Source organism: Sphingobacterium sp. UBA7855 (assembly GCA_002500745.1).
Lineage (GTDB): Bacteria > Bacteroidota > Bacteroidia > Sphingobacteriales > Sphingobacteriaceae > Sphingobacterium.
The window spans coordinates 173,014-230,684 of sequence record DLST01000002.1 but is presented as its reverse complement, the minus strand read 5'-3'; the positions used below and the strand labels follow the sequence as shown (position 1 = coordinate 230,684).

47 protein-coding genes and 2 tRNA genes (2 of these 49 only partly in view) are annotated in these 57,671 nt (G+C 41.0%); 24 read left to right on the top strand and 25 right to left on the bottom strand.

What is annotated here, in order from left to right; translation table 11 throughout:
* Window positions 1-475: the 5' portion of a hypothetical protein gene (locus B2107_RS01985; RefSeq protein ID WP_293952669.1), read on the bottom strand. Its footprint begins 395 nt before the window's first position; only the first 475 of its 870 coding nucleotides appear in the window; the start codon lies at window positions 473-475; its stop codon lies beyond the left edge, outside the window.
* A gap of 39 nt (window positions 476-514) precedes the next feature.
* On the opposite strand from B2107_RS01985, the gene B2107_RS01980 reads away from it, so the two are divergent.
* Both B2107_RS01980 and B2107_RS01975 read left to right on the top strand, forming a co-directional pair.
* On the top strand, window positions 515-1,408 hold the full coding sequence (locus tag B2107_RS01980) for a DUF4377 domain-containing protein (RefSeq protein WP_293952667.1): 894 nt from the start codon (window positions 515-517) through the stop codon (window positions 1,406-1,408).
* Window positions 1,409-1,661: 253 nt separating this feature from the next.
* Complete coding sequence (locus B2107_RS01975; protein WP_293952666.1) at window positions 1,662-2,615, top strand: glycoside hydrolase family 43 protein; 954 nt, start codon at window positions 1,662-1,664, stop codon at window positions 2,613-2,615.
* Between the two features lie 81 nt (window positions 2,616-2,696).
* On the opposite strand, the gene B2107_RS01970 is transcribed toward B2107_RS01975, so the two are convergent.
* Window positions 2,697-4,916: an NADP-dependent isocitrate dehydrogenase gene (locus B2107_RS01970; RefSeq protein WP_293952664.1), complete on the bottom strand. Its 2,220-nt coding sequence runs from the start codon at window positions 4,914-4,916 to the stop codon at window positions 2,697-2,699.
* A gap of 272 nt (window positions 4,917-5,188) precedes the next feature.
* Here B2107_RS01970 and B2107_RS01965 point away from each other — a divergent pair, with 272 nt between their 5' ends.
* Window positions 5,189-6,028 carry an aldo/keto reductase gene (locus B2107_RS01965; RefSeq protein WP_293952662.1) on the top strand — a complete coding sequence of 280 codons (840 nt, stop codon included), beginning with the start codon at window positions 5,189-5,191 and terminating at the stop codon, window positions 6,026-6,028.
* 60 nt (window positions 6,029-6,088) lie between these two features.
* On the opposite strand, the gene B2107_RS01960 is transcribed toward B2107_RS01965, so the two are convergent.
* Window positions 6,089-6,739 (bottom strand): peptidylprolyl isomerase, encoded by a 651-nt coding sequence (locus B2107_RS01960; protein WP_293952660.1) that lies wholly within the window; start codon window positions 6,737-6,739, stop codon window positions 6,089-6,091.
* A 196-nt stretch (window positions 6,740-6,935) separates the two neighbouring features.
* On the opposite strand from B2107_RS01960, the gene mgrA reads away from it, so the two are divergent.
* On the top strand, window positions 6,936-7,976 hold the full coding sequence (gene mgrA / locus B2107_RS01955) for an L-glyceraldehyde 3-phosphate reductase (protein WP_293952658.1): 1,041 nt from the start codon (window positions 6,936-6,938) through the stop codon (window positions 7,974-7,976).
* Between the two features lie 57 nt (window positions 7,977-8,033).
* On the opposite strand, the gene B2107_RS01950 is transcribed toward mgrA, so the two are convergent.
* The 3 genes from B2107_RS01950 to B2107_RS01940 form a co-directional block, all read right to left on the bottom strand.
* Window positions 8,034-8,531, bottom strand: coding sequence for a DUF1697 domain-containing protein (locus tag B2107_RS01950; RefSeq protein ID WP_293952656.1), 498 nt, complete (start codon window positions 8,529-8,531; stop codon window positions 8,034-8,036).
* A 9-nt stretch (window positions 8,532-8,540) separates the two neighbouring features.
* Window positions 8,541-8,843, bottom strand: coding sequence for an MGMT family protein (locus tag B2107_RS01945; RefSeq protein WP_293952654.1), 303 nt, complete (start codon window positions 8,841-8,843; stop codon window positions 8,541-8,543).
* 203 nt (window positions 8,844-9,046) lie between these two features.
* Window positions 9,047-9,120, bottom strand: a tRNA-Arg gene (locus B2107_RS01940).
* A gap of 185 nt (window positions 9,121-9,305) precedes the next feature.
* On the opposite strand from B2107_RS01940, the gene B2107_RS01935 reads away from it, so the two are divergent.
* Both B2107_RS01935 and B2107_RS01930 read left to right on the top strand, forming a co-directional pair.
* Complete coding sequence (locus tag B2107_RS01935; RefSeq protein WP_293952652.1) at window positions 9,306-9,824, top strand: YceI family protein; 519 nt, start codon at window positions 9,306-9,308, stop codon at window positions 9,822-9,824.
* A gap of 55 nt (window positions 9,825-9,879) precedes the next feature.
* Window positions 9,880-9,964 (top strand) — tRNA-Ser (locus B2107_RS01930).
* A 103-nt stretch (window positions 9,965-10,067) separates the two neighbouring features.
* On the opposite strand, the gene B2107_RS01925 is transcribed toward B2107_RS01930, so the two are convergent.
* The 5 genes from B2107_RS01925 to B2107_RS01905 all read right to left on the bottom strand — a co-directional run bounded on the left by B2107_RS01925 (window position 10,068) and on the right by B2107_RS01905 (window position 16,795).
* Complete coding sequence (locus B2107_RS01925; RefSeq protein ID WP_293952650.1) at window positions 10,068-10,433, bottom strand: response regulator; 366 nt, start codon at window positions 10,431-10,433, stop codon at window positions 10,068-10,070.
* A 68-nt stretch (window positions 10,434-10,501) separates the two neighbouring features.
* Complete coding sequence (locus tag B2107_RS01920) at window positions 10,502-11,332, bottom strand: CheR family methyltransferase (protein ID WP_293952648.1); 831 nt, start codon at window positions 11,330-11,332, stop codon at window positions 10,502-10,504.
* A complete protein-coding gene (locus B2107_RS01915) occupies window positions 11,333-11,704 on the bottom strand; it encodes a response regulator (protein WP_293952646.1) in 372 nt (123 codons plus the stop codon). It abuts the gene before it with no gap.
* Between the two features lie 14 nt (window positions 11,705-11,718).
* A complete protein-coding gene (locus tag B2107_RS01910) occupies window positions 11,719-15,321 on the bottom strand; it encodes a response regulator (protein WP_293952644.1) in 3,603 nt (1,200 codons plus the stop codon).
* Window positions 15,308-16,795 (bottom strand): ATP-binding protein, encoded by a 1,488-nt coding sequence (locus tag B2107_RS01905; RefSeq protein WP_293952642.1) that lies wholly within the window; start codon window positions 16,793-16,795, stop codon window positions 15,308-15,310. Before B2107_RS01905 ends, B2107_RS01910 begins: the two co-directional genes overlap by 14 nt.
* Window positions 16,796-16,940: 145 nt before the next feature.
* On the opposite strand from B2107_RS01905, the gene B2107_RS01900 reads away from it, so the two are divergent.
* The 4 genes from B2107_RS01900 to pdeM are packed head-to-tail and all read left to right on the top strand — an operon-like array spanning window position 16,941 to window position 22,670.
* Entirely contained in the window at window positions 16,941-17,939 is a 999-nt protein-coding gene (locus B2107_RS01900; RefSeq protein ID WP_293952640.1) for a ligase-associated DNA damage response exonuclease, read from the top strand.
* 8 nt (window positions 17,940-17,947) lie between these two features.
* A complete protein-coding gene (locus B2107_RS01895; RefSeq protein WP_293952639.1) occupies window positions 17,948-19,528 on the top strand; it encodes an ATP-dependent DNA ligase in 1,581 nt (526 codons plus the stop codon).
* 17 nt (window positions 19,529-19,545) lie between these two features.
* Window positions 19,546-22,008 carry a ligase-associated DNA damage response DEXH box helicase gene (locus tag B2107_RS01890; protein WP_293952637.1) on the top strand — a complete coding sequence of 821 codons (2,463 nt, stop codon included), beginning with the start codon at window positions 19,546-19,548 and terminating at the stop codon, window positions 22,006-22,008.
* Window positions 22,005-22,670, top strand: coding sequence for a ligase-associated DNA damage response endonuclease PdeM (gene pdeM, locus B2107_RS01885; RefSeq protein WP_293952635.1), 666 nt, complete (start codon window positions 22,005-22,007; stop codon window positions 22,668-22,670). Before B2107_RS01890 ends, pdeM begins: the two co-directional genes overlap by 4 nt.
* Before the next feature lie 14 nt (window positions 22,671-22,684).
* Here the strand turns inward: pdeM and B2107_RS01880 are convergent, their stop codons facing one another.
* From B2107_RS01880 to B2107_RS01865, 4 genes are all read right to left on the bottom strand, one after another.
* Window positions 22,685-23,647, bottom strand: coding sequence for a helix-turn-helix transcriptional regulator (locus B2107_RS01880; RefSeq protein ID WP_293952633.1), 963 nt, complete (start codon window positions 23,645-23,647; stop codon window positions 22,685-22,687).
* Window positions 23,648-23,737: 90 nt separating this feature from the next.
* The gene (locus B2107_RS01875; protein WP_293952631.1) at window positions 23,738-24,529 is read right to left on the bottom strand and encodes a heme ABC transporter ATP-binding protein; all 792 of its coding nucleotides are present in this window, start codon (window positions 24,527-24,529) and stop codon (window positions 23,738-23,740) included.
* Between the two features lie 33 nt (window positions 24,530-24,562).
* Complete coding sequence (locus B2107_RS01870; RefSeq protein WP_293952629.1) at window positions 24,563-25,594, bottom strand: FecCD family ABC transporter permease; 1,032 nt, start codon at window positions 25,592-25,594, stop codon at window positions 24,563-24,565.
* 5 nt (window positions 25,595-25,599) lie between these two features.
* Complete coding sequence (locus tag B2107_RS01865; RefSeq protein WP_293952627.1) at window positions 25,600-26,457, bottom strand: heme/hemin ABC transporter substrate-binding protein; 858 nt, start codon at window positions 26,455-26,457, stop codon at window positions 25,600-25,602.
* A gap of 312 nt (window positions 26,458-26,769) precedes the next feature.
* On the opposite strand from B2107_RS01865, the gene B2107_RS01860 reads away from it, so the two are divergent.
* The 10 genes from B2107_RS01860 (at window position 26,770) to B2107_RS01815 (ending at window position 37,673) form a co-directional block, all read left to right on the top strand.
* Window positions 26,770-29,148 carry a TonB-dependent receptor gene (locus B2107_RS01860; protein WP_293952625.1) on the top strand — a complete coding sequence of 793 codons (2,379 nt, stop codon included), beginning with the start codon at window positions 26,770-26,772 and terminating at the stop codon, window positions 29,146-29,148.
* A 47-nt stretch (window positions 29,149-29,195) separates the two neighbouring features.
* A complete protein-coding gene (locus B2107_RS01855; RefSeq protein WP_293952623.1) occupies window positions 29,196-29,951 on the top strand; it encodes an HmuY family protein in 756 nt (251 codons plus the stop codon).
* A 37-nt stretch (window positions 29,952-29,988) separates the two neighbouring features.
* Entirely contained in the window at window positions 29,989-30,612 is a 624-nt protein-coding gene (locus B2107_RS01850) for a hypothetical protein (protein ID WP_075992429.1), read from the top strand.
* A 273-nt stretch (window positions 30,613-30,885) separates the two neighbouring features.
* Window positions 30,886-31,626 carry an HmuY family protein gene (locus B2107_RS01845; protein ID WP_088161409.1) on the top strand — a complete coding sequence of 247 codons (741 nt, stop codon included), beginning with the start codon at window positions 30,886-30,888 and terminating at the stop codon, window positions 31,624-31,626.
* 39 nt (window positions 31,627-31,665) lie between these two features.
* Complete coding sequence (locus tag B2107_RS01840) at window positions 31,666-32,652, top strand: hypothetical protein (protein ID WP_293952616.1); 987 nt, start codon at window positions 31,666-31,668, stop codon at window positions 32,650-32,652.
* Between the two features lie 67 nt (window positions 32,653-32,719).
* Window positions 32,720-33,289, top strand: a complete 570-nt coding sequence (locus tag B2107_RS01835; RefSeq protein ID WP_293952614.1) for a hypothetical protein — start codon at window positions 32,720-32,722, stop codon at window positions 33,287-33,289.
* A gap of 162 nt (window positions 33,290-33,451) precedes the next feature.
* On the top strand, window positions 33,452-34,372 hold the full coding sequence (locus B2107_RS01830; RefSeq protein WP_293952612.1) for a hypothetical protein: 921 nt from the start codon (window positions 33,452-33,454) through the stop codon (window positions 34,370-34,372).
* Window positions 34,373-34,446: 74 nt separating this feature from the next.
* Window positions 34,447-35,523: a cytochrome-c peroxidase gene (locus B2107_RS01825; RefSeq protein ID WP_293952610.1), complete on the top strand. Its 1,077-nt coding sequence runs from the start codon at window positions 34,447-34,449 to the stop codon at window positions 35,521-35,523.
* 197 nt (window positions 35,524-35,720) lie between these two features.
* On the top strand, window positions 35,721-36,968 hold the full coding sequence (locus B2107_RS01820; protein ID WP_293952609.1) for a S41 family peptidase: 1,248 nt from the start codon (window positions 35,721-35,723) through the stop codon (window positions 36,966-36,968).
* A gap of 141 nt (window positions 36,969-37,109) precedes the next feature.
* Entirely contained in the window at window positions 37,110-37,673 is a 564-nt protein-coding gene (locus tag B2107_RS01815; protein ID WP_293952607.1) for a biliverdin-producing heme oxygenase, read from the top strand.
* A gap of 465 nt (window positions 37,674-38,138) precedes the next feature.
* Here the strand turns inward: B2107_RS01815 and B2107_RS01810 are convergent, their stop codons facing one another.
* The 5 genes from B2107_RS01810 to B2107_RS01790 all read right to left on the bottom strand — a co-directional run bounded on the left by B2107_RS01810 (window position 38,139) and on the right by B2107_RS01790 (window position 45,608).
* Window positions 38,139-39,143 (bottom strand): metallophosphoesterase, encoded by a 1,005-nt coding sequence (locus B2107_RS01810; RefSeq protein WP_293952605.1) that lies wholly within the window; start codon window positions 39,141-39,143, stop codon window positions 38,139-38,141.
* Between the two features lie 9 nt (window positions 39,144-39,152).
* Window positions 39,153-40,802 (bottom strand): RagB/SusD family nutrient uptake outer membrane protein, encoded by a 1,650-nt coding sequence (locus B2107_RS01805; RefSeq protein WP_293952603.1) that lies wholly within the window; start codon window positions 40,800-40,802, stop codon window positions 39,153-39,155.
* A gap of 94 nt (window positions 40,803-40,896) precedes the next feature.
* Window positions 40,897-43,935 (bottom strand): SusC/RagA family TonB-linked outer membrane protein, encoded by a 3,039-nt coding sequence (locus B2107_RS01800; protein WP_293952601.1) that lies wholly within the window; start codon window positions 43,933-43,935, stop codon window positions 40,897-40,899.
* 5 nt (window positions 43,936-43,940) lie between these two features.
* Window positions 43,941-45,044, bottom strand: coding sequence for a FecR family protein (locus B2107_RS01795; RefSeq protein WP_293952599.1), 1,104 nt, complete (start codon window positions 45,042-45,044; stop codon window positions 43,941-43,943).
* A gap of 39 nt (window positions 45,045-45,083) precedes the next feature.
* On the bottom strand, window positions 45,084-45,608 hold the full coding sequence (locus B2107_RS01790; protein WP_293952597.1) for an RNA polymerase sigma factor: 525 nt from the start codon (window positions 45,606-45,608) through the stop codon (window positions 45,084-45,086).
* A gap of 940 nt (window positions 45,609-46,548) precedes the next feature.
* On the opposite strand from B2107_RS01790, the gene B2107_RS01785 reads away from it, so the two are divergent.
* The 3 genes from B2107_RS01785 to B2107_RS01775 all read left to right on the top strand — a co-directional run bounded on the left by B2107_RS01785 (window position 46,549) and on the right by B2107_RS01775 (window position 49,505).
* Window positions 46,549-46,740 carry a cold-shock protein gene (locus B2107_RS01785; RefSeq protein ID WP_046676064.1) on the top strand — a complete coding sequence of 64 codons (192 nt, stop codon included), beginning with the start codon at window positions 46,549-46,551 and terminating at the stop codon, window positions 46,738-46,740.
* 843 nt (window positions 46,741-47,583) lie between these two features.
* The gene (locus B2107_RS01780) at window positions 47,584-49,134 is read left to right on the top strand and encodes a PAS domain-containing sensor histidine kinase (protein WP_293952595.1); all 1,551 of its coding nucleotides are present in this window, start codon (window positions 47,584-47,586) and stop codon (window positions 49,132-49,134) included.
* 5 nt (window positions 49,135-49,139) lie between these two features.
* Complete coding sequence (locus B2107_RS01775) at window positions 49,140-49,505, top strand: response regulator (protein ID WP_293952593.1); 366 nt, start codon at window positions 49,140-49,142, stop codon at window positions 49,503-49,505.
* A 95-nt stretch (window positions 49,506-49,600) separates the two neighbouring features.
* Here the strand turns inward: B2107_RS01775 and B2107_RS01770 are convergent, their stop codons facing one another.
* From B2107_RS01770 to B2107_RS01760, 3 genes are all read right to left on the bottom strand, one after another.
* Entirely contained in the window at window positions 49,601-49,963 is a 363-nt protein-coding gene (locus tag B2107_RS01770; RefSeq protein WP_293952591.1) for a response regulator, read from the bottom strand.
* Window positions 49,964-50,179: 216 nt separating this feature from the next.
* Window positions 50,180-51,037: a helix-turn-helix domain-containing protein gene (locus tag B2107_RS01765; protein WP_293952589.1), complete on the bottom strand. Its 858-nt coding sequence runs from the start codon at window positions 51,035-51,037 to the stop codon at window positions 50,180-50,182.
* 122 nt (window positions 51,038-51,159) lie between these two features.
* A complete protein-coding gene (locus B2107_RS01760; protein ID WP_293952587.1) occupies window positions 51,160-53,343 on the bottom strand; it encodes an ATP-binding protein in 2,184 nt (727 codons plus the stop codon).
* Window positions 53,344-53,621: 278 nt separating this feature from the next.
* On the opposite strand from B2107_RS01760, the gene B2107_RS01755 reads away from it, so the two are divergent.
* On the top strand, window positions 53,622-53,870 hold the full coding sequence (locus B2107_RS01755; RefSeq protein WP_209579862.1) for a hypothetical protein: 249 nt from the start codon (window positions 53,622-53,624) through the stop codon (window positions 53,868-53,870).
* Window positions 53,871-54,038: 168 nt separating this feature from the next.
* Here the strand turns inward: B2107_RS01755 and B2107_RS01750 are convergent, their stop codons facing one another.
* Window positions 54,039-56,198: a TonB-dependent siderophore receptor gene (locus B2107_RS01750; protein ID WP_293952585.1), complete on the bottom strand. Its 2,160-nt coding sequence runs from the start codon at window positions 56,196-56,198 to the stop codon at window positions 54,039-54,041.
* A 683-nt stretch (window positions 56,199-56,881) separates the two neighbouring features.
* Window positions 56,882-57,671: the end of a glucosylglycerol-phosphate synthase gene (gene ggpS, locus B2107_RS01745; RefSeq protein ID WP_293952583.1), read on the bottom strand. Its footprint extends 1,457 nt past the window's final position; the window shows 790 of its 2,247 coding nt (coding positions 1,458-2,247); its start codon lies beyond the right edge, outside the window — the gene reads right to left on this strand; its stop codon occupies window positions 56,882-56,884.

The window sequence follows — 57,671 nt, the reverse complement described above, 5'->3', positions numbered from 1 at the left end:
CATCTAGACGTTTCTGGCCCGGAAATTTAAGAAAGATAGGCCGAATTGACTTTTTCGAAATAAGCCCAGGATCATCAGCCTGAGGCTCAGGAAATACATAGAGGCATGTCCAGGTTCTTTTCCCGGTATTGTTTCCGATGTCCGCAAGGACGAGAAAATAGGTGTCCCCAATTTTCACCCGATCGATATCCTCACAGTCGACGACAGATACACCTTCGAGTGAAAACGTCTTCAGTAGTTTGGCCTGACGATCGATTAAATAAATAGTTGCACCATCACCACTATCATTATGCACCCAAAAATTGCCCTCCCGATAAGCCGGTGTGATACCCGACACCTCTTTCAGTTGTGGATCCGTCAATTCCCCAAGGGCAATTTGCGTTTTAAAATAATCCTTCCTATTTTGGCTGTAAACCTGCAGACTTAACAGAGAAAATACAAGTAGCAGGCACAGATTCACCCGTGCAATATTCATGTTTAAAGATACGTTTTTATTGATATTTACACTCTAATTATGAAGAAGCCTTCCACATACAGTTCATTGCTCCTTTTTTTAACACTCTTACTCCCCTGTCAAAACTTACTTGCCCAGAGCTCTTCATTTCGCGTAAAAGTAAAATCTGGTCTTCGGCAAACACCGCCGTATCTTGTCAAATACTACAACAGCAAAGATTGGGAAAAATTCTATGCCGAAATCTTGCAATTTGATTATGACCCCAAATTTGACTACGACATCAGGATCCTCAAACGTCAAAACGGTTCGCATTCGACATATACCTTAGCAAAAACGATTACAAAATCACTATCGGAAGATACAGCGGTGGCCACATGGGAAGTTGGAGAAAACTACGTGAATGCCCAGAGCCTTGGCAAACTGAAATGCCTGCAGGTAAAATCTGACAAAAGGAATAAATGGGAATACCTCACGTCAACAATTCAAGGTTTCGATTACCAGGAAGGCTACCGTTACCGTATTCGTGTAAAACAAACGAAACAAAAAGATACAGACTCCGTCAGTTATAGTTTAATTGAAGTCCTGTCGAAAGAACGTGCAAATGAACTGCCCAGTGTGGCCGCATTTCTTGCTCGTTTTAAATGGAATCTACTTCAGCTAAATGGAAAGGATGTTAGCTCCAGCAAAGCAAGTATCGGGTTCGATGCCAAAAATGGCACGATTACCGGCACAACGGGATGCAACAATTTTTGGGGAAATTTTACCATTAAAGACGATAAAATCAGCTTTCTACATCTAGCAAGCACCATGCGCGCCTGCAATGGCATAAATATCGAAAATAACTTTTTTCAAATTTTTGAACAAAAACAAATTCAATTTGACATAGCCGAACAAACCTTAAATTTATATAACGACAGAAAACTAGTGATGATTTTTGGGTTGGAGCGAGAATAAAAAAACACCCAAAGTCTGGGAGACTTTGGGTATCTTAGCCATATTATTAACCTATTTTATGAAAAGTATTTATGCCATTTGGAAATGACATAAACAAATATGTGAAATAAATCGGAAACAATCGAAAGCATAATAATATTTTAACAAAATTTTAACATTTCAAAAAACAATGAGACAAATGGTCATATAAATGATTCATTTAGTCATATCCCAATCAAATCTATCCCGTACCTTACAAGTTTAAACCGACATAATGATTAAAACATTTTTAACATCAACAACTTTACTTTTAACCGCGACACTTTTTGCCCAGAAGAATCCTGTTATCACTGGAAACTACGCTGATCCTGAAGGTATTATCTATGGCAATAAATATTGGATATTTCCAACCTATTCGGCGCCTTATGAAGAGCAGATATTCTTTGACGCGTTTTCATCTTCCGATTTGGCCACCTGGACAAAACATAGCCGTATCTTGGAGAACAGCAACGTTAAATGGGCGAAAAAAGCCATGTGGGCACCTGCAGTATTGGAAAACAAGGGCAAATATTATCTGTTTTTCGGAGCCAATGATGTGCATCAGGGAGAGATCGGAGGCATTGGGGTCGCTGTGGCTGACAAGCCAGAAGGCCCTTATAACGACCTATTGGGCAAACCCTTAATCAACGATATTATCAATGGCGCTCAGCCGATAGATCAGTTTGTTTTCAAAGATAAAGACGGCACTTTCTACATGTATTACGGTGGCTGGAAGCACTGCAATATGGTCAAACTTAAACCAGATTTCACAGGCCTGCTCCCTTTTGATGATGGTACCTTTTACAAGGAAATCACCCCTAAGGATTACGTCGAAGGACCATTTATGTTTATAAAAGATGGAAAATATTATTTCATGTGGTCGGAAGGTGGCTGGACAGGCCCCGACTACAAAGTCGCTTATGCCATCGCCGACTCGCCCTTTGGCCCTTTTGAGCGCATCGGGACAATATTGGAACGGGATCCTGAAGTCGCTGTTGGCGCCGGACATCATTCAGTCATCAAGGTACCCAACGAGGACAAATATTTTATTGTCTATCACCGTAGACCGCTTGGCAAAGATGGAGCCAATGAGCGGGTAACCTGCATCGAAGAAATGAAATTTGACAAAAATGGACATATCATACCTGTTAAGATGACCTTTACAGGTGTCAAACATCCATTAAAATAGCAGAATTACTTCTTTTTTGCAAACAACAAAAAAGCCCAGATCAATCGAACTGGGCTTCTTTGTTATGAAAGCAATTACCGCTTAAATGCTGGAAATTGCATTATTCAATGTTTCAGATGGACGCATTGCCTTAGCTGCCAATTCATCATTCGGGAAATAATAACCACCGATGTTTTGTGCATGCCCTTGAGCCGCGATCAACTCTTCATTGATTTTCGCTTCATTTTCTGTTAACACATTTGCAACGGTCGCAAATTTCTCCGCTAATTCAGCATCTTTTGTTTGCGCTGCCAAAGCCTGAGCCCAGTATAATGTCAAGTAGAAATGCGACCCACGGTTATCGATCTGACCAACTCTGCGTGCCGGAGATTTGTCATTAGCCAAGAATTTCTCCGTTGCTTCATCCAATGTCTCCGCCAATACCAGCGCTTTTGGATTATTTTGTGTTTGAGACAAGTGTTCCAAAGAAGCACCAAGTGCCAAGAATTCGCCTAATGAATCCCAACGCAAGTAACCTTCTTGAAGGAATTGTTCTACGTGTTTCGGAGCCGAACCACCAGCACCTGTTTCAAATAAACCACCACCATTCATCAATGGAACGATCGACAACATCTTAGCTGATGTACCCACTTCTAAGATCGGGAATAAATCCGTCAAATAATCACGTAATACGTTACCAGTCACGGAAATAGTATCTTCGCCTTTACGAATACGTTCCAAAGAGAATTTCGTCGCATCAATCGGAGATAAAATACGAATATCCAGACCAGTTGTATCAAAGGTTGGCAAGTATTTTTCTACTTTTTTGATGATTTCTCTATCATGTGCGCGGTTTTCATCCAACCAGAATACAGCTGGTGTCTCAGATAGACGGGCACGATTTACAGCCAATTTCACCCAGTCTTGAATCGGAGCATCTTTCGTTTGACACATACGGAAGATATCTCCTGTCTCTACTTTTTGCTCCATGAAAACATTTCCTTCCGCATCAACCACACGAATAACTCCGTTTCCTGCAGCTTGAAAAGTTTTATCATGGGATCCGTATTCCTCAGCTTTTTGCGCCATCAAACCTACGTTTGGCACAGAACCCATTGTTTTTGGATCTAAAGCACCATGCTCCTTACAGTCTTCAATTGTCGCTTCGTAAACGCCAGCGTAACAACGATCAGGAACCATAGCAATCGTATCTTCTTCTTGACCGTCTTTATTCCACATCTTACCACCGATACGGATCATTGCTGGCATAGAAGCGTCAATAATTACATCAGAAGGTACGTGGAAATTTGTAATACCTTTATCCGAATTTACCATCGCTAAAGCAGGACCATTTGCGATAGCAGCGTCTATAGCAGCTTTCACTTCAGCCTCTTTTGCATGACCTGCGATTTTAGCATAAACCTCGCCTAAACCGTTATTTTTATTGATACCCAGTTCTTTGAACAAATCGCCATATTGCGCAAAAACATCTGCAAAATAAGTTTCAACAACAGCACCAAATATAATCGGATCAGAAACTTTCATCATTGTTGCCTTTAAATGTGCAGACAACAATACCCCTGCAGCTTTCGCTTCAGCGATAGCATCAGCTACAAAAGCTTTCAATGCAGTTAAGCTCAACGTTGAAGAATCAATAACTTCACCCGCTTTCAATGCAGAAAGTCCTTTTAATTCTGTTACTGCACCTTGCGCATCAACAAACTCAATTTTGAATTGACCATCATTTTCAACGGTTACAGATTGTTCTGAACCATAGAAATCACCTGAAGTCATCGATGCAACCTTTGTTTTAGAATCTTTCGCCCAAGCACCCATTTTATGTGGATTTGCTTTTGCATAATTCTTAACTGCTTTAGGTGCACGGCGATCTGAGTTTCCTTCACGTAATACAGGATTTACAGCAGAACCCAATACCTTTGCATACTTAGCTTTGGCTGATTTTTCTTCATCTGTGGTCGCTTCATCAGGATAGTTCGGAACAGCATATCCTGCTTGCTGTAATTCAGCGATAGCACCTTTTAACTGCGGAATTGATGCGGAGATATTCGGTAATTTAATGATGTTTGCTTCAGGAGTTGTTGCCAACTGTCCCAACTCAGCCAATGCATCAGTAATTTTTTGATCTTCTTTTAAAAATTCTGGAAAGCTAGCAAGAATACGGCCTGCTAAAGAGATATCTCTCAATTCAACATCGATACCAGCTGTAGCTGTAATCGCTTGAACGATAGGCAAAAACGAATAAGTCGCTAATAAAGGAGCTTCATCTGTTTTTGTCCAAACAATTTTTGATTTGTTTGACATAGTAATCTATTAGAAATATGTTTAATTTTTAATGCTATGTGAAATCATTGAAAAATCTGAATTTCTCAAAATTCGCCTAAAGATAAGAATTAATGCCATAATTAACGAGGAATTGCACCCCTTTTGACAATAAAATTGTGAAAATAAATATATTTTGGCAATACAGAATAAGTCGCTTCAGCTCCACCCAAAAGTATTCCTCTTGACATTTCAGTGACCGGATACTACAGGCGAAATCCTATTTTAGCTCAAATTAAAAAACACAACTGACAATGAAAACATTCAAATTGAACAATGGAGTTGAAATTCCGGCAATTGGATTTGGAACTTGGCAAATTCCCGAGGGCGAAGAAGCTTATCAGGCAGTTAAAGAAGCTCTTGCCGCTGGATACACACATATTGACACTGCAGCTATATATGGAAACGAAAAGAGTGTTGGAAAGGCTATAAAAGACAGTGGTATAGATCGTAATTCACTGTTTATTACAACAAAACTCTGGAATACCGAACGTGGATACGATAAGACAATTGCTGCATTTGAAAAATCACTCAGCGATCTACAATTGGACTATCTCGATCTTTACCTGATTCACTGGCCAGCCAATGAAACACAATTTGCAAACTGGGCTGACATCAATGCGGACACCTGGCGAGCTTTTGAGCATCTGTATCAACAGGGAAAAATAAAAGCGATCGGTGTGAGTAATTTCCCAAAAGACTACCTCGCCAAATTATTGGAGTCAGCGACAATCGTACCTGCCGTGAACCAAATTGAATTTCATCCGGGTTATCTTCAGAAAGATACCGTGGCGCTCTGCCAATCCAATGACATCCTTGTTCAGGCTTGGTCACCCCTGGGTTCGGGCAGAATATTACAGGATGAAACACTCGTTGCACTGGCTAAGGAAAAGAATACAAGTGTTGGACAAATCTGTATCAAATTTGCCTTATCTCAGGGCATCTTGCCGCTGCCAAAATCAACCAATCCCGATAATATAAAACGAAATTTAGCTATCGACGATTTTGAGCTGACAGCAAGCGATATCAAAACTATCCTCGATTTACCTGAAATGGGGTTTTCTGGATCGGACCCTAAAAAAGTCGCTTTTTAACTTCACAAACAGCCCCTTGCTGGATCCGCTTCATACGACGTCCAGTAAGGGTTTATAAAATTATTTACTAATCTCGACAATCTCGAAAGGCACTTTTTGAAGTGGATAATCTTGATTGTCCGTTTTTAGCTGGCTAATCTTCATGATTACCTCAAAACCTTCATAAATTTCACCAAAAACAGTAAAATCATGATCCAGTCTGGGCTGCCCACCATTGGTAAGGTACTCTTTCCTTTGTGCAGCAGTATATTTTATACCTTTCTTTAATTCCAAACTGTGGAGTTCCGCTGCTGTCATTTTCTTCCCCACAACAAAATAGATTTGATTCAAAAAAGATGCCTTTTCGGGGTTCCCGTCTCGTCCCGCGCCAAGTGCTCCCATTTTATGAAAAGCACGATCGTCGAATTCCGCTGCCAGCCGTGGCTGTTGATGAAGAGGATCTGCAGCCTCACGTTTTGCAATATCTATATCATGCTCTCCGCCCTGTACAACAAAATTTTCGATAATCCGATTAAATAAAGCGTCGTGATAAACATGATCTCGAATTGAACGCAAAATTAAATCACGATGATGAGGTGTATAGTCATAAAGAACAACTTTAAAATTACCGAATTCGGTTTTAAAAAGCAGATGTTTTGACTGTGCATAACCATTAAATACAGTAATCAAGACAAAATATAGCGTGATTTGAACTTTCCTTATCGCTTCCATAAAACAATTCTTTAGTGTGTATAAAAATACATAAAATTTAGTTTTGCGAAAGCCAAATTAGAACAGTTTTCTCTATGTCTCGTAATTAAAATAGCACACGATTCATCGTAAAGTTCCCCTCACTCCAAAAACTTACGAGCAAAACTTGCAAATAAGCAAAAATTTATCTTAGTTTATAGGAAACTTATTCAATACTATGCAGTATATACCAAATTCAGCCCGATACCGTAATATGATCTATAACCGCTGCGGGCAATCCGGCCTTTTATTACCAGCAATATCTTTAGGCATGTGGCATAATTTCGGAGACGATACTCCGCATCAAACCAAAGCAGATATCTGTACAACGGCATTTGACCTCGGCATTACGCATTTCGATCTTGCAAACAATTATGGACCACCTGCTGGAAGTGCTGAAAAAGCCTTTGGACAAATTTTACAGGAACAATTTCACGGCCTACGGGACGAAATCATCATTTCATCAAAAGCAGGTTATCACATGTGGAGTGGACCCTATGGAGAATGGGGTAGCCGTAAATATCTGATCGCAAGCTGTGAACAATCACTTAAACGACTGGGTATCGACTATGTTGATATCTTCTATTCCCATCGCTTCGACCCTAACACACCATTAGAAGAAACCATGTTAGCGCTAGATCATTTGGTCCGCAGCGGAAAAGCGCTTTATGTAGGTATTTCATCTTATAATTCCCAAAGGACTAAGGAAGCTTATGCGATCCTAAAATCATTAGGGACACCCTTCATTATTCACCAGCCCAGCTATTCCATGCTTAATAGATGGGTAGAAACTGATGGCTTACTTGATACCTTGGAGTCGATTGGAATTGGCTCTATTGTATTTTCGCCGCTGGCGCAAGGCATGCTCACCGACAAGTACTTGCATGAAGTCCCTCAAGACAGCCGCGCTTCGCAATCAAAATCACTTCAGAAAAAATTCCTAAACGAAGAGAATCAGAAAAATATCCTTTCTTTACATGCTATCGCACAGCGTAGAGGACAATCTCTAGCGCAGATGGCTATCGCTTGGGTCCTACGTAAGAAACAGGTTACATCTGCGCTGATCGGTGCATCAAAACCACAGCAAGTTAAAGATTGTGTAGGTGCACTAACAAATTTGTCTTTTAGTCAAGATGAGATTCAAGAAATTGATCTCTATGCAAAAGACGGTCATATTAACATCTGGGCTCAATCCGCAGAGATCGATCAAGAACGATAAATTAAAACTGATAAAAGTATTGAAAAGATAGAGAGCCCAAGTAGAAATGGGCTCTTTTTATGATTCGCCCATGTTTTGCAATATCTTCCCAAAAGTATTTATATTACGGCTTGTCATTTTATTTTTCAAATGCTTTTTCCGCAACACGTTTCCAAACGCCGAATCCAAGGTATTCCCTTTGGGCACTCGCCAATAAAAAATAGCATGGACTATTTCAGCATTCTCCCCAGGCAAAGGGATTGAATGGTTGAATTCGCCCATCAATATCCTTTCGATGCCGTCGAGTCCAACAAATGCATATACATTATAATCGTCATGCATGTCGAAAGGATTATTTTTCTCGAGCAAACACACTTCTTCCTTTGACCGGATAAACAAGGAAGCATCATAGAAAAAATGTGTCGACATGCATTCTTCCATTAACCGCTCAAGGAGTTCTGCCGGCTGGTCAGACGAAAAGATAATATTTCCAGAAGCCATTATGGATGTGACATCAGCCATCTTAATATCAATTCCTTTCACATTCATTCCACGTAGGAAAGCACAGGATCTCATTTCTTTAAATTAATCATTTAATTCCTTTATTGGATCCCAGAACAACTTTTTAAAATCCTTAACTCGACAGTTCTTTATAACAAGTCCCTCTGCTTCCAAACGTTCCTGAAATCCAGGCACTGCTAGCATCCCCCCACTTGAAATTACTCGGTGGGCCGGAACATCGGCCGGGCATCCACCCATTGCCTTGCCAACATGCCGCGAATGATTGGGATAACCTAGGGCCTTGGCAATCGCCCCATAGGTCGTCACCCGTCCATGTGGAATCAATTTAGCCACTTCATATACTTGTTTTTTGAATCTCTCCTCCATATTAACACGCTTTTTAGTAAACAAAATTATTAATATGGAGAGTCAAACGACAGCGCTCTAAATACGACATATCGATCATTTACCCAAAACTTTCGATATGATCCTTATGATCCCCAATTCTTATGTGATTTAAAAATATTAGGTAATGCGTGAAAGTACCACACACAAAAAGCCCCTTTATGCTAAATAAAAGAGCTTTTTAGTACGCCAATCAGGATTCGAACCTGAGACCGTCGGTTTAGAAAACCGATGCTCTATCCAGCTGAGCTATTGGCGCGTTTCTTTTGGTAATGCAAAAGTAGACATTTGCTTCATATTTCCAAAATATCAATTCGATTTTTTTGTGGTTTTCCAATAACTCGTTGCATTTCAACAAGATTATTTTATTGATGTAGGTCAAACAAAATAAATAAAACAGCTGTTACCTTTGTGTTATTAAACAAATAATAAAAACATAAAATTATGGCACAAGGAAAATGGGAATTAGACGCTGCACATAGCGAGATAGAATTCAAAGTAAAACACATGATGATCACAAACGTTAAAGGAAACTTTGACATTTTTAAAATAGATGTTGATGCAGCGGGAGAAGATTTTAAAAATGCGCTTGCGAAAGTAGTTATTGATACGGCATCTATCAACACGCGTAATGAACAACGCGATGGCCACCTCAAAAGCGCAGAATTCTTTGATGTAGAAAAATATCCAGAGATTACGTTTGAAGCAACGAGTTTAGAAAATGATGAGATTAAAGGAAATCTGACGATACGTGATGTTACTAAGCCCGTATCATTCGACTTAGAGTTTGCTGGCATACAAAAAGATCCTTGGGGCAATACCAAAGCTGGGTTTATCGTAGAAGGTAAAATAAAACGTTCGGAATTTGGACTTAGCTGGAATGCTGCACTGGAAACAGGTGGCGTGATGGTAAGTGATGAAGTAAAATTTAGTGCTGATATTCAGCTTATAAAAGCTCAATAAGCTCAATTTATAAAATAAAATTTGGTGGAAGAGCAAAAATTCGTACTTTTGTCGCGGAGAGTTGGCAGAGTGGTCGAATGCGGCGGTCTTGAAAACCGTTAACTGTCACAGGTTCGGGGGTTCGAATCCCTCACTCTCCGCAGAAAAAGCCTTTCAGAAATGAAAGGCTTTTTTATTTTGTAAGGAACTCTACCAAGTGAAGAACTAAACCATTGCTGGTAGCAGATCCGCATACCAATTGTGTTAAGCGATATATTTATGTACAATATTTTCCAGATCTTCCAAATCAAATGGTTTGGATAGAAAATCATCTGCTCCGGCGCGATCAGCCAGCGATTGAATATCGTTGTTCGCTGAAACGTAAATTACGGGAATATGATTAAATCGAACATCCGCTTTCAGCAGCCTAGTTGCTTCAACACCTCCTATATTAGGAATCCAATTGTCCATCAAGATGAGATCAGGCTTTGAAGATTCGACCCGTGGGATAATATCATGAGAAGTTTCGGAAACTTCAACATTCAACCCTAAATCCATTAATACGACAGTTATGACTTCCAAAATAATGGTATCGTCATCAAATATTAATACAGTTTTTGTTTTACTCATAAAATAGTTAAAATACTTTACTCCCTACGTTTAATATTGGATAAAAAATCATATCTACATGCATACAGCTACAAGGTATAAAGTTTTTTCCAAATTTTATGATTGCCAACAGCCGTAAAGTTATGCTGAATGCTAGAAAATCGTATCGTTTCTTTACTACCTAAACCTAAATATCCTAAATTTTCAAGACTCGAGTCGAATAATTTAAAAACTCGTTCCTGCAATTCCTTATTGAAGTAAATCAATACATTGCGGCACAAAATCAATTGAAAACTGTTAAACGAAGTGTCGGACACCAAATTATGCGTTGATATAATCATTTTTCTTTTCAATTCATCATCAAATTTTGCACACTCATAATTGGCAGTATAATAATTCGAAAAGTCCTGCTTTCCCCCTGATTCCATATAATTTTCAGAGAAAGTCCTGACCAAGCTCAATGGATAAACGCCATTACGCGCAATCTCAAGAACTCTAGGATTAATATCTGTTGCATAAATCAACGACTTATGGTATAGATTAGCTTCTTTTAACAAAATGGCCATAGAATATGCTTCTTCACCTGTAGAGCAGCCAGCAACCCAGATCCGTATTAAAGGATAGGTACCCAATTGAGGAAGAATTTCTTCTCGAAGTTCCCGAAAAAATAGTGGGTCCCGAAACATCTCTGTCAAATTTACCGTAATCTCTTCAACGAAATGTTGTAGAAATTCGGCATTGTCTTTCAAAGCAAATCGCAGTTCAGCAAAGCTTGCCAATCGATCGTTGGTCATTATTCGATTAATCCTTCTCTTAATGGAGGCTCTACTGTACTGCAAAAAATCATAGCCATATTGACGGTATATATCCTCAAGCAAGATATCAACCTCATGGTCTCCTATCATATTATAGCCCAACATCTAAATCAATCTTTCAATTTCAAGCGTCAATTTATCAACGTCAATAGGTTTAGAAATATAAGCTTGCGCCCCGGCATGTAAACATTTTTCTCTATCCCCACTCATCGCTTGTGCCGTAACAGCTACAATAGGTAACCGACTATTGGAATTCAACTTTCGGATTAACTGTATTGTTTCATAACCGTCGACCTCCGGCATCATCATATCCAACAAAACCAGGGCAATCTGATCGTCCGTTTTCAATAGTCGGATCGCATCCAGAGCTGAATTACTGCTCAACACCCGATATCCGTTGGCCTTTAGAGTCAAACGCAATGCAAAGATATTTCGCTGATCGTCATCTACAATTAATATCACCTTATTTTGATCCATATATCCAAACTTCCTTAATTATCATATAACCACACACGCAATAAAGACAGCAATTGATCAATATCCACCGGTTTGGAAATATAATCAGACGCACCAGCCTGAATGCATTTCTCCCGATCACCAATCATCGACTTTGCCGTAACAGCAATAATTGGTAGTGCTCCGTATTGGGAATTCTGACGGATATTTTTGATCGTCTCATAGCCATCCATCTCAGGCATCATCATATCCATCAGCACGATATCGACGGATTCTCCCGAAGCAAGGACATCTAAGGCCTCTTTTCCATCCATGGCCGGAAGGACCTTTACTTTAAATTTCTCCAAAGCTTTGGTCAAGGAATAGATATTTCGAACATCATCATCGGCTATGAGTACCCTCTTTCGTTTCAACACATCGGTTAATGACCCTAATCCATTATTCTTTCTTTTTATATCATCTGCATTATTGACTTCTATTAAATGCAAAAACAACCCGACTTCATCAAGAATACGCTGATAGGAATGTGCAGTCTTCACCACAACGGAATCTGCATATTTCTTTATCTTGAGTTCCTCAGATTTGGACAGATTTTTTCCGGTAAAGATGATGATAGGTAAGTTTTCAAGACCTTCATGCTGCTTAATAGCCTCCAAGGTATGGTATCCCATTTCATCGGGCACCCCCATATCCAAAATTACACAATCAACATCGGCCGTGCGCAAAGCCGTGATACTGTCTTCAACATTATTTTTTACTTCAAGGGCGATATTAAAACTACTTAAAAAATAAGATAGTGCACTGGCATGTTTGGGATTTTCCTCCACAATAAGTACTTTCTTCGGAGAGGACTTTAGAGCCAATTCAATCTTTTGAAATATGTTTGTCATTTGCTCTAAAGCAACAGGCTTATTTATGAAATCAATCGCTCCTTTTAATAAACTTTCTTTTTTTACCGATAGGGAGGACATGACATGCACGGGAATATGGCGTGTTGCCTTGTCACCCTTCAATCGATCCATAACTGCCCATCCATCCATTACGGGCAATTGTATATCCAATAAAACAGCAGCAGGTTTGTATTTTAATGCTGCAGGCAAAGCGTGGTCACCACGCACCACCACAACACCCTTATACGTTTGTTTGCGTGTATACTGCAATAGGGCCTTAGCGAAATTAACGTCGTCCTCTACAATCAATATTACCTTGTCATCCTCTTTAATCGTATCTCGGTCATCAGGTACTTCCTCTGGGATGGGAATCGTTAATGGATCATAACCATCCTCTCTAATGAGCTCAATGACGTCCTCCACCTCTGAAGATATCTCATCAACAAGCTTCTCTTCTTTCGTCAGTACCTCACGGACCTCATTTTTATATTTTGGAATAACAAACAAAAATGTACTGCCTTTCCCCTCCGCACTCTCCAACCTAATCTCTCCACCCAAAAGACGCGCAATTTCACGGCTAATAGAAAGTCCTAAACCTGTACCGCCATACTTTCTTCTGGTCGATCCATCTGCCTGTTGAAAAGCTTCAAAAATGATTTTTTGCTTCTCAAGGGGTATACCGATACCAGAATCAACAACGGCAAAAACCAACTTATCCTTATCCTGGGAATCTTCGTAAATATCCAAGCGTACCTCACCTTCCTTGGTAAATTTTATTGCGTTCGAAATCAAATTGCGAAGAACTTGGTCTATCCGAAGACGATCGCCCTCAAATCTTGCAGCCACCTCATCACTGATATTCGTTTTGAAAATCAATCCCTTTTCTTGTACAACCGGCAAAAACAGACTATTTAAATCTGATAGAATGTCGTTTAGATCCAACGTCGTATATTCCACAGTCATCTTGCCGGATTCAATTTTAGAAAGGTCTAAGATTTCATCAATAAGTGTTAATAAACTTGATCCCGAACTCTGAATGACTTTGGCAGACTCAATCTGATCTGAATTCAGATTCTCGCTGACGTTCTCTGACAGCAACCGCGAAAGTAGCAAAATTGAATTGAGCGGGGTACGGAGTTCGTGGGACATATTGGCTAAAAATTCCGATTTATATTTCGTGCTCATCGCCAACTCCTCGGCCTTCAGTTGAATTTCCTTATTGCGTTCTGCAATCATTAGATTTTTATCTTCGAGCAATCTAGAACGCTCTTCCAGCTCTTTATTGGATTGTATAAGTTCCTCCTGTTGAACTTTTAATTCCTCTTCCGAAGACTGAAGACGTAGCGTTTGAGCCTCCAGTTCTGCATTTAAACTCTCAAGTTCTGCATGTTGTGTCAACAGCTCTTCAGACTGCACTTGGGTCTCTTCCAATAATGTTTGAATCTTTGCACGTCCTTTGGCGGACATCAACGCAATGCTTATCTGCCTGGCACACTCATGGAGAAAGGTTAATTCAACTGCAGTAAAATTATTCATTTGACCGATTTCTAATACCCCTAGCACTTTATCTTCAACCAATAAAGGTAAGAATTGAATATAAGGCACATTAATTTTTCCATTCGCAAAACTTACTACATATTCCCCCGTATTAATATTATTTAGAGCTTTTGTTTGCCGGTCAATATACACCTGACCGATATATCCTTCGCCAGGTAAGAAAGATTTCTGCACCTGACTATCCAGTCCATAGGTACCCATTAATAGTAATCTCTCTTCATTAAAAATATAAATTGCACCACTAACCGCATCCATATAGCTCACAAGGGTTTTAATGGAATCCGAAGCAATCGCATCTTCGTTTTTATTCCCCATTAATTCTATATAGAGTTGAGCATAACCCGCATGCAACCAGTCATTATCAGTAAGTTGTCCAAAGGATTTCTGCAGCGCTTTAGACATCCTGTTAACAGATTTCGCTATCGCGCCAAGATCGTCATCCTCCAATTCTTCCACTCTTACATCGTATTCTCCCAATGCGATACGATTAGTAATCCTTTGGATTAAATTTAAACGTTTTGAAATTACTTCATCCTTTTCCCGAAGTGATTTTTCAAGCGTTAGGCGCTTTTTGAAATCTCTCCTTAACCGAACATAAAAATAACTGGTAATAATAAGAGAAAGTAAAGCACTGATTACAATAAATAATGTTGTAATTAAAGAGGAATTATCCAGTTTAGCCGATTTTCGGTCAATATGCTCATCCTCATATCTAATAATTTCATCGATAATATGACGGCATTTGTCCATCACCATTTTACTGCGATCCAACTGCGCAGCACTAACCACCCCACCCTTTCTTTTGGTAGCTACCGATTCCTTTAAAATTTCCATCCTCAAGTTTGCTGCTGTTAGGAAGCTATCCACCTTAACTCCTTGTACTGGATCCTGATGAGTTAGCATCTCCATTTCCTTTAATTCGGCAGGTAAATTTGATAATGCATTATCAAAGGGCTCTAAATAGCTCTCCTTTCCAGTTAACAGAAACCCCCGATTCCCAGTTTCAGCTCCTTGCAAAGAATTAAGGGCGGTATTCGATAGATTGATAATCTTTCTTGTCACAGCAAGCTCCCGACGATGCCTGTTTTGTTCCTCAATCCCGATATAGGAAGCCGTAGAACTCATAAGCAGTACAATCAATGAAAAACCGATTCCCCAAGTTATATTACTGATTATCTTAGCATTTGGCATCCTCGGGTATAGTTACAGGTAAAGTAAAGGAAAACGTAGCTCCTTGTCCACCCGAACTCTCAACAGAAATCGTTCCTTGGTGAGCACGAATAATTTCAGCGCAGATATAAAGCCCTATGCCGAGTCCCTGAAAATCAAAAGACGTTTCTTCTACACGATAAAATTTCTCAAAGACATCGGCCTGCTTTTCTACAGGTATTCCTATTCCGAAATCAATGACACTGATTTTTACAGTATCGCCAATAACAGTACAGTCGACAATTACTTTTTCCGTACCAGCAGCATATTTATAGGCATTGGTCAAAAAATTTACCAGCACCTGTTCAAGGCGGATCTCATCACCATAAATCTGTACATCTGTAATATCACCTGTTCGTAGCAGTTTCATATTGCTTTGCTCATGCGTCTGAACAATGGAGTCTATCGCACTTTTCACCATATGCTCAAGCGGAAATACTTTTTTATTAATCAACAACTTCCCATTATCGATCTTTGAGAGATCCAAAAGGTCAGAAATTAGACTATTGAGTTTGTCTACCTGCCCCTGCACCCGTGTTACATATTTTGCTTCGGCACTCTCTTCATCTAATTTTAGCTTTCGATCCAGTAATTGCATGTATGCCTTTATGCTTGTCAATGGTGTTTTCAACTCGTGACTAGCGATACTAAGAAACTCATCTTTTTCCTTTTCTGCCTTTTTCTGTGCGTCAATATCCGTAAATGTTCCTACCCATTTACTTTCGCCTTTTTCTAAAATAGGCCACACACGCAAGAGTTGATACAGATATTCACCACAAGTACGTCGTTGAATGCGAACCTCCATTTCTAGTGGCTTTCCCGAACGAAGACTGGCATGAAGCTCCTGCTCAATAGACGGATCGCCAGGATATGTTTGCGGAAACTTTACAGCATCATCGGAAAACTGAAACCAGCGACCATTTACAAAATCAATAGTCCCCTCATGATTACATGTAAATGCAATTTGTGGTAAAGACTCCAGAAGTGTATGCAAATAGTCTACCTTCGAACTTAACTCTTTCTGTGCCTCCTTTCGCCGTTCCACTTCCAGTTCTAATGTTTGTTGAACATCTTTAAGTGCTTGCGTCTGTTCATATAACCGATAAAATGTCTTTACTTTCAACAGGAGAATATCAGGATCAACAGGCTTGGTCACGTAATCCAAACCGCCCGAATTGTACCCTTTCGTGATAAAACGTTTATCCGTATTTACAGCAGACAAAAATATTATCGGGGTTTCTTTCGTTTTGCTAAACCCTGCAATATTTTCAGCGACTTCAAAGCCATCCATATCCGGCATCTGAACATCCAGTATAATTAATGCATAATTATATTTTAAAATCTTCTTTAGAGCTTCCTCCCCAGATTGAGCGGTATCAACTTCAAAATTCTTGGATTCAAGTAACTTTTGTAACGAGTAAATATTATCCGGATTATCATCAACAATTAATATCATAGTGTATTTGAACTTAGCATCAAGGTTAACAAATCTAAAAAAATTTAGCTGAATACCACTAATCAAATTGAGGATTACCAAAAGCAAGATATATCGGAATGAAATAAGTAAAACTTTAGTGTATCAAAGGCTGTTTTATTGATATATGATACGTTTTACATCGAAAGGTATATACTGTATTCCGGGCAAGTTTTATCTTGACCCCTGGAAACCTGTTGATCTGGCAGTTATCTCCCACGGTCATGCAGATCATGCTCACTGGGGAATGAAAAAATACCTCTGTCATCATTTTACAGTAAATATCCTTCGAAGCCGGATAGGCCCTGATATTCAAGTTCAGGGACTGGCTTACAATGAACCTATACATATTAATGGTGTACGTGTTTCTTTGCATCCGGCGGGTCATATTATTGGCTCCGCCCAGATCCGACTTGAGTATAAAGGGAAAGTGGTTGTATTTACGGGGGATTATAAAATACAGGACGACGGCCTATCGACACCTTTTGAACCAATTAAATGTCATGAACTTATTACAGAAAGCACCTTTGGTCTCCCTATTTATCGTTGGGAGCCAGTTGATACGCAAAATGAACGCTTGCAATCGTGGATTAAAAACAACCAGAGCAATAGAAAAACTTCAGTATTTATAGGTTATTCACTGGGAAAGTCGCAGCGCATTTTAAATGCAGTTCATGAGATGGGTCCAGTATTTGTTCACTATAGTATTGCTAAACTTAATGAAGCTTACCTTCAAGAAGGAATAAAATTACCGCCCTATCAAATTGTAGATCTAAAGGAAGGACTCAAAGTACTCGACAATCAGATTGTATTACTTCCACCTGCCTTATTGGATAGCCAAACGCTTCAAAAGATACCGAATATGGCTTATGCGATCTGTTCGGGCTGGATGCAAATCCGCGGTGCACGACGATGGCGTAGTGCTGATGCAGGATTTGCGATCAGTGACCACGCCGACTGGCCTGGTTTACTGCAAGCTGTACGTGGAAGTGCAGCGGAAAAAGTATATGTCACACACGGTCAGACGGCAACATTCGCCAAATACCTGAATGAAATCGGTATTGAAGCCGAAGAAGTCACGACTCAGTACGGTGATGAAGAAGATCCTCAGGAACAAACGACTTAAGACAGCCCATGAAAGAATTTGCGAACTTAATCAATGCGCTGGACAGCAGCAATAAGACGAACTTGAAAAAAGAGGCTATTTTGGAGTTTTTTAATCGAGCCTCTGAAAAAGACAAACTTTGGTTTTTAGCACTGATGACAGGAAAAAGACCTAAACGTAGCATTGCTGTAAAGGATCTCAAGATTTGGACATTAGAAATAACGGAAATTCCTGAATGGTTATTTGTCGAATCATACGCCGCTGTAGGAGATCTATCCGAGACCTTATCCCTACTTTTACCGCCTGCATCTCAACTGATAGAAAAAAGCTTAAGTGAATGGATGGATGAAATTACCACCCTGCAGCATGCCACAATTGCGGAAAAGAAAACTTTTGTTCTACATTCTTGGAATGTACTGACTACAGTCGAGCGTTTCATCTTTAACAAACTTCTGGGCGGAAGCTTCCGTTTGGGGATTTCCGCAAAAGGCCTTATCAATACCATAGCACAATATACAGGTACCGAAGCAAGTGCCGTAGCACATAGCATTATGGGTGAGTGGAATCCGAATGAAGTCGAATTCGAAAAGCTCGTCCGCGGTGCATATAGTGACACAAATTTGTCCAAACCTTACCCTTTTTGCCTCGCTTATCCTATTGAAAAAGATGCTGAGCAGCTCGGAAAGATTACCACATGGCAAGCTGAATACAAATGGGATGGTATCCGTGGACAGCTGATCAAACGCAATGAAGATATCCACATCTGGTCTCGCGGCGAAGAGCTCGTCACGGCCCAGTTTCCGGAAATTACAGCAGCACTTAGTCAATGGGAAGGAGATTTCGTACTGGATGGAGAAATTCTTGCTGTTAAAGACGGACAGGTACGCAACTTTTCCGAACTTCAAAAAAGGATCAATCGCAAAACCATTCCAAAAGCGCTTCGAGATGAAGTCCCTATTTCAGTTTACCTTTATGATCTGTTGGAACTCCATGGTAACGATCTTCGCGATAAGCCGCTAGCCTATAGGCGCTCCTTGCTGGAACAACTCCATACAGCAAATCGGGATACCATCTTAAAATTGTCACCCTTGATACATGCTGAAAACTGGACAGCACTCCAACAGATTCAGGCGGCAGCGCGCGAAATCAACAGTGAGGGTATCATGCTTAAGAAAATTGATTCCACGTATCATGCAGGCCGCAAAAAAGGAGATTGGTGGAAGTGGAAAGTAAATCCCATGAGCATCGATGCCGTACTCATTTACGCACAAAAAGGAAGCGGCCGCCGCAGCGCTCATTACACAGATTATACCTTTGCCGTAAAGGATGGAGATCAGTTAGTCACTATTGCCAAAGCTTATTCAGGACTTACCGATAAAGAAATCCTTGAGGTAAGCCGATTTGTGAAAAAGAATTCAATCGAAAAGTTCGGTCCGGTGAGAACGGTTAAACCCGAACTTGTTTTTGAGATTGCCTTTGAAGGAATTGGATACAGTAAACGCCACAAATCTGGTGTAGCATTGCGATTTCCGAGGATATTGCGCTGGCGAAAAGATAAAACTGTTGCGGATATCGACGAATTGGATAACGTTAAAAAATTGATACAATAAAAGTTTGATAGCATACAGTGAGCGATAAAATAGTACAAAGTGAGGGATTTCGAATTGTAAACAATTATTTTGAATCCCAAGGAAATAGCCCCTTTAGCTTTCAGACAAAGGCCTGGGAGAAGTATGCACAGGGATACAGTGGACTGGTTATCGCCCCCACAGGATTTGGAAAAACCTTTTCGCTATTTATGGCGGTATTGATAGATTTTCTAAATAAGCCAGAACGGTATCAAAAGGGATTAAAACTACTGTGGATAACTCCGTTGCGCTCGTTAGCGAAAGATCTTGCCCGTGCCATGCAAAAAGCCATAGACGATATCGGACTGGATTGGGTAGTAGAGGTTCGCAATGGGGATACCGATGCCAAGGTCAAAGCCAGACAGACGCGATCGATGCCTGATATCCTCCTGGTTACGCCAGAAAGTTTGCATTTGCTACTGGCGCACAAACAACGTGACAAATATTTTAAGAATCTCCAATGCGTAACGGTCGATGAATGGCATGAACTTATGGGCAACAAACGCGGTGTTATGGTCGAGCTCGCTCTCGCATTTCTCAAATCACAATTTAGAGCATTGCGTGTTTGGGGTATCACAGCGACAATTGGCAATCTCGACGAAGCAATGGAAGTTCTATTACCAACGGAAAAAAAGCACATTAAAATTGTTGCCAAAGAAAAAAAGCGGATTGCAATCAAACCGATTTACCCTAGTAAAGTAGAACTACTGCCATGGGCAGGTCACCTAGGAGGAAACTTGGCTGATCAAGTCGTTCCTATTATACTCAATAGTAAAAGTACCATTCTCTTCACCAATACACGCAGCCAAAGTGAGATGTGGTATCAGCTCCTTTTACAGGCGCACCCCGATTTTGCCGGACAAATTGCCCTCCACCACAGCTCAATCGATGCGCACATTCGTGAATGGATCGAGGAGAATCTTAGTAGCGGTAAACTTAAGGCTGTTGTATCAACCTCTTCATTAGATTTAGGTGTAGATTTCAAGCCCGTGGATACAGTTATTCAGGTAGGATCAAGCAAAGGTGTAGCTCGATTTATGCAACGCGCTGGCAGAAGCGGACATAGTCCTTTCGAAACATCAACGATCTACTTCGTTCCAACACACTCACTGGAGCTGATTGAGGTTGCAGCGCTGAAAGATGCTGTGAAAACCCAAACCATTGAAAACCGCGACCCGATGGTGCAGACGTTTGATGTACTCGTTCAATTCATGGTAACAATCGCTTTGGGCGGAGGATTTCGTTCGGAAGAACTGCATGCGACTATTGCCAATACCCATGCCTTTAGATACATGGAAGAGCAAGAATGGCAATGGTGCATGTATTTTATCACCGCAGGCGGAAAGATCGGTAAACGCTACGAAGAATTCCATAAAGTTATACAAGATGAAGAGGGAAATTGGATTATCAAAAACCGTCGTTTGGCTTTGCTGCATCGACTCAATATTGGTGCCATTGTAGGCGATGCCATGATGCGTGTCAAGTTTCTTTCGGGCGGCTACATCGGAATGATCGAGGAATACTTCATAAGCAAACTTAAAAAAGGTGAGCGGTTCATACTCGCAGGACGAATCCTGGAACTTATTATGGTTAAGGACATGACTGTATTTGTAAAAAATTCATCTGGAAAAGCCATAACGCCAAGCTGGCTTGGCGGCAGACTACCGCTGTCGTCCAATCTCAGTCACTTTCTTCGAAAAAAGCTCTCCGAATCTCAAACTCCCCCCTCAAATGAAAAAGAACTGCAATTTTTAGCTCCTCTTATAGCAAAGCAATCCTCCCTTTCTGCAGTACCGAGTGAATCGGAATTCTTGGTTGAGCATATCAAAACGAAAGAAGGTTATCATCTCTTTTTCTATCCTTTGGAAGGTAGGTTAATACATGAGGTGATGGCTGCCCTCGTCGCTTATCGTATCAGCAAATTGTATCCCATCAGTTTTTCCATGGCCATGAATGACTATGGTTTTGAACTCTATTCCGATAAAGAAATTCAACTGACCCAGACTCAGCTCGAAGCAGTCTTGAGTCGTAAAAACCTAATGGAAGACGTTATTAGCAGCATCAACTCTGCCGAAATGGCCAGCCGCAAATTTAGGGATATCGCTGTTATTTCGGGATTGGTTGTTCAAAACTACCCGGGCACACAGCAAAACAACAAATCCCTGCAAGCATCATCAGGAATTATTTTCCGGGTACTGATGGAACACGATCCCGACAATTTACTACTTAAACAAGCTTTTAGCGAAGTATTTAATCAGCAGTTGGAAGAATATCGTTTAGTAAAAGCGTTCGACAGGATTAATAATAGCAAAATACGTTATACCTTTGCCCAAGAATATACGCCATTAAGCTTTCCCATTAAGGTAGACAGTCTCCGGCAGTCGTTGTCGAGTGAGGCACTGATTGAACGTATTCAACGGATGGAGAAGAGCAACGCGCAAAAAAAGAAACGTAGAAGATGAAGCTTTCTGAACAAACAATCACATTCAATAAACAACAATTAACACTTAACAATCAAAGGTCTATATTTTGGCAAGCAGAAAAAGCATTGATCCTATCAGACCTCCATCTTGGCAAAGCTGCACATTTCAGAAAAAACGGCATTGCCATCCCTACTGATACAGCTATTGCCGATCTTAAACGACTTGAAGGCTTAGTAGATCACTATAAACCCGATCAAGTTATTGTGGTCGGTGATCTCGTTCATGCAAGTATCAATAGTGAAGTCCTGTTACTGGAAGAGTTCAGGAAAAGATATACAGGACTCAAGCTCCACCTGGTCAAAGGAAATCATGATCGGCTATCGAAAAATATCACCGAGCAATTTGCTATCCAACATCATGACGAAGTTTTTGCTCTACAGCAAATACAATTTAAACACCATCCTTCCGACGCAATCGATCCGTCATCGTTCCGGATTAGTGGCCACTTACATCCGGGGGTGAGTATCGTTATACCACCAAAGCGACAACTTCGCCTACCTTGTTTTTTAGTCTCTGAGCATCAGATCATACTACCTGCATTTAGCAAATTTACAGGAATTGACAGCAGGGAACTATCCATTAAATATAAATGTTACGCAATCTCAGAAGACCTCATTTTTCCTATTCAAAAAGGCAGGTAGCAATGAAAATTTAATTACATTTTGAGCTCGCCAGGCGAAATCCCATAATATTTTTTAAAAGCGCTGCTAAAGTTATTCTGATGTCCATAGCCCGTTAATAATGCAACCTCGTAAACTGTCATTTTGTCTTCCAAAAGATAGCTTTTGGCCTTTTCCATTCGTACCCGTATAAGGTAATCGTGGATAGTAACCGAAAAATACTCTTTAAAATCCTTTCGGAGTTTACTCTCACTGGTGAGTACCTCTGCAGCGAGTTCCTTTTGGGTTGGTGGATTTGCAATGCGTTGTTCCAAGATTTGCCGAGCCATCTCCAGGCGTTGCACGTCCTCTTCGTGGAATAATGAGTTACTACTTTCCTTCTTCTCGTTATATTGCTCAAATTGGTACATCAATAATTCAACAATACGCGATTCAGTATGCAATCGGCGGATCTCACCTTTCTTTTTGGATTCAATCAATTCAGCTATGGTATGCTGCATCTCGTAAGTTGCTATCAGGTCCTCTTCTGAGTACGATGTATACTCTCCCTTTTCGATCTCGTGCACAAATTGTTGATGCAACAGCGAGTCACGTTTAATCAGATTGAGATAATATTCCTTCGATATAACGGCTATAAAGTAAGTATATTCGATTCCAGGCTCTACATCATGAATAGATTTAATCGAAGGAATATAACGGATATTGTGTCTGCTCATACCATAGGGTAGTTTACTGTCTGTCGGCTTAAAAAATATAAACTGACTTGTGATTGTCTCCCCTTCAATCTCCGTAAGCACTTGTACAGGCCGATCAAACTGCATCTTTGAATGCAAGATAAACAATCCTGAAGTGGATAGCTGGAAATTCTTCATATGCACAGGATCCTTGGATATGGATACTCTATTTTCCACTAAAGGTTTGTCAGGAACATAACTATCCGGAATCTCCTCTTCAAAAAGCCAATCTGATAACTCTACTATTTTACTTTTAACCAACATGATTACAAATACAAAATATGTCCGAAATATTCAAAATTAAAGAAATAAGTTGGCACGTTAAAATTATTTATAATCTTTCTAAATAAAAACCTAACCCAGATCAATATCCATTTCCTCCAACTGAACATACGGTTTCAATGTTCTTGGATTCATAATGACGTTTGATTCCACCGAAAAGATGGTATAAATTTCCTTTTGGGCGAGCACCTCTACAGGCGTTCCATGAAAAAGCTTACGCCCATTTTTTAGCATGAGGATACGATCGGCATACATTGCCGCAAAATTGACATCATGCACAATCAGCACTACCATAAATCCTTTACGGGCAAGCGCACGGGCTATCGCAAGGACTTTCTGCTGATAGTGTAAATCGAGGGCAGAGATTGGCTCATCCAATAACAGCAGTGAATCCGGATTGTCCCAGACCTGTGCCAAGATGCGTGCAAGATGGACACGCTGCTGTTCGCCACCCGATAAGCTCAGAAAATCCCGCTCAGCGAAAGCCGACACCCCACAAAGCTCCATGGTTTCCGCAACGACACTATAGTCATGTTCCTTCGGTGTATTCTTGTAATGCGGATACCTTCCCATCAGCACAATTTCCTTCACGTTAAAGCTTAGCGTCATCTGCTGCTGCTGGCTCAACAGCGCCCTGCATTTAGAGAGCGTCGCTGGGTCATATGTTGATAAAGCCTTTCCATTAAGATGAACAGCTCCCGAATCAGGCTTCTTTTCACCACAAAGCACCCCAATCAGCGTAGATTTACCAGCGCCATTGGCTCCTAGAATTGCTAGAACTTCACCTTTGCGCACCTGAAAGGTAATATCCTTCAGGAGCTTTCGTCCGTTCACTTCATAGTTGATCTTCTCTACACGTAGCATAATGCGATTATTTTTTAAGCTTCTGCCAAAAGGCTATTTATCTTTGATTAAAATATACAAGAATACAGGTGTACCCAGTAATGCTGTAATCACGCCGATGGGCAATTCGATGGGTGCCACAGCGACCCGGGCGATCACATCCGCCAATGTCAACACCAGTGCCCCTAATAGCAATGAACCAGGAAGCACAAATCTGTGATCCGCCCCACCCATCAGGCGAACTGTATGTGGAACAATCAATCCCACAAATCCGATGATGCCCGATACGGCAACAGAAGCTCCCACTGCTAATGTGGAGAGGATGACAACCCATCGTTTGACACGGTCCGTGCGCATCCCCAATAGATCTGCCTGCAGTTCCCCCAATGCAAAAGCATTTAGCGACTTACCAAAAAAGGGCAATATCAATATCGGGATCAAAATAAATGGCGCCAAAGCCGTTAAGTTATTCCAAGTAGCACCGCCCAAACTGCCCAGCATCCAGAAAGTGATGGTACGCAACTGCTGTTCTGTAGACAGATAAGTCATCAAACCTGTTAGCGCCCCCGCAAATGCATTAATAGCAATCCCCGCCAATAACATGGTGGTTACATTGGGGCGCCCGTTCTTGCTTGCAATACGGTAAACGAGAAAGGCTGTTAAACCCGCCCCCACAAACGCACCAAAAGCCAATAAATAATAACCTATCCAGGCAGATAATGAAGTAAAGAGGAAAGTCTCAAAGGCAATAATCAATACCGCAAAAAGAGACGCTCCTGACGAAATCCCAATCAGTCCTGGTTCAGCCAGCGGATTACGGAATATACCTTGGATTGCAGCACCGGATATACCAAGCGCTGCACCTACCAAAAGTCCGAGCAAAAGACGCGGCATACGAATCTCAAAAAGAACATCTCCTTGCATATCAGGCACACTGCTGGCACTCCCCAAGTGCAATTTTTGCATCAACATCGTTAAGATATCAGCGGACGGAATATGATAAGCCCCCATCCCCAAGGCAACGATACTGACAACAACCAATACCAGGCCCAAAGCCAATAGGATAAATTTCTGCTTCTTTTGCACCGGCTTTATTTTGAATCCATTACTTTTCCAAATCCATGGTGCAATGCTAAGATTGCGTCAGGCAGCCGGTTACTGAAATTGACCAGTAGTGAGGCATTCATCACCAAGATACGGCCGTTTTTACCCGCATTCGTAATACGCATGCCCGGCAATTTGAGGATAGCATCCTCTCCGCCAAGACTACTCGCGCCAAAATCAAATAGCAACACAATATCTGGATTGGCCTGCACCAGCGCTTCCGTCGTATAGGGCTTGAAATCCGAAAATTCCTGAACCGCATTTTTACCACCAGCCAGATTAATCATCGCATCCAGGCTACTGCCCTTACCTGCCACACTCATGGTACCTGTACCACGGGCATATAAAAACAATACTTTGGGCGCTGCTTTACCCTGATTTTCCTTCTTTACTAATTCCATGGTATGATCCAAGCTTACTTTCGTGCGGGAAACCAGATTTTTACCGGCGGCAGATTCACCGACGGCATCTGCGACCTCCTGGATGTAACGAAGTGCCCCCGGAACAGAATAATTTGGTTTAATGGAGACGAACTTCACACCAGCCGCACGGATCTGCTGAATGACCGATTTGGATACATCGCCTTCATTCGCAATGACGATGCTCGGTTTAAAAGATAACAGACCTTCGGCCGAAACCGACCGATTTTTGCTTACCCTCGGCAAGGCTGCAGCCGCTTTGGGCGATATACTTGTCACATCGGTAGCGACCATGCGCTCGCCTACTCCCAGTCCGTAGATCGTTTCGGTCAACGAACTGTTTAACGTAATGATTCTCTGCTGTGCCGTCGCCCATCCACCGATTTGCATCACAAAACACAGTATAACAACATAAAATCTACTCATCGTAATTTTTTATCTCCATGATGACGATAGCGGATTTCCAGGAATGGTTTTCGCATCTCGCCTTTCAACTTGAGTACAAAACAAATCAATAATCAGTCTAAATACAAATTATATCGAATCTTTCAGAAGAGCACACCACAACATAAAAAGAAGTATAAAATACTAATAAACAACAATATAACCCTTAAAATATACTACTTTTCAGTCCGCAAAAAACGGATTAAATAGAATTTATGACATTTTGCATAGAGAAAAATTCAGACGGATTACCGTTTTTTGTAACATTATTTAGAATTAGTAAAAATAAAAATAGTGTTTAGAAGCATCTCATCTATTCGAACAAGCACCCTGATCGCCTTATGTGCCTGCCAGGTTTATACCCTGCAAGCACAGGAAAAATGGAAAATCTCCGGTGTATTGAAAAACGAATCCAATAAAGGCGTAGCCAATGCGACCGTATATCTTTATCCGGACAAATATGCTTTTAAAACAGATACTGCAGGGAGATTTCAATTTAGTCAGCTCTATGCTGGGCGCTACGAATTACAGGTACAGGCCATGGGTTATCAGCAGTACCGTCAAGTTATCGATTTGGAAGACAAAAATCAGCAGTTGAACATTGTGTTAAAAGCTGAAGAAAGGCAGATGGATGTAGTTGATGTGCAGGGTAAAGCGCAGGCTGTAGACAATCTCGTTAAGGCCGAAAATGCCGCCATGCCCGTTAAAGTCATCACCAAACGTGAAATTGAGCTTATGGGCAGCCGCCGACTGGATGAAGTTCTAAAAGAACAGACGGGTATAGCCATCGTCAACGATATTGCCGGGGGCTCCCGAGCCGTCGGTGTACAGATCCAGGGATTCAGCAGCAACTACGTGATGGTCCTTGTAGACGGACAACCCATGCTGGGGCGCAACAGTGGCAATTTTGACCTATCCCGTATCTCGGTGACCAACATCGAACGTATCGAAATCATCAAAGGCGCATCCTCCTGCTTATACGGCAGTGACGCATTAGGTGGTGCGATCAATATCATTACTCGCCATGGTGCAATCACACCACAGGCACAGGCATCGCTTCTTTATGGCAGTCTCAATACCGTTGATGCAACGCTGGAAGCCGAAACACCTTTTGCTAATCAACGCGGGAGCGCCGTCTTTTCGGGCAATTACTACCGCACGGATGGTTTTAATACCGACAAGCAGTATCTGGACTCCAAGAGCACCACATTTCCACCCTATACCAACTATAGTTTCCAGGGGCGAGTGCGTTATCGTACAAGCAAAAATGGCACTTTGGGCGTTACAGGGCGTTATGCAGCCCGAGAATCTGAAATGATCAATGCATGGTCCGAATCGGCCGCACTACAGGATAAACAAAAAGATCAGGACATCAATCTTTCGGCGAGTTACGACCATAATTTCGAGTCGGGACTGCGCAGTATGACGCGTTACTATTTCTCGCGTTTCCACTCCCAGATTGCCGCACAATGGTTGCAACAAGGTATTGTTGCAAGTGCCGAGCAATTCGGTCAGAATGTACACCGCATTGAACAGCAATTTGCGTATAGCCCCGCACAGCAGGTCAAACTTACCGGTGGTGTAGGCGGCAGTCTTGAACTGATGGACAACCAGGATCTGGATGCCAAGCGCTCTTTGAACAGCGCATTCGCCTATTTGCAGACCGAATGGAAACCTGTAGACCGCTTATTGACGACGCTGGGTCTACGCTACGATCAGACCAATGTCTACAATGGCCATCTGAGTCCAAGTTTGGGTATACAATACCATGTCAGCCCTAAGCTTTTGATCAAAGGTGGTATCGGAGCAGGATTTAAGGCACCCGACTATAAAATGCGCTATCAGGTCTTTTTCAATCCAGCAGCCAACTATTTGGTCGTCGGTTCAGAGAGCGTAGCCGATGTGATTGCAGCCATGGATCAAGCCGGAGAACTGAGTTATAAAAACAGCTATATGCTCAATTTGGTAGCGGGTAATCTCAAAGCCGAAACCAGCATTTCAAACAATATTGGACTTACCTGGAGTCCGTCCAATAGATTTCAGGCCGATTTCTCGGTCTTCTACCATCGGATCAACAATCAGATCAACACAGTCAGTGTAGGTAACGGGACCAAAGTAGCACAGATCTATAGCTACCGCAACCTGCCCAAAGCCATGAACAAAGGTTTTGAAGTTTCATTGACCTATCAGGCGACCAAAGATCTGCAATTGTCGATGGGCTATCAATACCTGATTGCCAAAGACTTGAGTGTTTTGGATAGTATTGCCAAGGGAAGTTATCCCTATAACCAGATCAACGATCCCGCTACAGGCGAATATCGCCAGAGTAAAAAATCGGATTATTGGGGTATTGAGGACCGTTCGAGACACATGTTCAATGCAAAAGCCCAATATGAATATAAACCCTGGGGCGTCAATGTCAATGCGCGTGTCAATTTCAGAAGTGCCACACCTTTTCAGGAATACAATGGCAACCAGTTTATCGACAAATATGACATCTTTATCCCCTATCATACACTGGTGAATATGACGGTAGAAAAGAGTCTGATGAACCGCAGATTGACACTGCGTCTGATCGGTGACAATTTATTCAATTTTACAAGCCGTTATTTACTTGGGCAACCTGGACGCGTTATTATGGGCGGCGTGAGCTACCGTTGGATAAAAGAATAATAAGGACTAATGAACAAGAATTTAGCACACAAAGTACAAGATAAAAGATGAGAACGATTCGCATGATTATTGGAGAATGTAGCATCTGGCTTTCCTTTCACAAGATTGGCCGTTGTATTTTTTCAGCACTATTGTTATTGACAGTGGTATCCTGTGGGAAAGATAAAGACTATACGATCGGATTAGAAGATGGCAAAAGTACAATGATCAAAGATCTTGCTGGCGATACCGATGCAGCCATGGGCGAAGGTACTGAAGGAAAAGAGCAAAGACCATTTTTTATATTTCTTTTTCGTTTTAAAGATCAAAAGCAAATATGGGTTAAGACCAAAGCCGATTCTGCGCAGTGGCTTAAAACAAAGGATTGGGATATTGCCTTTACAGGTCCTTATAATTCAGAGATCTATGTGAACAATTCCCAGCATGAATACAATCCGGGTTATGGCGGCCAGGCAAATAATACCGCTGTGGTTTTACTGCGACAAGCCTATCAGAGTGTCACTGTAGCCCCTTCGGATGAAGAGTTTAATAAAAGTGAAGTAAACAAAATTGGCTGGGCAGCAACAGATGGTTCGGATGGCTGGTTTCGCTATAGTTTGAGCACCCATATTATGCAGGCGCTCCCCAATCGTACCTATGCGATTCGCTTACCCGATGGCAAATATGCCAAATTACAGCTGATCAATGCCTATAAGGGAAACCCAGCGGCGGTAACCAACCTAAATTGGCCTGCCCCATACTATACATTTAGATATTATGTACAGCAGGATGGCAGCAAAGACTTAAATACAAACACATTATAATAAGATAATAAGGAAAAATTACACAATTAAATTAAAGATGAATAGATTATTTACAACAGCAGCACTACTATGTGCATTGAGTTTAGGTTTTACTTCTTGTAGCAAGGACGAGGCAGTGGTAGAGGAGCCAACGGAGCAACCAGAAGAAAAGCCTGAGGACCCAAAACTTAGTGATGAGACAGCTGTTTCATCAACTGCAACAATCGCAGTTCCTTCTGGCGTAAAGACTTTTTATGATTTTAAAACAAATACTGTTCAGGAAGAAACTAAGAGTATGATCAATCTTTCGGGGATGTATGGTTCAACTTTACAAAACACTTCATCAGATAATTATAAAATGGGCTATTTTGATCAGGCAAACACGAGTATTGAAAAGCTGACACTAACATCGGTATTAGCAGCCAACATCACTTTGACTGACAAACTCGGCATTGATGCGTCAAGTGCCGGAGCACCGGTGACAGGCCCAACATGGATTATCTATGATTTTGCAAACAATCATGCTGTCTACCCTACTGCCAATCGGTACATCGTAATGTACAAAGGTGAGAAATTGAATAACGAAGCAGATGAGCTTTATGTAATTCAAGCAGGCGGCATTACTGCAGCTAATGGAAATGCAACCTATAACATCAATTTTAAAAAGTTTGTTAAACAGTAGTAAACTGAAATATAAGTTTGAGAAGGTCTATTGAGAAGGCCTAAAGAAACATACTAGCAAATCAGCTGATTAAAATTCCAGCTGCTTTTGTTAACCAAAAATCAAAAACCGAAAAAAATATATTAAATACCAATTTTCATACATACTTTATCAGCAAAAGATTTTATCTTTACTATTATTTAGAATCAATTTAAATAAAAATACCATACTAACAACCATACTACATGTATAGAAAAGGGACAAAGTATCGACTAACACAAAAAACTAGTAACAATGAAAATAAAGAAACGCAGCAACCTATTAAAATTCATACCGGTATTGGCATTTTTAATTGTGTTGGGGGCCTGTAGCAAAAGCGAGCCCACAGTAGTAGAGCCTGAACCAGATCCTGTTGCACCAGAAGCTATGTTTAACCGCTTGATTACGGTTAAGAACTTTGGCGAAGACTTACCTGCTGGGAGTGCACCAACCACGGCGCAATCACCAATATATTACAGCCTGGAACAGAACAAAGCTGTGACACCGGATTATAAACTAACCGCACGATGGGACATCTCTTGCTCAGAAATATACCGCAGTTTTATCAATTGCAACAATACAGCAAATGGATTTGGTAAAGGTGGCCCAGGGAAAGGCGGTATACTCATTGTGAAGAAAAAATTTGAAGATGTAATCGATATCCCTTCAGACGCCGAGTTTCGCAAAGGTGAAAAAGCATATGGTACAGATGATTCAGGAGCATTTGGTGAAGGTCTAGGTTGGTATTTATATGATTTTGATGGCGTAATCAAAGGTGGTGGAGCCGAAAACAAAAAACACGTTTGCTATCCTATCGAAAACAATACATTGATCGTCCGTACAGCCCAGGGGAATTATGCCAAGATCAAGATACAAAGCATCTATAAAGACCTCTTGGATCCAAAAGATTGGTTTAAAGATTCACCAACACCCTACTTTTCTTTCCAATATGTACTTGCCAAAGCTGGCAGTACCAAATTTACAATCACTAACTAAAAAAATAAGCATAGCTTACTTATTAGACACTAAACTAACATGAAAAGAATATACAGCATTTTAAGCTTCCTTTTTGTAGGATTGCTGCTAACCCGCTGCACCAAAACGGAAGAACTAGCCTTACTTCCAGCAGATAAAATACTGGAATACAAAGTCACCAATCTTCCAAATGACGAAGTTATTTATGGAGCCATCGACAATGAGGCCAATACCATTACGGTTTATGTCCCCTACTACTACGGTCTATTGGTGATAGATCCGAACATTAAACTCTCCAATGGAGCCAGTATAGCCGAAGAAATTTTGCCTGTTAAAACAGATGAAAAGAACCAGACGTATACTGTAAAGTCCGCTACAGGTACCACAAGAACCTATAGCTTAAAGATTGAATTGCAAAGTACACCATCTTTTGAAGCGACTTTTGCATCGACATCTTCTATTTCGCTTACAAAAGGCCCTGGAGGTGCTTTTCCAGCCATTAATGGAACCTTTATGCATACCAATCCTTCATTGGTGAGTATTGCATTGATTAATCAAGAAACCAAGGAGCGATTTAAGATGGCTACGCCCAATAGCTTGAAAGTTTCGGTGATTGGATACCAATTAAGCTATACGGGTACCGAACGGGAAAACCGCATTCCATCCGATATTAAAGCAGGCATTTATGATGTAGAGGTGACCAACATCAACCATACCATTACATTAGCCAATCCGCTCAAAATTACATATCGTCAACCGGATGTAATTGTTAGCTTATCGGGTCTAAATTTGGCAAAAAATAAAGACTGGACCATTAAAGCCAACTTAGATAAAGTAATTTTAGATCCGACAGCTGTTATTATGACACTCAATGGAAAGGATTATCCATTGACCATTAAATCTTATAACCGTACCGAAATGACGGTTTCCTTACCAACAAATCTTCCAATCGGAACCTTTGATAACTTACAGATCAAATTCCAATTTAAAGACTGGGCCGATGTTGTAAAGACACAGTTGTCTCCAAGTACAATAACGGAATCATAAACAAGCATCCACAGTATGCCATGGTGGCATCAAAATTAAATAAATTAAAACAAGAGGAGATCTCGATATGAACTCAAACATCAAAACTATCTTAAAATCAGCGATGGCCGTGACTGTGCTATCGGCAGCAGTATGGGCAGCAGCCCCAACAAAAGAATCAGCAACAGCTCCTTTAGCGCTGAACCAAGCTAAGGCAAATAGTAACTACACTGTTGTAGGTCAATGGTGGAGCCCAGCAGCTGCAGCAACTTGGCCTGCAGTCTATGTAGACCTTGCTACAGGTGCACAAAGCTTAAGTAGCTCTGGCCAAGTTGCATTCTTTAGCCATGTAAATGGTTCGATCAAGGCTAATGGATCTTATTCGATCAGAACGGTAGCAAAAGACATCGCTTCCGTTACAGCATCAGATTGGGCAACAGCGACTCCAGTATCATCACAGGGTAGTGGCGAATGGTATGAATATGATTTAGATAGCCATGCAAACCAAGCAATCCAACCTTTGACAGTGTTGGTCGGAAATTCTTCCGGAGCTTCGTATGCTGTTAAGTTAATTAATTTTACAAATGTTGGCCAACAAGTAGTGGCAGGTCAATTACAAGTAAAAGCAGATACCAGTATCGAAGTTAAGGCATTATAGTCCTTCCTATTTAATGAATGAAAGATTCCGCAACCTGGTGGATGGGTTGCGGATCTTTATAACCTAATCATCATCCGCATAACGATTTTTTAACCAAAAAAAATTATGCAACACTCATTTTTGAAAAAACAAATACATATCATTCAATTTCTAGCTATTTTTATGCTAGCATTAACATGCTGGTCCTGTAAAACCGAATACCCCAGCCTACCCTACAACGACATCGAATCCTTTAGCATTCAGGATGCTGATGGCAAAACTTTGTCAGCCAGTATTGTGAATGACCAGATTATCTTATATTGGCCACCCTTGGTGGAGCAGCCCGAAAGCATTACGCCCACTATTAAAATTTCGGAATTAGCGACAATTACTCCTGCATCTGGGACAGCAATACAGTTACAATTCGACAAACCAATTACCTATACTGTGCGGGCACAAGATGGTTCCAGCAAAAATTATACATTGGTATTCCAGTACAACCAGCCGCTGGTACAGGCAGAAATGAATCTGCTTGAAGGCAAATATTACCTTAGTTACCCAAAAAATGAGGATTTGGTAGTACGAGGAGAAAATATTTTGCCAGACGAGGCACAAACCAAGGGCTATCTGGTCGATAAAGATGGAAAAGAGACCTTACTTTCTTTTTCTCAACCTCCAACATCTTTCATTGCACAATTTAATACTCCAGAAGATCTCAAACCAGGCAAATACCACATCAAACTGATCTCCGGACGTTACACGAAACTCACCGATGCTTTTGAAGTATTCTTACCAACATTATACAACGTCATACAATGGCAAGGTATGTTTTATACTGGCAAAAAGGGCGGCGACTTGGTGCTGAACATAAATAGTAAAGAGACTTATGAACTTTATTTCAAGGCAGATTTTGACCATTTTATAGCGATTGATAACCTAAATAACGAATATACTATCAACAATGTAGTGTTTGATGTTGCAACGATGACAATAAAGCTACCCATTCCCGTATCTGTACGGGGAAACGCAATTAAATCCTTGAAGATGATGGATAAAAACGGGAAGTTATTGTCAGAAGGTGATTTTAGTATCACTTTAAATTAATTAACGTCTTGCCTAGGATATTTTTGAGCGCGTATTTTCGCTATCACGGAAGGCAATTGATCGTAGCATGTTTCGTGGCACTGATACTATGCAGTTGCAGCAAGAGCGCTTCTGTTCCAGAAGAGCCTACAGCTCCTACTTTGCCAGAAGAAACCTTACGCCAACAATATAGTAAATCGGCAGAAAAATGGCCAGCTGCCGCTTGGTACAACAATATCAAGGTACGTGAACTGGCCGCTTTACCCGAAAACCCATCGAAAGATAAGGCCGAGCTAATAGCACTTGGCAAAGCCTTATTTTTCGACCCCCGCACCGGTAATGGCATGAAGACTTGCGCTTCATGTCATCATCCGGACACCTACTGGATCGACCAAAAAACAACGGCAGATGGGATCGCACTGCATCACCGCAATACACCTTCCATGGAAAATGTCTGGTACCTGGAAGGCAAACTCTTCCACGATGGCCGCGCAATGACTTATCGAGAGCAGATCGCCGAAGCCATCAACTCCCCCATCGAAATGGGCGGAAATACGACTGCTTTACCCGCCAAGCTGCAAGCTATACCAGGCTATCTTCGTTTATATGAGGCGGCTTACTCGAGCCAGACGATGAGCGTCGAAGGATTGCTAGATGCCATAGCAGCGTATTCAAGATCAATTAGCAGTGGTGAAACCGCCTTTGACCGTTTTATCAAAGGAGATTACCAGGCATTAAACGATGCACAGCTCGAAGGCCTCCATCTGTTTCGCACAAAAGGGAAATGCATCAACTGCCATAACGGCGCCTTCTTTACCGATCTCGATTTTCATAATCTGGGTTATGCTGTTACCAGCAAAGGTGCCTTGGATAATGGTCGCTTTGAGGCAACAGGATTGGAAACAGACAAAGGTAAATTTCGCACGCCGGGTCTGCGCAATGTGATCCATACTGCACCCTACCTGCACAATGGTAGTATTTCGAGCTTAGGTGAACTGATCAACCTGCTGAGTCAGGGCATGCCCCAAAAGATAGGACAACAGATCAATGGCACCTTATCGCCGCATATTCAAAATATCCGATTAAGCAGTAAAGAACAGGAAAATATCTTGGCTTTTTTGGAGAGTTTATCCAGTGTACCAAACAAAACAGAACGACCTGTATTGCCCTAAAATAAAAAATCCCAAAGGGGATACCTTTGGGACATTTTGAGTACTCCACAGTAGCGGAGGCATCAAAAATTAAATAAATTGGCACAAAATTAGGCTTTTATATTAAATAAAAAAGTAAAAAAGTATTAAATTTCAGATAATTATCCATTTTGTAGCGAATCAACTACAAGGATGGGGAACAAAATGCGCATCAAATAATGAGTCGAATCCGCCAAATAGTTGGTTTATTAGCGACAATAACTGCTATAACAGCTTGTCAGAACGGCAGTAAAACAACAACTCTGCCCGATGAATTTATTAGTCCAAAAACAGGAACAAAAAAAGAATTGACTCTCGACTCAATCTACCTGTATGCCAAACAGCTATACCGCTGGCAGGAATCTCTCCCTTCATATACAACTTTTGATCCGCGGACGAAATATGCACAGATAGACCCCGAGCAAACGGCTTATGAGCGGGCACTTTTTGCCCTCAGCCAATACGCTTTGCACAAGAAAGATAGACCTTACGAATTGTCGACCATCCCCAATAAACCCAAATATTCATATTTGGAGCGTCGTCGTAACGACAAGAAAAGTAGTGGTCACATGGCCAGCATAGAAACACCTTACAGGTATGCTACACACCTGTCCTACTGGTCTGCGGGAAACAAACGGATTGCTTATGTTTATATTCCCTCCTTTCCCCAGCTCCAGACAGTGAAGGCTGAACTGGATCAACTTGCAGCCGAACTGGCGCAAAAACAAGTTACACATCTCATCCTCGATCTACGTCATAACGGTGGAGGTTATGTGGAGACCGCAGAATATTTAGCCAACCTCATTAGCCCAGCCAGACTGGATAAAAAAGTGATGTTTAGCGAGCAATTTCATCCGAATGTACAGCAAGGCAAAGCAAAACTACTCCTTAAACAACCCTATCTGGATGCCAGTGGCAAAGTGGTTCAATACAAAGGACGCCTTGCGACAATGGCTGATGTGGATTATAGTGAAAAAGCCAATACGCATTACTTTATCAAAAAGGGACATTTCAATTCACTACAGCAGCTGTCATGCATTGTATCTGAACGCACGGCTTCGTCAAGTGAATTACTGATCAGCAGCTTCAAACCTTATATTCCGATACGCCTGATTGGTCAGCAGACTTTTGGCAAACCCGTAGGTTTTTTTTCAGTCCAAATAGGAGATTTCGATGTATACCTGGCTTCATTTCTCATCCGGAATGCCAATGGCTGGTGTGATTATTTTGATGGCATACCCGTCGACCTGGCCTTAGCTCCGGTAGAAACCTCCCGCCATCCCGGGGATCCAAAGGAAGCCTGGCTTGCAGCAGCGCTAAAGGACATTACAAAAGACGAAAACCGCACAGCAATTTCGTCTGTTACTTATTTTCCGTTGCCAGCAGACGAAAATTTGCTACTTAAAACAAATTTTAGATTAAAGTAAGAAACTTATTGCAGCTGGACTTTGTCATACTTATGTTTAAATTAAAACCATTTTTCATAGATGATAAAGCAGAAAACAGCATAAATTTGTGGAAATAAATACGAATCTTTGTATAGAATCGTTATAAATAAAAATAAGAACATGTTAAGTCAACATATCAAAGAGCAAACGCACGCAGCTCACCAAAACGTAGAAGGAACGATCGTGCGCCAATTGAAAAATATTCGTTCTGAAGCAGATTACGCAGAAGTATTGAAAGGCTTTTATGCTTATTTCCGCGCCGTAGAAGATAGCATCGCTCCTTTTGTAACCGCAGAAGTATTGCCCGATTTGGCCGAACGCCGCAACTCATCTTACATCAAAAGCGATATCGAAGCTTTGGGTGGTAACGTAGATAACTTGCCGGAAGCAAATGCTCCAGCTGTAGCAAATATACAAGAAGCACTTGCATCATTATATGTTTTGGAAGGTTCCATCATGGGTGGTCCGTATATCGTGCAGATGCTCAACAAATATGGCGTTACCAAAGGAACTTCTTTCTTCGAAGGTTATGGCGAAAATAGCCGTATGATGTGGGCTGGATTTACAGCGGTATTAAACAAATATTCAGAAGATCCTGCCACTTATGATCGCGCAGTAGAGATTGCAAACCAAACTTTTTATAACTTTGGCGAAGTATTCACTCCTATTGCTAGTGCAAACTAAAATAAGTGCACCGGTGTTTATTTCCTTAGATGGAGCAAAAAAACAACAAATCAAAATGGCTTAAGCGTGCCGGAATTGGAGCATTTCTCTTCTTTCTGGCTAAAGGACTCGTATGGCTCGCTGTATTCTTTTTCGCAGCGAAGTCCTGCAGCATATCTATTTAACACAACGTGTGAAGCATTCCTCTGACGCGCAAAAAATGCGTCAGAGGAATGTTTCTTTTTTAACCCAGGTTAATCTGTTTTTTTTACCTCGAGCGCCAATGTATTCGGGTTGTGCTCGTACTGTGTTCGGACCACCTTCGGAGCTCAACAATCTGGTGATCATTATTGACCAAATCCCGAACAGGTAATTCCTGTTCAGGGTCTGTACGATAGCTGTACAGCACCTGTACAATATCTGTATCGCATCCGAATAAGGTACGAAGCAGGTACGAATCTGCTCCATACCGCCTGCCCTCTGACTTTATACTTTTGCAAGCACTGTCCGATACAGCTCTATACCCTCATGGCTGATAACCTGACAAGCTATTTCTTCGCTACTGATCGAGAAAGAGAAAAACCCGTATTGATCTTTCGCAAAACGACTATACGGCAGATCGGTTTTTACAGGCGTTACCTCTGATCCTGCCCCGGAGATAAACTGATGAAACTTCTTGCCTTCCACTTTTAAGTGCTGCAGCGAATGTTCATGTCCTGAAAGGTAGATATCTACTCCCCGCTTTTCAAAGATAGACTCCAAGACTTTTCGAACCGCCAGGGTGTCGTAATTCGTCGTCCGCGGCCCCGCCGTATACAGGGGATGATGACCGACGACAATTTTCCAATGGGCATCCGAGTTTTCCAGTAGCTGATCTAGCCAGGCCACCTGTTTCTCGGGTTGCTGTCCCGCAACATGTGGCCCATACTCGCTGTTACTGTAAAATTCAGGAATCATCGGATTAGTATCGATAAAGGCCATCAGTACTTTTTTCCCATCCTTAAGCGCAAATGTCTTGCTGTAATAACGCGCAGGCATCTTCCAACGTCTGCTGATCGTACTATAACGTACCTGTGCATCGGGATCTGATTTATAATCGTGGTTTCCCAAAATGGGATACCAGTCCCATTGCAGCGAAAATGCGGTATAGATATTTTCAAACGAATAATGCCACAGGGGATCATATTCACTGACCACTCCGGAAGGGTAAAAATTATCACCGGTAGAAATGATAAAGTCATTGGGATGATGATCGGCCCATTGGCCCATCTGCCCCGCTACAGCCAACTGATGGTCGGCACCATTGCGTCCCCAGTCGCCTACAGCCATAAAATGGAGATCATAGGCATCTCTGGGTTTCAAAAGCTGTTGTATATCTTCGCTTTCAAGTTGCGTAGGTTTTGTCAGACCGAAGCTACTGAGCGTAATTCCGCCCAGGCCGGCTGTAATCGCCGTGCCCAGGGAATTTTTCATAAAAGTTCTGCGTTTCATCAATAGATTTTAATAACCAGGATTCTGTTGCCAGTGGGTGTTTACGTTTAATACAGTTGTTGGTACAGGGAAAATACGACGGAACTTCTCGCTCATGCCGGCAGGATACAGCGATCGGAATCCCCAGTTATCTTCAAATTTTCCGTAACGGATCAGGTCATTTCTACGCCAGGACTCATCAGCAAACTCACGTGCCCGCTCATCCAACACATCCTGTAGACTTGGGGCAGCCGTGAGTACAGGTGCATTGACATAGGCTCGGATCTGATTAACCAAAGATTGTGCGGTCTGACCATTGGTCGCGGTAGCCCCACGGAGTATAGCCTCCGCTTTCATCAACAGGATATCGGCATAGCGAAATACAGGTACATCATTGCTCTGATTACGCTGATTGGCTGATGTAACGGCTACGTCCATATAAAACTTAATGGATCTGTACCCCATCGAGCGTCCCTTTTGGTCGTTACCTACATTCAGCGTGGCCGCACCATCCGAACGCAAAGTAATTTCTTTAGTTGTCTCCAATTGCCAATCAAACTGCGCATCTGCATCCGCAGCATTATAATCCTGATCTATGCCGCGTTTGGAAGTTCTGATCAGAAAAGGACGAGTCTTATCTTCTGTATAATTTGACCAATAATATTGCTTACCGCCGATGTATGAGGCATTTCTTTCGTCGCCTGCCAGATTAAATTTCTCCAAATAGCTTGGTAATACACGAAAAGTCCCCCCAACACTTTGAGGCAATGTTGCAAACTGATTTTGGGCACTTCGGTGTATCCAGAAGCGCGAATAAGTCATACCCTGCTGTTTTTCACGATCATAGGGTATGGCAAATATAAAATCCTTTATCTGATAACCATTATCGGGGCGAAACTTGGCCATAAACTTGTGGCTTGTCAGGTTAAACTGTCCTGAGGAAATAATCTGGTCGCACATCGCAACCACATCATTTAATTTTTCATTTTGTGTACTTGGATTGTAATTGGCTACGTCCGTAGCCGTATAAACAGCCCAGTTGAGGTACAACTTAGCCAGCAATGCTTCGGCCATATATTTCGTTGCTTTTCCATAGGTTGCTACAGAAACCGTGGTCGGTAACAAATCCTTCACCGCAAGCAATTCGGCCTCAATAAAACGGCAAATTTCAGCACGGCTTGAACGTGCGGGGACAGCATCAACAGGCCCTGTGATCAACGGTGCGGCGCCAAAATTATCCATCAGTATAAAATAATAATAAGCACGGATTGCGCGGGCAGGTGCCGTCAGCTTTTCTTTATCTTCCCCGAATAATGCAATGGCATTATTGGCTAAGGTGATTCCAGTGGAAGCATCGTTCCAGATACTTGGTAAGAGGCCGTTGTCTGCGTTCCAATTGTGCAGATGGAATTCGCGGTATCGACCGCCATCAAACCAGTCTGTACCCATGGAAACACTCACTGCTTCAACTGCCGAGAGTGTTTGGACCATCCAATGATCGCGCCCCATTGCGCCACGATAGGCGGCATATACATCGGCAAGAATTGCCTCGGCTGCACGTTCCGAATCCGGAAATTCCGTCAGTTGTGATTTTATATCAACATCCAGATCGGTACAAGATCCCAGCGAAAAACTCAATGCTGATAAGGTTAATAAACGAATTAATAGTGTTGGTTTCATATAAATTAGTTCTTGTTCTATAGGCCATGTGGCATGCTCCATTTATGTCAACAGGATTGTTTCGATAAGAAGTTTTCCATCCCACAGATCTGTCTTATAAATTAAAGTTAAGGCCAAACATAAACGTTCGCGTCCGTGGGTAGGTCTGGCGGTTATCAATTCCCGGAGTTAGCCCTCCCAATCCCACCTCGGGATCAATACCTTTATATTTCGTCAATACAAATACGTTGTTCATCGTTGCATATACTCTTAGGTTTTTAATCGGTATATTTTTCATCGGTATCGTATAGGCCAACGTAACATAAGCCAAACGCAGATAGCTTCCATTCTCCAGGTAACGGTCCGATAGGTAATGTGCATTTATATCCGTCATGCGCTCGGTTTCCACAACGCTGGCAAGTACGTTTTTCTGCCCAGCATTACCAACAACGTTTGAATGGCGCGCTCGGGTAGCGTTCATAATTTTCTGTCCAAAAGCACCTTGGAACATTGCGGTTAAAGAAAAATTCTTATACGAAAAGCTATTGTTCCAACCCAGTGTCAACTTGGGCTGTGGACTTCCCGTCACAGCCTGATCTTTCTTCTGTGGTGTTGTGGTTGTTTCGCCTGTACGCTCGCCCGTTTTCTCATCTCGGGTATAGAATACCGACACCCCTTCATCGTTGTAGCCTGCCCATTCCCAGGTATAAAACTGACCTATAGGTGCTCCCGGTGTCAGCCTCTGCTGAAAAACATTGGTCTGCCCAGCCCCACCCAGATCCGACAATTCGATATAATCCTGCGTAAACTGCTCGTTGGCAATGCTCACCACCTTATTGGTATTGTGGGACAGTACCAATCCGGTATTCCATTTGAAATCCTCTTTATCAATGGCATTTGCATTCAGACTCAGTTCAATCCCCTTATTCTCTATTTCACCAACATTGGCAGTCAGCGTTGGATAAATATATTTCGATTTGCTTACCTGATAATCATAAATCAAGTCACTCGTTTTCTTTTTATAGACCTCCAAAGACCCTGTCAGGCGATTTTTTAGAAATCCGAAATCCAGGCCTAGATTAATCATACTGGTTGTTTCCCATTTGAGGTTCGGATTGCTATTGCGCAGCACCATCAAAGTACGTAATGGGCTTACCTGACCATCGGCACTTACATAATCGAAAAACTTGGATGAGGCACCACGTACAGACTGCGCTGTAAATGCATCAAAGCCCAATGAGTTGCCACTCACCCCGAACCCCGCACGCAGCTTTAAGTCATCAAAAATTCCGGTTTCACGGATGAATGGTTCCTCCGAAAGGCGCCACGCTGCAGACACCGAAGGAAATGTCGCCCAACGATTGTTGGTTCCGAAAGCCGAGGAACCGTCGCGTCTTACCGTCGCCTGTAGGAGATACTTGTTATTATAGGCATAATTCACACGACCATAAACAGATATCATACGCAAGGTGGAAAGATAATAGTTCCCAAAGCCCAACAAATCAACTACATTGGCCATACCCGGATTATAATAACTCAAATCGTCACTGTAATAATCGGAAGTCGTCAATTGAAAACCATCGTTATTGTTGTTCTCCTCCCATGAATAACCTGCCAGTGCAGCTACCTTATGTTTTCCGGCGAATGTCTTTTCATAACTCAGGTTCATTTCCATCACTTTCCGTTCATCTTCTACAGCGGCACGGATAGATTTGCCATTCTGACCACGTCCTGCCATCGAAAACATCGAGTAGTACTGTGCATTGTTAAACTGCCTATTTTGCAGCGAAAGATCAATATTATAGGTTAACCCGGGCAAGATCTCATAGCCCAGTTTTGCATGCGCCTGGAGCACCTTAGTTTTAGAAAAATTTGTATTCTCTTCAATTAAGGAAAGTGGATTGGCATATTGCGAACGATCGGCTTTTTCAAACCAGGAACCATCGGTATTTCGGACCGGCGATACAGGCAGGTAATAGTACATCGCATCATACACGCTGAGTCCCTGATCCAAAGCAAGCACATCATTCTGCTTGGTGATACTTGCGTTGACATTGAAAGAAGCCGTCAGCCGGTCATTCAGCGCCTTGGTCTGCAAAAACGCTCGAGCAATCTGCCGCCCCATATCAGTCCCTTTGATAACCCCATTGTTTTTGATGGTATTGAGACTGATGCTATACTGTGTTTTTTCTGCACCTCCAAGAATGGATATATTATGGTTGTTCGATATCCCTGTCCGCTCCACAGCTCTTTGCCAATCGGTATCTGCCCCTAAGTCGTCCGTTGGTTCCATCGAAAATCCATTATCATTGACATAAGACCGGTATTGCGCCGCATTCATCATCTCATAATGCTTAGCCACTTTATCGATCGCCAAATAGCCGTTGTAATTGATATTGGTCTGCCCTGATTTTCCACGCTTCGTTGTAACGATAATAACGCCATTGGCCGCTTTTGAACCATAAATTGCGGTCGCTGAGGCATCGCGAAGCACGTCAATAGACGCAATATCATCGGGCGCTACCAAAGCCAGCGATGCACCCGGGACCCCATCGATCACATAGTAGGGTTCCATCGCTTCACCACTACGTAACGTTGAAGCTCCTCGGAGACTAACGGAAGGCGTCGCATTGGGATTACTGTTATTGGTTGAAATCGTCAGGCCGGCAACCTTTCCCTGTAGCATCTGTGCTGGTGAGGTAAATACACCGACATTAGCATCTTCCGCTTTAATGCTTGTGATCGAGCTTGTCAGATCTTTTCTGGACACACGACCATAACCAATGACGACCTCATCCAGTTTAACGGCACTCTGCTGAAGCTTCACACTCAACGACAAAGGTTTTCTTGCCTCTATGACATAACCCGAAAGCGTATCGGACTGAAATCCAACAGCCGAAAACACAAATTGATAACCAGCATGTTCCACCAAATTCTGAAAATGGAATAGTCCCTGACTATTTGTGCTGGTGGTCACACTAGCGCCTCCATTGACCGGAATGGCTTTCACGCTGACACCGGGGAGGAACTCGCCCTTTTCATTTTGAACAGCGCCTTTCACCTGTTGCTGTTGTGCATGAACTTGGGTTAGTCCAGCTGTAAGCAATGCAAAAATAAGCAGATTCCTTTTTTGTGGATTTGTTTTTCTGAGCATATTTGTTAATTATTTAGATGTTCGGTAGTCGTGTTTTCCTGCTTGTAAAGCGTGTAGCTGCCGTCCGCATTGGCAACAAAGCGCAATTCATTGATTAAGCAGATTGTTGTCAAGATATCTTTCAAGGAATTTTTCTGTACATCAATCTCACCCGTATAGTGAATAGCCGCTATCCCCTTGTCCCCCAAATGAATCTGCTCCTTGAATGCTATTTCTAAAGCCTGTAACACAGCAGGCATCGGTGTATTTTTAAGATTTAATAAATCCGGGGCAGACAGATCAGGCATGTTCAATGGCTGTTTTTTATTGACGGCTTCAATTCTTGTTGCACCTCGTGAATCAACCGTCAGCTTTTGACCCGGACCATCCAGAAACACGTGTTTGAAGTGATCGCTTAGGGACGACACAAGCACCTTTCCTGTATGCAATGCAACAGTCACAGATTGATGCTTCAATTTGGTATTAATCGTAAAGGATGTACCGAGCGCTGTCGTTTTAGTGCCATTGGCAAGTACCGAAAATGGACGATTTGGATCTGAAACAACATCGAAGTATGCTTTACCAAGAAGTTCTATATCGCGGGCATGTTCAGCAAAATTTTTCACATAGCGAATCTTACTTTGAGCAAACAAGCGTACATGCGATCCATCGGGTAGATCCAAGATTATACTGCGGGGATTTTTATTTTCTTTCGAAATCCAAACCGTATCTTGAGCTGCTACAACCGACTGAGCTGCTGACCACTGATCAGCAGGCTGCGGAACTGAATCTTGCGTCCACCATGTGACAAGATAAAAGGAAAAGAAAACGATAATCGCCGCCGCAGCACTGTATCGAAGCATCTTGACCAACCGATACCGCCGTAAAACCTTGCGCTCCATTTCCTCTCCTTCATGTTGAATGGCATATTGAATATTCGCTTTCATCGCTTCTGCGGGCACAACGTCCTCCATCGCCGTGCTATCGAATTTTTCCCATTCCTCGTCCTTAAAAATTTCATCTACCAGGAAGGGCATTTTCCAGATTTGCTTTTTAATCTGATGCTGCTTTTCGTCATGCTTCATATTACTATTACGCAGGTCAGCACGACTTCCCTTAGTGCTTAACAATTATTTAATATAGGAAAGCGACATTTATAGTTGCCGAAGCTAGAGCATGATGGAATAAAGATGTTGTTTTAGCTGAAGAAGTGCTTTACTGATATGCTGTTCCACCGTCTTTGTGGAAATAGAGAATTGGGCCGCAATCTCTTTATGGGAAAGACCTTCCTTACGGCTCATTTCAAATACCTTACGACGCATTGTGGGCATATTCTGAATATCCTTTTCCATCATACGCAATAATTCTTTGTTTTCTATCGCGCGAATCAAACTGTCTGTAAAAGGAGTTGCGGCGGCCTGTCCCTCATATTTAAACCTTGTTGCCTCTTTACGCAGCAAGTCGATCATCACCTGCCGTGCCATACCAAATAACTGTACCAAGATGCTAAGCTGATCGTCAAGTCGCTCTCTTTGGTTCCAAAGTTTAATAAAGGTCAGCTGTGTGACCTCCTGTGCGATATAGTCCGATTGCGTACGCTTGAGTACAAAACCGAAGATCTGCCGATGGTATTTATCGTATACGATATTAAAACTTTTCTGATTGGAAGATTTGATTGGCTGAACATGTTCCATTGCGATGTCAAAATTAAAAGCACAAGATTTCTTCAATATTAAGTTAATATCAATATTAAATTAAAAAAAACAAATACACAAGCATCTCATATAGCGCAATTCATTTTTACTTGAACAAATTTTATGTAAAAGAAAGGAAAAATCTACCTAGTATTGCATGCTGGAATATATCATATAATAAGCAGAGTCCATAATTGTTGAAAAATTGCTGGCAAATAAAAGCACAGTCCATCAACCAAGTCCGGTAAACGTGTTCTACGAATACTTAACCAGGGGATTATTCATTTTGTATTATGATAAATTTGGCAAAGATTACGATAGCGTCTTTATATAAGCCTGTCTTAGCATGGTCCTCTAAGCAGAATTAATCCTATTCCGAGTCTCGCTATTGGCACAAAAACGCTATTACGTGTGGCTTATTCTTTCGATGGGGATTCCATAAGCTACGCCTTGTTCAATATGACGGCACATGCTGATGTGATGCCGAAGACTATTTCATAATGCTATCCTATTTGCTTCGTTAGGCACTTCGACAAACATAAACGCTTTCCTTTATCACGTTTAAAAAAGATGTGCCAATTTATTTTACCTTTAAAACCAACTTTAATACGACTTAACGGCGGAATTACCCATTCATTTTAATAATAAGTTCTTATATACTATGATTAACAATATTTTATAGCTATATTTGATAAATAATCGGCTCCATTTGCTTATCTGAAATCGAAAAGTTACCACACTTCCCGCTCAGTTTCGCATCTTCAGAAGCATTTTTTGTTGTCAAAATAATAGGTGAAGTACCTTTTTGAACTTGAATATACCCAAGCACATTAAACTACAAACATCATTTCTTGCATACAAATCGATTGAATAGGGTTAAGATATCCGTATCGTAACGCGAATTTATTTATAGAATACTTTAATAATAATATATAAAACAATGCAAGAAGGAACTATTAAATTCTTCAACCAAACAAAAGGATTTGGTTTTATTACTCCAGCTGCTGGTGGAGATGACATTTTCGTACACGTATCAGGATTAATCAACGAAGTACGCGAAAATGACAGTGTAACATTTGATGTAGAAAACGGTAAAAAAGGTGTTAACGCTGTTAACGTACGTATCGCATAATTAAGTAAACACACAAGAAGATGTCTATTTATCTTCTTGCGAAGTGCAGCGGGCAACCGTTGCACTTTTTTTATATATTCTACATAACTCAACGCTATTTAATCCGTCAAAAATATTCAATAATGTATATTTAAATCACACCATCTTCAGGCCACCTTCAGGCTTAGGCAACTTTCTTTGTCACGTCATAGTGTCAGTCCTGAGTTCAGAAGTTATTTCTATTTTCAATAATTAAACACCTTAATTTCCACTTACACACTTAATGAACATAAAATACATATATAGTTGTAAATAAAAATTATATACATTTTTATTAAAAAATTCTATTTTATTTCATTTGCTATACGGCTCAGATTTTTGATGATTTTTCAAATAGGATTGTTTCTACATGGAATACTATAAGACTACAACACCCAACGGTACATTATGAGGGCCTCCAAGCTATTTTTTTATACCTATAGACCAGCCATAAGAAAATGAAATTAACATTATTTACCCGCTAAAACTCACAATATTAATAAACATAAAAATTTATAAATAAACATATTAAATATATCTATATAAACTCACAGTTATAATACAAGCACATTAAAACCCGCCTATCGTGTATATTACACTTCAAGTTTACACTGTGCGTCAATATGAACTTTGTTCCTTCTTTAGTTTACGCGATAATATTTCTAAAATTATAGGGTAAAATGCAATAACCATATCGATTATTGTTACCGAGTATTTTTGCCCGCATTTATACGGTATTTAAAATAAGTTATTACAGTTTTCCATTTTATTTCGAATTTTGAATTAAATTCGCGCACCATGGTTAAGCGTGGTATACTATAGTATATGAGAAAAAATCCTTCCGGAAACAGCAATGCAAAGCAACGTAGCGAAAACAAGAACAATGATATAGATCTTTATCTAAAAGCATTGAATTCTGCCTATTCGGGAATTATTATTACGGACAATTTGCAGCATGACAACCCTATTATTTATTGTAATAAAGCTTTCGAAACCATCAGTGGATATACACAAGATGAAATAATAGGTCACAACTGTCGCTTTTTACAGGCACAAGATCGTTCGCAAGAAGAACGTAAAATTATTAAAGAAGCGATTCTGCGGGGTGAAGAATGCAAAATCGAAATTCGTAATTATCGCAAGGACGGATCGCTTTTTTGGAACGAGCTTTTTATTTCCCCGGTAAAGAACGATGAAAATCAGGTAACACATTTTATCGGTGTTCAAAATGATATCAGTGACCGCAAAAAAGCTGAGCACGATCTTCGTGAAGAAAAGTCACATGTTGAGCTCAAAATACAGCAGCGAACAAAAGAACTTCAGGACAAAGAAAGCTTTTTATCCAGCATTATTGAAACAGTTAGAGAGAGCCTCTTGGTATTAGATGCCAATTATATTGTAATAAGCGCCAACAAGCATTTCTTAAACTCTTTTAAAGTGACCACAGAGGAAACGGTAGGAAAGGAGTTATTTGATTTGGGTAATCAGCAATGGGATATTGCTTCTTTAAAAGAGATGCTTACACAGATACTGCCTACCAATAACCCAGTGATCGACTATGAAGTGGATCATACGTTCCCTTATATTGGGCGAAAAGTGATGTTGCTAAACGCCTATCGTGTTGAATTCGAAGGAAAATACAAAGACCGAATCCTCATCGCGATCGAAGATATCACTGAAAAGAAAGAGCAAGATCGACGTAAAGATGATTTCTTGTCTATCGCAAGCCACGAACTCAAAACGCCATTGACAACCATCAAGGGGCTTTTTCAGATTGTACAGCGACTCAGTGTCGACAATACAGATCCAAAGTTTATTTCGACATTAGATAAAATAGCAGCCTACATCGATCGGTTGAACCTGCTTATAACAAAACTCTTGGATACTTCTAAAATTCAATCTGGAAATTTGGAACTGCACATGGAACCATTTGAGATCGATAAAACGATACAGGACGCCGTAGAGAGTATGCGACTTGCCGTTCCTGACGCTGATATTCATTTTTCAGGTAGTTCGGATAGTATCGTGGAGGGCGACGAACTACAGATTATCCAAGTGCTCAATAATCTGCTATCAAATGCTATTAAATATTCTCCAGAATCTAAAAAAATTGAAGTTAGTATCCATAGGGTTGCTACCTTTGTCAAGGTGTCTGTGCGAGACTACGGTATGGGAATAAGCTATCAGGACAGATTAAAGATTTTCGAACGATTTTTCCGCGTCAGCCATATACAGAAAAAATTCCCGGGGTTAGGAATCGGTCTCTATGTTTCACACGAGATCATTGTCAATCACAACGGTACGTTGTGGGTGGAAAGTGAGCTGGGTGAAGGATCTACTTTTAATTTTACATTACCCATTCTAAATAATAAATAAAAAATATGCAGACTAAAAAGATAATGATCTGTGATGATGACCGAGGGATACTCGAAATGCTGGAACTTTTTTTAGATATGGAAGGATTTAATGTCATATGCGAATCGAATAGTACCAACCTGACAAAGCAATTAATTTCCCATCAGCCTGACCTATTGTTATTGGATCTTTGGATGCCAATAATTTCTGGTGATCAGCTGATCAAAATGATCCGAAGCACACCCGAAATCAAAGACACCCCCATCATCGTGCTTTCAGCTAGCGTGGATGGACCAGAGATTGCAAGCGGTTTAGGTGCCAATGGTTTTATCGCAAAACCTTTTGATCTGGTAGATATCACTCAAAAAATTGATACTATACTAAAGAATTAGTTTAAATAGGCATTGAAATACGCTCACTATATTTCATAAAAGCACTTTTAATCAAAAGTGCTTTTATTTTAAATACAAATAGTATATTAGCGAATTTATCGTCGACTTAGTTTATCAACCAATAAGAATAGATCGTCCAATTCAAATGGCTTGGACAAAAAGGCATCAGCTCCACATTCGGACGCAATCTGCTTTCCCTGCAACCTCACAGACATCAAGATTACCGGAAGATCGGCTTGTTTCTCCGAGTTTCTCAGCTCGCGTACGATATCGTCACCAGATAACCAAGGCATATCAATGTCCAATATTAGAATATCAGGGCATACTTCGTCCACAATGGCTAAAAGTTCCCTGCTTTTTATAACGGGATAAACATCGCTTAGTTCATTTTTTAAAGCTAGCTCTAATACGTTAAGGATAAGTACGTCATCATCACAAATAACAATTTTCTTTTTCATTTTTTGATTGTTTATAAACACCGCAATGATTGAAAAATATGGTCTAGGAGAGAATAAAAAAAATAGACCTAAGCTGGGTAGATAATTGGTTACCAAACCTATTGTATCATCTTTCTTTGAGATTTCGACAAGGTAGTCAATTTATGGGATAAACAATTGCTTTATTTAATTAAACATTCTATCAGCAGCGTCGGACGCTGCTGATAGAATGTTTAATTAAATAATGGAAATCCTAAAATCGAGCGGGGTAATTTGTGTTTTTCTTTTGAACAATCGGGTAAGCGACTGCGGATGCTCAAACTTCATTCGTTCCGCTATTTCAGCTACAGAAAGATCCGTTTCAGCTAATAGCTGCTTGGCAACAGTAACGATAAAATTTTCAATATGATACTGTGCTGTCTTTCCCGACACCTTTAGCGAGATATCATTAAGAAATCGTGCAGTACAATTTAATTTTTTCGATAATGATGCAGCGGTCGGTGGTGCTAGCATACAACGCCTCTCCTGGTCGAAAAATGTATACAGCTCCTTTAAGAATTGACACTGTAATGCATTAATTTCATCCGATTTATCTTCCATGAAGCGTTGGTAGAACCTTTGCATATGGTACAACAGCAGATTCAGATAGGAAGCGATTATTGTCGAATGAATTTCACTTTGAGGCATTTTGGTCTCTTCAACCAATAAGTTGAAGAGCTTCGCAATAAGACGCTGATGGTTGTCTTTCAGAACCAATGACTCCTGCATTGAGTATTCGAGAAATCCAAGATCCTTTAATCTGTTCCGCAGGCTATAACCTTTAAAAAGATCCGACCGAAAAGCAAAATAAGCGCCTTTTTTTAAACAACCTTTTATTTCGGAGACTGGAAAATAATACTGATTGAAGAATAATAATTTGTCGTACAATTCATCTGCATCATTAGTTGTTCCAAAAACTATGATGAAGCATTTATCTTCAATCAGTTTTTGAGCAGCATTCAGAAATTCATCATCATCATTAAAGTCGTCGAAATAATAGGTATGATTCAACTTAAAAGCATATTGCAATTCACTCATCTTGTCAGCACTCAGCATATATAATTATGTAATGGTATAAATTCTTAATATAATGATTCCAAAAAAGTCTCATATCATTATGAACCCATACATAATAGCGATTGTTTCCATTTTTTCAAAATTCACATCGTCCATTGTCCCTATATAGCTACAGGGACATTATTGAAGGTGACTGAAAAAGTAGTACCGACGCCAAGTTCACTTTCCACATGCAATGTTGCTTTGAGCTTATTAGCGATTTGCTTCACAATGGATAGACCAATGCCCGAACCTTCATAACCTTCGGTATTCGACATACGTCCAAAAATTTCAAAAATTCTATCACTCTCCTTCAGATCTATGCCAATTCCATTATCTTTTACATCATAACGAACGGTATCCCCATCCCTAAAGCTATTTACAGAGACTTTTGGATTTTCCTTCTTACTGCTGTATTTTATCGCATTGCCGATAAGATTCAGAAACAATTGATATATTAAGGTTCTCTCCCCCATAACCTGTAATGTCTCTCCCATATTAAATTCCAAATGGGACACCTGATATTGCTGCTTACAATTCTCAACGATATTAAGAATCTTTGACCGCGGATTGATCGGTTCAAAGACAAAGTCAACATGGTTTACTTTAGACATTTGATACACTTTGTCCATCATATCATTCATGAGTTGCGTTCCTTCCAAAATATTTTTCATTGACTTTTCTAGAAACTCCCGAGAGACATCCTTTTTATATAGCAACATCTGAGCCGTTAGCTGAATGGTAGTCAATGGATTTTTAAGATCGTGGGTCAACGTATATCCAAAAGTATCAAGTGCATTATTTGAGCGCACCAGTTCCCTGTTCAGTTTGTCAATTTCTCCGCCACGCTGCGCAATAGACTGCTGAATGATATGCGTCATATTTTCAATAAAGGCAATTTCTGAAGGACGCCATTTTTCGGACTTGCCTTTTGTTATCTTCTTCCACGCTTCAAACGAAGTGCGTGGCGAAGGAAAAGCAATCTTTTTTTCGGCGTCAATCTGCATCACTTTTTCTGGTTTCCCTGCCCAAACTTCTTCGATCAAACGCTCTTTCCTGAAAATATATAAGTACCAATTCGTTACAGGTAAAATGCTAATACGCAAAACACCAGGAAAAATCTCCACATCGTCACCAAAGCCAGTACACTTAAATCGATCGGTGACGAAAAACTCCTTAGTTCCAATCTCCTCATCAATCTTTTTGAGGATCTTTCTGTCCGGCACTTCACCGACAGTCATGATCGCCCGATCGCGTTTAATGATGAGCCCCTGCCCATTCATGACCTCCATGATCCGATTAGCATAATTTTCTAACACATCATGCAAGTCACGTTTGACCAACAATTCACTTTTTAAACTATGCTCCAGCTGAGAAAGGCTTTTATGCAAACGAACTTGTTCTTTCTGAAAATCTGCCAGGTAGCGGTTTACAGCATATTGAGTCAGCAATGTACATAAATGCCGTTGCGAGAGATCCACATGCATAGGTTCCCGATGCTGACATGCAACAAGTCCCCAGAGTTCATTATCGACAATGATACTAAAGCTAGCACTGGCCTTTACGCCGGCATTTTTAAGGTATTGCAAATGCATGGGCGAAAGTGCCCTTAAGCTACAGCGTGTCAGATCAAAATTTTCTGCAGCCTTGCCCATAATTGGAATTGCTCGTTCATCAACATCAGCCGTATGCCGCGCGTGGAAGATACGGTAAAGTTCTCGAGCCTGTGCTGGAATATCAAACTCCGGATACCTATAGTTTAACAGCGATTCTAATTCCTCGCTCCTACTTTCCGCAATCACCTGACCGCTATTATCCTCCATAAAACGATAAATCATCACCCGATCAAAGTGGATGATATCTTTTATCAGTTCGGTCAATGCCTGCCAGCAAGATTTCCCTTCACGTTGGTCTTCTAAATGCTTGGCGTAATAGTATAATTTGGTTGTTTTTACGGCTTGTAGAGCACAATCTTCAATCTCAAGATATATTTTTCCGTCATATCGGTATAAACTGAGAAAGTAATCTTTTTGATGAATCGTCACTCGTTCAACAAATCTGGCGAATAGACTTTGGGAAACTGCCTGTTCAATTTTATCTCCTCGTAGCCCAAACGACGGTGCGACATGATCCAGAACAGCTTCAACGGTCATACCTAACACCGTAGAACTTGCTGCCCCCATAATCACGGCACAATTTTCACTTACACCAACACACTTATCATCCTCGAAGATAAATAGATAGCCAAAAGACTGAATATTACCACAAAGATGAATCTTTTCATCATGACAATTAACTTCACGCATACACCTACTGTTTCATTAAATAAAAATATGGTAAAATCAATAGTTCTATTCTCCATCAATGCTATCATATGATGCTAAATTAATAAAAATTATTAGAATGTTAAACTATCCTATTTGCACCACAAAAACATGCAGAAATCTTCATTGGCATCTAGGCTATTTAAACCCAAAAGCGAACTACATCAGGTATCATTACCGTCGATTGTAACAAGTGTGTTGGCACAGTTTATTACTCGGGATAAAAGAACTTCCATATTTTTTTTGTATATTGTCTCACTATGAAGATAGTAGATATAACAAAAGACACGCTAATCAGTGCTCAGAAAGAAGGATTTACCGTATTAATAACCAAATTTAATTCAGATCCATTAAACCCAACATGGATTGTTGATAAGGTGGAAAAAGACAAGATAGAATCAAGCAAAAAAATACTGAGCGAAAACTATCAATTATGCTATTCCATTAAAGAAGCGATAATGACAGTTGATAGCCGCCCGTTTATTGGGAAATTACAGCTGAATAACTAATAGCATTTAATCTATTTATAATTTCCAACGTATTATTTTAAGCCCTGATAGCTAAAGTACTACATATAATATTTAACATATATCACAGTCGATCGCCCAAGCGATTGACTGTGATATAAATAAATACATATGCCATAATAATTGGAGCGTTGCGTTTAAATTTAGCTATCAAAAATGCAGTGACATCGACAAGATACACTGGCGCAGGCTCCCTGGGCTTATAAAGCCTCTTCCCCCGTAATAATAGCGGGTATTAAATAGATTGTCGGCAGTCAGATTGCATTTAAGTTGTCGGTATGCATAACCAATATTACCATTACAAAGGATATAGGAATCAGTATAAAAACTCCCCGCACTTCGGCTGTTAATGATTAGATCCTGACCCACATAGTTACCTCCGAATCCAACATTCCACTTGCTTTCTTTGGCTAACGGCCGGTCATAACTCACATACCAAGTGGAAGACCATTTGGGCCCAGCATTTACCGGTCTCAAACCCTGCACTGCAGCGTCAGCAACCGTTACTTTGCTTATGTTGTGGGCTCCCCCTACATGTATAAAGAGATTGGGTAAGGGTTCTGACTGTATATCCAGCTCCAGACCGCGGCTATATTGCCTCCCCCCCTGTGTATACTTCGTGGCATCGTTAGGATCTGTCATTACGGTGTTCCGTACGCTGATGGCATAATAACTCAATGTCAAATCGAGTGCATGATCAGGAACCGCTATTTTGACCCCAGATTCGAGCTGACTACCGTATTGCGGTTTTAAATTATACAAGACACCATTTATGCTCGTTGGCGCAAGATTTTGAAAGCCGCTCATATAATTTCCAAACAATGTCGCCACTTTTGGAAGAAGCTGATAAGTGAACCCTATCTTTGGGGTAATAGTTGATTGCTTATAATCCGCAGTAGTTGTGCCTGTTAGCAAATCTTTCGTCCCCAAATTGATCAGTCTATCATATCGCGCACTGAGCATCAATGTCAACGCATCTGTTGGATGGATAACATCTGAAATGTAAGCCGAATAACTGTTTTGCGGAGCAACGGAATTGCTGGGCTGTTTAGAAAGTACAAGATGACGGATCAGGTCTGCATGCAATAAATTTGCTGTAGGCAAAGGATTGGCGATGAGTATAGTATCGACATAACCGGCATTTTTATAATTCGCAGCATAGCTATAGCGGTGGTAATCAAGACCGACCAGCAATTTATTGTCCAGCCCCACTATATTAAAATGACCGATAAAGTTTTGTTGCACCTGATAATTACGCATACCCTCCTCATCATAGTGCAATACCCTCCTTGCTACGGCAGTATTACTTTTGATCAATAAGTTTGTTTGATAATCGCCGTTCGATGTACTATTTGTACTGGCCAAGTTTGTTTCAGACTGCCAATCCGGAGAAATGGTGTAACTTATCTTTGCATAAAAATTCAATGAAGATGTTTGCCATAGCAAAGTGTTATCGGTGTAAGATTTAAAATAATCTAAATTCAGGCTGCTGGAATGCTCAACATTGCTCAAAGTTCCACCGACGAGTGGATTTGCTGGCGTAAATAAAGGACTATTTGTCGTATTCCTGCGCAAGAATTCTGCCTCTAGCCTCACCTTAAGATCTGGACTTAACTGATAACTGAGACTCGGAGCGAGAAAAATACTTTTATTTATTCCTGCATCCTGAAAACTCTTTCGGGACGTATAGGTACCAAACATTCTGAACAGTGACTTATGGGTTGCATCCAAATGCGTATTTAGGTCAATATTGATGCGCTGCAAAGCATTGTTGCCTGTAGCCAGCGAAAAATTCATAAAGCTACTATCAATGGGTGCATACGTAAGTACATTGATCAGCCCGCCAAAAGCCATATTTGTTCCTCCAAACAATGTACCGCTCGGCCCCTTTATCACATCTATTTGCTGGATATTGCTATTTTCATCACTATACTGTAAATAAGCATTCAAGCCATTTCTAAAATTGCTCCGCGTCCGGAATCCACGAATAGTAAAGTAAGGTGCCACTCCGGCCCAGCTAGGTGTTACACCCGCCGCATTCGATAGCATCCCAGACTGGGTTGTGTAGTTTCTATTTTTAATGAGGTGTTTACCCACGCTGGCAGTTACCTGTGGATTTTCATAGTCAGGGATATTCATGCGGGCAGACTGAAAGCTAGCTTTATCCTTGGCGCTGAACCGTGCGTTGATATAAACAGAGTCAAGCTGTTTGGGCAATAGTGAATCTTTATATTGCGCTCTTGCAGTGCTGCTACAAATGGTAAATACAAGCGTAAACGTGAATACGTACGCTAAATATATCGTTTTCAAAAGCATTATAAGTTAAAGTGAACCAATAATAAATGTAGATTAAAACTAGAATCCAGTATAGCGAATCCCGGACAAACCGAAAGTCGTCATAATGAATAATAGATTTTATCTCAAAAAATGGGATAATCCGTTAGAATTATGCTAATGAAACAATGGGTGGTCTGAGTATTTTAGGAAAGAAATCAAACTTAAGAAACAAGGGAGACCTCGCCTTGCGAACAGAGCGCTCAGATTTTGGGGTAAACATTTTTGGCAAAGATGTCGAAAAATAGTGGTGACAGAAAAAAACCGGTGTTTTGGAGAAATATTCGTGAACATCTCTCTCACGTTGCGCCTCCTTCTTCAATATGCGTATAAGAAAGCATTTACCATCACAATGTAAGGCTGGGTTACTTTTATTGATACAATAGGTATTGGCAATTTCGCTACGATTCGCATAAAAGCTTAGCACAATAAAAATCTTGCTAAAGCTCATCAACATGACGCATAGCAGCAGCAGGTTTATTGTAATCGATTTGAAAATTCTCGCAACCATTGTTATAGCCGCAAATATAGCGATTCTTCAGCGAAAGGGGCCAAATTTTTATCAAATTTGACCCTCCTAATCTGCACGAGTTTTTCTGCGGTATCGATATACCCGCAATATGATCCTTAACTTATCAATTACCTAAAGAAACCGTCCATTAATATTTAACAGATTTTTCGAGCTCCTTCACAAAATCTTTTCCCCAATAATGGATATCGTAGTGCTCGATATGCTCATAAAGCCGACGGGCTCTCACTTGAGCCTCGCCCGGTTCCATCACCAAAGCTTTCAATAAGGCATCTTTCATACTCTTACGATCATAGGGATTTGTCAAAATGGCATAGGGCAGTTCCACCGATGCTCCCGCGAATTCGGAAAGTACAAGTGCTCCTGAAGTGTCCAGTAATCCATGGGTGGCAATGTATTCCTTTGCGACAAGGTTGAGGCCGTCACGCAAAGGTGTGATCCAGGCAATATCGCTTAACGCATAATGTTTGATAACCTCCTCAAAAGGAAGCGCTCTGTAAAAATACTGTATCGGAGTCCAATTCATCGTTGCATATTTTCCATTGATCTCACCCACTGCCTGATTCACCTGATCGCGGATTTCATCGTAGATTGTCATCCCCTGCGATGGCGGTGTACACACGTTCACCAGTTCAATCTTACCCCTAAATTCTGGGTATTCTGCTAAGAACTCTCCAAAAGCCTGAATTTTCTCCAACGGGCCTTTTACATAATCTAAACGCTCGATAGATATAATACGCTTTACTCCTGATTCGTCTTTGTTTCTTTTGAGCGCATTGATCTCCAGCCTCACCTGATCATCCATCAAAATCTGTTCGATATGATCCTTGTTTACGCCGACCGGTTGAGCTCCCAACCTGATCTGTCTACCGTCTACTTCAATGACCTTCGTCATTTGATCTACTCCGAGGGCACAGCTA

Excerpts from the sequence above, each read along its gene's own strand:
- B2107_RS01980 (WP_293952667.1), top strand. The coding sequence starts at position 515 with ATGAAGAAGCCTTCCACATACAGTTCATTGCTCCTTTTTTTAACACTC.
- B2107_RS01975 (WP_293952666.1), top strand. The coding sequence starts at position 1,662 with ATGATTAAAACATTTTTAACATCAACAACTTTACTTTTAACCGCGACA.
- B2107_RS01970 (WP_293952664.1), bottom strand. The coding sequence starts at position 4,916 with ATGTCAAACAAATCAAAAATTGTTTGGACAAAAACAGATGAAGCTCCT.
- B2107_RS01965 (WP_293952662.1), top strand. The coding sequence starts at position 5,189 with ATGAAAACATTCAAATTGAACAATGGAGTTGAAATTCCGGCAATTGGA.
- B2107_RS01960 (WP_293952660.1), bottom strand. The coding sequence starts at position 6,739 with ATGGAAGCGATAAGGAAAGTTCAAATCACGCTATATTTTGTCTTGATT.
- mgrA (WP_293952658.1), top strand. The coding sequence starts at position 6,936 with ATGCAGTATATACCAAATTCAGCCCGATACCGTAATATGATCTATAAC.
- B2107_RS01950 (WP_293952656.1), bottom strand. The coding sequence starts at position 8,531 with ATGAGATCCTGTGCTTTCCTACGTGGAATGAATGTGAAAGGAATTGAT.
- B2107_RS01945 (WP_293952654.1), bottom strand. The coding sequence starts at position 8,843 with ATGGAGGAGAGATTCAAAAAACAAGTATATGAAGTGGCTAAATTGATT.
- B2107_RS01935 (WP_293952652.1), top strand. The coding sequence starts at position 9,306 with ATGGCACAAGGAAAATGGGAATTAGACGCTGCACATAGCGAGATAGAA.
- B2107_RS01925 (WP_293952650.1), bottom strand. The coding sequence starts at position 10,433 with ATGAGTAAAACAAAAACTGTATTAATATTTGATGACGATACCATTATT.
- B2107_RS01920 (WP_293952648.1), bottom strand. The coding sequence starts at position 11,332 with ATGTTGGGCTATAATATGATAGGAGACCATGAGGTTGATATCTTGCTT.
- B2107_RS01915 (WP_293952646.1), bottom strand. The coding sequence starts at position 11,704 with ATGGATCAAAATAAGGTGATATTAATTGTAGATGACGATCAGCGAAAT.
- B2107_RS01910 (WP_293952644.1), bottom strand. The coding sequence starts at position 15,321 with ATGCCAAATGCTAAGATAATCAGTAATATAACTTGGGGAATCGGTTTT.
- B2107_RS01905 (WP_293952642.1), bottom strand. The coding sequence starts at position 16,795 with ATGATATTAATTGTTGATGATAATCCGGATAATATTTACTCGTTACAA.
- B2107_RS01900 (WP_293952640.1), top strand. The coding sequence starts at position 16,941 with ATGATACGTTTTACATCGAAAGGTATATACTGTATTCCGGGCAAGTTT.
- B2107_RS01895 (WP_293952639.1), top strand. The coding sequence starts at position 17,948 with ATGAAAGAATTTGCGAACTTAATCAATGCGCTGGACAGCAGCAATAAG.
- pdeM (WP_293952635.1), top strand. The coding sequence starts at position 22,005 with ATGAAGCTTTCTGAACAAACAATCACATTCAATAAACAACAATTAACA.
- B2107_RS01880 (WP_293952633.1), bottom strand. The coding sequence starts at position 23,647 with ATGTTGGTTAAAAGTAAAATAGTAGAGTTATCAGATTGGCTTTTTGAA.
- B2107_RS01875 (WP_293952631.1), bottom strand. The coding sequence starts at position 24,529 with ATGCTACGTGTAGAGAAGATCAACTATGAAGTGAACGGACGAAAGCTC.
- B2107_RS01865 (WP_293952627.1), bottom strand. The coding sequence starts at position 26,457 with ATGAGTAGATTTTATGTTGTTATACTGTGTTTTGTGATGCAAATCGGT.
- B2107_RS01855 (WP_293952623.1), top strand. The coding sequence starts at position 29,196 with ATGAGAACGATTCGCATGATTATTGGAGAATGTAGCATCTGGCTTTCC.
- B2107_RS01850 (WP_075992429.1), top strand. The coding sequence starts at position 29,989 with ATGAATAGATTATTTACAACAGCAGCACTACTATGTGCATTGAGTTTA.
- B2107_RS01845 (WP_088161409.1), top strand. The coding sequence starts at position 30,886 with ATGAAAATAAAGAAACGCAGCAACCTATTAAAATTCATACCGGTATTG.
- B2107_RS01840 (WP_293952616.1), top strand. The coding sequence starts at position 31,666 with ATGAAAAGAATATACAGCATTTTAAGCTTCCTTTTTGTAGGATTGCTG.
- B2107_RS01835 (WP_293952614.1), top strand. The coding sequence starts at position 32,720 with ATGAACTCAAACATCAAAACTATCTTAAAATCAGCGATGGCCGTGACT.
- B2107_RS01830 (WP_293952612.1), top strand. The coding sequence starts at position 33,452 with ATGCTAGCATTAACATGCTGGTCCTGTAAAACCGAATACCCCAGCCTA.
- B2107_RS01820 (WP_293952609.1), top strand. The coding sequence starts at position 35,721 with ATGAGTCGAATCCGCCAAATAGTTGGTTTATTAGCGACAATAACTGCT.
- B2107_RS01815 (WP_293952607.1), top strand. The coding sequence starts at position 37,110 with ATGTTAAGTCAACATATCAAAGAGCAAACGCACGCAGCTCACCAAAAC.
- B2107_RS01810 (WP_293952605.1), bottom strand. The coding sequence starts at position 39,143 with ATGAAACGCAGAACTTTTATGAAAAATTCCCTGGGCACGGCGATTACA.
- B2107_RS01805 (WP_293952603.1), bottom strand. The coding sequence starts at position 40,802 with ATGAAACCAACACTATTAATTCGTTTATTAACCTTATCAGCATTGAGT.
- B2107_RS01800 (WP_293952601.1), bottom strand. The coding sequence starts at position 43,935 with ATGCTCAGAAAAACAAATCCACAAAAAAGGAATCTGCTTATTTTTGCA.
- B2107_RS01790 (WP_293952597.1), bottom strand. The coding sequence starts at position 45,608 with ATGGAACATGTTCAGCCAATCAAATCTTCCAATCAGAAAAGTTTTAAT.
- B2107_RS01785 (WP_046676064.1), top strand. The coding sequence starts at position 46,549 with ATGCAAGAAGGAACTATTAAATTCTTCAACCAAACAAAAGGATTTGGT.
- B2107_RS01780 (WP_293952595.1), top strand. The coding sequence starts at position 47,584 with ATGAGAAAAAATCCTTCCGGAAACAGCAATGCAAAGCAACGTAGCGAA.
- B2107_RS01775 (WP_293952593.1), top strand. The coding sequence starts at position 49,140 with ATGCAGACTAAAAAGATAATGATCTGTGATGATGACCGAGGGATACTC.
- B2107_RS01770 (WP_293952591.1), bottom strand. The coding sequence starts at position 49,963 with ATGAAAAAGAAAATTGTTATTTGTGATGATGACGTACTTATCCTTAAC.
- B2107_RS01765 (WP_293952589.1), bottom strand. The coding sequence starts at position 51,037 with ATGCTGAGTGCTGACAAGATGAGTGAATTGCAATATGCTTTTAAGTTG.
- B2107_RS01760 (WP_293952587.1), bottom strand. The coding sequence starts at position 53,343 with ATGCGTGAAGTTAATTGTCATGATGAAAAGATTCATCTTTGTGGTAAT.
- B2107_RS01755 (WP_209579862.1), top strand. The coding sequence starts at position 53,622 with ATGAAGATAGTAGATATAACAAAAGACACGCTAATCAGTGCTCAGAAA.